General features: G+C 61.0%; 54 protein-coding genes (2 of these 54 only partly in view). 33 read left to right on the top strand and 21 right to left on the bottom strand.

The annotated features are described in order from the left end of the window. Nucleotides 1-636, bottom strand: the 5' portion of a protein-coding gene (dctP, locus tag IV113_RS16305) for a TRAP transporter substrate-binding protein DctP (RefSeq protein WP_291087010.1). Its footprint begins 411 nt before the window's first position; 636 of the gene's 1047 nt are visible here — the first part of the coding sequence; it begins with the start codon at nucleotides 634-636; its stop codon lies beyond the left edge, outside the window. A 168-nt stretch (nucleotides 637-804) separates the two neighbouring features. On the opposite strand from dctP, the gene IV113_RS16300 reads away from it, so the two are divergent. After that, nucleotides 805-2208: a PLP-dependent aminotransferase family protein gene (locus IV113_RS16300; RefSeq protein ID WP_291087008.1), complete on the top strand. Its 1404-nt coding sequence runs from the start codon at nucleotides 805-807 to the stop codon at nucleotides 2206-2208. A gap of 19 nt (nucleotides 2209-2227) precedes the next feature. On the opposite strand, the gene IV113_RS16295 is transcribed toward IV113_RS16300, so the two are convergent. Further along, nucleotides 2228-3607, bottom strand: a complete 1380-nt coding sequence (locus IV113_RS16295) for an ATP-binding protein (RefSeq protein ID WP_291087006.1) — start codon at nucleotides 3605-3607, stop codon at nucleotides 2228-2230. Further along, entirely contained in the window at nucleotides 3604-4269 is a 666-nt protein-coding gene (locus IV113_RS16290; RefSeq protein ID WP_291087004.1) for a response regulator transcription factor, read from the bottom strand. Before IV113_RS16290 ends, IV113_RS16295 begins: the two co-directional genes overlap by 4 nt. Nucleotides 4270-4802: 533 nt before the next feature. Here IV113_RS16290 and IV113_RS16285 point away from each other — a divergent pair. The 7 genes from IV113_RS16285 to IV113_RS16255 are packed head-to-tail and all read left to right on the top strand — an operon-like array spanning nucleotide 4803 to nucleotide 9334. Beyond that, nucleotides 4803-5522: a MipA/OmpV family protein gene (locus IV113_RS16285; RefSeq protein ID WP_291087002.1), complete on the top strand. Its 720-nt coding sequence runs from the start codon at nucleotides 4803-4805 to the stop codon at nucleotides 5520-5522. A 21-nt stretch (nucleotides 5523-5543) separates the two neighbouring features. Continuing rightward, entirely contained in the window at nucleotides 5544-6380 is an 837-nt protein-coding gene (locus IV113_RS16280; RefSeq protein ID WP_291087000.1) for an ABC transporter ATP-binding protein, read from the top strand. Then, on the top strand, nucleotides 6377-7159 hold the full coding sequence (mlaE, locus tag IV113_RS16275) for a lipid asymmetry maintenance ABC transporter permease subunit MlaE (protein WP_291086998.1): 783 nt from the start codon (nucleotides 6377-6379) through the stop codon (nucleotides 7157-7159). Before IV113_RS16280 ends, mlaE begins: the two co-directional genes overlap by 4 nt. A 19-nt stretch (nucleotides 7160-7178) precedes the next feature. Then, nucleotides 7179-7658, top strand: a complete 480-nt coding sequence (gene mlaD, locus IV113_RS16270) for an outer membrane lipid asymmetry maintenance protein MlaD (RefSeq protein ID WP_291086996.1) — start codon at nucleotides 7179-7181, stop codon at nucleotides 7656-7658. 28 nt (nucleotides 7659-7686) lie between these two features. Beyond that, the gene (locus tag IV113_RS16265) at nucleotides 7687-8403 is read left to right on the top strand and encodes a VacJ family lipoprotein (protein WP_291086994.1); all 717 of its coding nucleotides are present in this window, start codon (nucleotides 7687-7689) and stop codon (nucleotides 8401-8403) included. 13 nt (nucleotides 8404-8416) lie between these two features. After that, the gene (locus IV113_RS16260) at nucleotides 8417-9043 is read left to right on the top strand and encodes an ABC transporter substrate-binding protein (RefSeq protein ID WP_291086992.1); all 627 of its coding nucleotides are present in this window, start codon (nucleotides 8417-8419) and stop codon (nucleotides 9041-9043) included. 6 nt (nucleotides 9044-9049) lie between these two features. Further along, nucleotides 9050-9334, top strand: a complete 285-nt coding sequence (locus IV113_RS16255; protein WP_291086990.1) for an STAS domain-containing protein — start codon at nucleotides 9050-9052, stop codon at nucleotides 9332-9334. Between the two features lie 13 nt (nucleotides 9335-9347). On the opposite strand, the gene IV113_RS16250 is transcribed toward IV113_RS16255, so the two are convergent. The 3 genes from IV113_RS16250 to IV113_RS16240 all read right to left on the bottom strand — a co-directional run bounded on the left by IV113_RS16250 (nucleotide 9348) and on the right by IV113_RS16240 (nucleotide 13422). Beyond that, a complete protein-coding gene (locus IV113_RS16250; RefSeq protein ID WP_291086988.1) occupies nucleotides 9348-10319 on the bottom strand; it encodes a hypothetical protein in 972 nt (323 codons plus the stop codon). Nucleotides 10320-11261: 942 nt separating this feature from the next. Further along, nucleotides 11262-12356 (bottom strand): aldo/keto reductase, encoded by a 1095-nt coding sequence (locus IV113_RS16245; protein WP_291086986.1) that lies wholly within the window; start codon nucleotides 12354-12356, stop codon nucleotides 11262-11264. 37 nt (nucleotides 12357-12393) lie between these two features. Further along, complete coding sequence (locus IV113_RS16240) at nucleotides 12394-13422, bottom strand: kelch repeat-containing protein (protein WP_291086984.1); 1029 nt, start codon at nucleotides 13420-13422, stop codon at nucleotides 12394-12396. A gap of 96 nt (nucleotides 13423-13518) precedes the next feature. On the opposite strand from IV113_RS16240, the gene IV113_RS16235 reads away from it, so the two are divergent. After that, entirely contained in the window at nucleotides 13519-14433 is a 915-nt protein-coding gene (locus IV113_RS16235; RefSeq protein ID WP_291086982.1) for a LysR family transcriptional regulator, read from the top strand. 44 nt (nucleotides 14434-14477) lie between these two features. Here IV113_RS16235 and IV113_RS16230 read toward each other — a convergent pair whose 3' ends face one another. Next, a complete protein-coding gene (locus IV113_RS16230; protein ID WP_291086980.1) occupies nucleotides 14478-15473 on the bottom strand; it encodes an SDR family oxidoreductase in 996 nt (331 codons plus the stop codon). A 233-nt stretch (nucleotides 15474-15706) separates the two neighbouring features. Between IV113_RS16230 and IV113_RS16225 the strand changes: the two genes are divergently transcribed. After that, complete coding sequence (locus IV113_RS16225; protein WP_291086978.1) at nucleotides 15707-16606, top strand: AraC family transcriptional regulator; 900 nt, start codon at nucleotides 15707-15709, stop codon at nucleotides 16604-16606. Nucleotides 16607-16624: 18 nt separating this feature from the next. Here the strand turns inward: IV113_RS16225 and IV113_RS16220 are convergent, their stop codons facing one another. Further along, a complete protein-coding gene (locus tag IV113_RS16220; protein WP_363318630.1) occupies nucleotides 16625-17425 on the bottom strand; it encodes an SDR family oxidoreductase in 801 nt (266 codons plus the stop codon). A 145-nt stretch (nucleotides 17426-17570) separates the two neighbouring features. Between IV113_RS16220 and IV113_RS16215 the strand changes: the two genes are divergently transcribed. Next, nucleotides 17571-18083 (top strand): carboxymuconolactone decarboxylase family protein, encoded by a 513-nt coding sequence (locus tag IV113_RS16215; RefSeq protein ID WP_291086976.1) that lies wholly within the window; start codon nucleotides 17571-17573, stop codon nucleotides 18081-18083. A gap of 2 nt (nucleotides 18084-18085) precedes the next feature. Continuing rightward, entirely contained in the window at nucleotides 18086-18520 is a 435-nt protein-coding gene (locus IV113_RS16210; RefSeq protein ID WP_291086974.1) for an Atu4866 domain-containing protein, read from the top strand. A 10-nt stretch (nucleotides 18521-18530) separates the two neighbouring features. On the opposite strand, the gene IV113_RS16205 is transcribed toward IV113_RS16210, so the two are convergent. Continuing rightward, nucleotides 18531-19523 (bottom strand): helix-turn-helix domain-containing protein, encoded by a 993-nt coding sequence (locus IV113_RS16205; protein ID WP_291086972.1) that lies wholly within the window; start codon nucleotides 19521-19523, stop codon nucleotides 18531-18533. 176 nt (nucleotides 19524-19699) lie between these two features. Here IV113_RS16205 and IV113_RS16200 point away from each other — a divergent pair, with 176 nt between their 5' ends. From IV113_RS16200 to IV113_RS16160, 9 genes are all read left to right on the top strand, one after another. Further along, complete coding sequence (locus IV113_RS16200; RefSeq protein WP_291086970.1) at nucleotides 19700-20323, top strand: TetR/AcrR family transcriptional regulator; 624 nt, start codon at nucleotides 19700-19702, stop codon at nucleotides 20321-20323. Nucleotides 20324-20334: 11 nt separating this feature from the next. Continuing rightward, nucleotides 20335-20610, top strand: a complete 276-nt coding sequence (locus IV113_RS16195; protein WP_291086968.1) for a zinc ribbon domain-containing protein — start codon at nucleotides 20335-20337, stop codon at nucleotides 20608-20610. 222 nt (nucleotides 20611-20832) lie between these two features. Beyond that, nucleotides 20833-21426 (top strand): response regulator transcription factor, encoded by a 594-nt coding sequence (locus tag IV113_RS16190; RefSeq protein WP_291086966.1) that lies wholly within the window; start codon nucleotides 20833-20835, stop codon nucleotides 21424-21426. After that, nucleotides 21426-23159 carry a hybrid sensor histidine kinase/response regulator gene (locus tag IV113_RS16185; protein ID WP_291086965.1) on the top strand — a complete coding sequence of 578 codons (1734 nt, stop codon included), beginning with the start codon at nucleotides 21426-21428 and terminating at the stop codon, nucleotides 23157-23159. The genes IV113_RS16190 and IV113_RS16185 overlap by 1 nt, the downstream gene beginning before the upstream one ends. A gap of 140 nt (nucleotides 23160-23299) precedes the next feature. Further along, the gene (locus tag IV113_RS16180) at nucleotides 23300-24229 is read left to right on the top strand and encodes an alpha/beta hydrolase (RefSeq protein ID WP_291086963.1); all 930 of its coding nucleotides are present in this window, start codon (nucleotides 23300-23302) and stop codon (nucleotides 24227-24229) included. Between the two features lie 9 nt (nucleotides 24230-24238). Beyond that, nucleotides 24239-25144, top strand: coding sequence for a patatin-like phospholipase family protein (locus tag IV113_RS16175; RefSeq protein ID WP_291086961.1), 906 nt, complete (start codon nucleotides 24239-24241; stop codon nucleotides 25142-25144). 26 nt (nucleotides 25145-25170) lie between these two features. Next, nucleotides 25171-26100: a hypothetical protein gene (locus tag IV113_RS16170; protein ID WP_291086959.1), complete on the top strand. Its 930-nt coding sequence runs from the start codon at nucleotides 25171-25173 to the stop codon at nucleotides 26098-26100. Between the two features lie 25 nt (nucleotides 26101-26125). Next, nucleotides 26126-26494, top strand: a complete 369-nt coding sequence (locus IV113_RS16165) for a hypothetical protein (protein ID WP_291086957.1) — start codon at nucleotides 26126-26128, stop codon at nucleotides 26492-26494. Nucleotides 26495-27097: 603 nt separating this feature from the next. Beyond that, nucleotides 27098-28849, top strand: a complete 1752-nt coding sequence (locus tag IV113_RS16160; protein WP_291086955.1) for an AAA family ATPase — start codon at nucleotides 27098-27100, stop codon at nucleotides 28847-28849. A gap of 141 nt (nucleotides 28850-28990) precedes the next feature. Here IV113_RS16160 and IV113_RS16155 read toward each other — a convergent pair whose 3' ends face one another. Next, nucleotides 28991-29431, bottom strand: a complete 441-nt coding sequence (locus tag IV113_RS16155) for a helix-turn-helix domain-containing protein (protein WP_291086953.1) — start codon at nucleotides 29429-29431, stop codon at nucleotides 28991-28993. A gap of 680 nt (nucleotides 29432-30111) precedes the next feature. Between IV113_RS16155 and IV113_RS16150 the strand changes: the two genes are divergently transcribed. Genes IV113_RS16150 through IV113_RS16140 form a run of 3 tightly spaced genes read left to right on the top strand, consistent with a single transcriptional unit; the run spans nucleotide 30112 to nucleotide 34497 of the window. Further along, nucleotides 30112-30984, top strand: a complete 873-nt coding sequence (locus tag IV113_RS16150) for a TnsA endonuclease N-terminal domain-containing protein (protein WP_291086951.1) — start codon at nucleotides 30112-30114, stop codon at nucleotides 30982-30984. Beyond that, nucleotides 30975-33227 (top strand): transposase, encoded by a 2253-nt coding sequence (locus IV113_RS16145; RefSeq protein ID WP_291086949.1) that lies wholly within the window; start codon nucleotides 30975-30977, stop codon nucleotides 33225-33227. The genes IV113_RS16150 and IV113_RS16145 overlap by 10 nt, the downstream gene beginning before the upstream one ends. Beyond that, on the top strand, nucleotides 33220-34497 hold the full coding sequence (locus tag IV113_RS16140) for an AAA family ATPase (RefSeq protein ID WP_291086947.1): 1278 nt from the start codon (nucleotides 33220-33222) through the stop codon (nucleotides 34495-34497). Before IV113_RS16145 ends, IV113_RS16140 begins: the two co-directional genes overlap by 8 nt. On the opposite strand, the gene IV113_RS26265 is transcribed toward IV113_RS16140, so the two are convergent. Continuing rightward, entirely contained in the window at nucleotides 34494-35552 is a 1059-nt protein-coding gene (locus IV113_RS26265) for a TniQ family protein (RefSeq protein ID WP_363318633.1), read from the bottom strand. The two genes, IV113_RS16140 and IV113_RS26265, sit on opposite strands and share 4 nt — an antisense overlap. Before the next feature lie 426 nt (nucleotides 35553-35978). Next, nucleotides 35979-37784, bottom strand: a complete 1806-nt coding sequence (locus IV113_RS16135; protein ID WP_291086945.1) for a TnsD family Tn7-like transposition protein — start codon at nucleotides 37782-37784, stop codon at nucleotides 35979-35981. 688 nt (nucleotides 37785-38472) lie between these two features. Here IV113_RS16135 and IV113_RS16130 point away from each other — a divergent pair. The 6 genes from IV113_RS16130 (at nucleotide 38473) to IV113_RS16110 (ending at nucleotide 42804) form a co-directional block, all read left to right on the top strand. Further along, nucleotides 38473-38769 carry a type II toxin-antitoxin system HigB family toxin gene (locus IV113_RS16130; protein ID WP_291086944.1) on the top strand — a complete coding sequence of 99 codons (297 nt, stop codon included), beginning with the start codon at nucleotides 38473-38475 and terminating at the stop codon, nucleotides 38767-38769. After that, nucleotides 38766-40004: an ImmA/IrrE family metallo-endopeptidase gene (locus tag IV113_RS16125; protein WP_291086942.1), complete on the top strand. Its 1239-nt coding sequence runs from the start codon at nucleotides 38766-38768 to the stop codon at nucleotides 40002-40004. Before IV113_RS16130 ends, IV113_RS16125 begins: the two co-directional genes overlap by 4 nt. 254 nt (nucleotides 40005-40258) lie before the next feature. After that, nucleotides 40259-40510 carry a multiubiquitin domain-containing protein gene (locus IV113_RS16120; protein WP_291086940.1) on the top strand — a complete coding sequence of 84 codons (252 nt, stop codon included), beginning with the start codon at nucleotides 40259-40261 and terminating at the stop codon, nucleotides 40508-40510. Next, nucleotides 40470-41687, top strand: a complete 1218-nt coding sequence (locus IV113_RS16115) for a ThiF family adenylyltransferase (RefSeq protein ID WP_291086938.1) — start codon at nucleotides 40470-40472, stop codon at nucleotides 41685-41687. The genes IV113_RS16120 and IV113_RS16115 overlap by 41 nt, the downstream gene beginning before the upstream one ends. After that, nucleotides 41674-42069: a DUF6527 family protein gene (locus IV113_RS26260; RefSeq protein WP_363318629.1), complete on the top strand. Its 396-nt coding sequence runs from the start codon at nucleotides 41674-41676 to the stop codon at nucleotides 42067-42069. Before IV113_RS16115 ends, IV113_RS26260 begins: the two co-directional genes overlap by 14 nt. Before the next feature lie 234 nt (nucleotides 42070-42303). Continuing rightward, nucleotides 42304-42804, top strand: coding sequence for a hypothetical protein (locus IV113_RS16110; protein WP_291086936.1), 501 nt, complete (start codon nucleotides 42304-42306; stop codon nucleotides 42802-42804). A gap of 545 nt (nucleotides 42805-43349) precedes the next feature. On the opposite strand, the gene IV113_RS16105 is transcribed toward IV113_RS16110, so the two are convergent. The 9 genes from IV113_RS16105 to IV113_RS26255 all read right to left on the bottom strand — a co-directional run bounded on the left by IV113_RS16105 (nucleotide 43350) and on the right by IV113_RS26255 (nucleotide 54796). After that, nucleotides 43350-44213: an ABC transporter permease gene (locus tag IV113_RS16105; protein WP_291086934.1), complete on the bottom strand. Its 864-nt coding sequence runs from the start codon at nucleotides 44211-44213 to the stop codon at nucleotides 43350-43352. Between the two features lies 1 nt (nucleotide 44214). Further along, nucleotides 44215-45165 carry an ABC transporter permease gene (locus tag IV113_RS16100; protein ID WP_291087165.1) on the bottom strand — a complete coding sequence of 317 codons (951 nt, stop codon included), beginning with the start codon at nucleotides 45163-45165 and terminating at the stop codon, nucleotides 44215-44217. A gap of 28 nt (nucleotides 45166-45193) precedes the next feature. Then, nucleotides 45194-46765: an ABC transporter substrate-binding protein gene (locus IV113_RS16095; RefSeq protein ID WP_291086932.1), complete on the bottom strand. Its 1572-nt coding sequence runs from the start codon at nucleotides 46763-46765 to the stop codon at nucleotides 45194-45196. 60 nt (nucleotides 46766-46825) lie between these two features. Continuing rightward, a complete protein-coding gene (locus IV113_RS16090; RefSeq protein ID WP_291086930.1) occupies nucleotides 46826-47803 on the bottom strand; it encodes an oligopeptide/dipeptide ABC transporter ATP-binding protein in 978 nt (325 codons plus the stop codon). Further along, complete coding sequence (locus tag IV113_RS16085; RefSeq protein ID WP_291086928.1) at nucleotides 47796-48812, bottom strand: ABC transporter ATP-binding protein; 1017 nt, start codon at nucleotides 48810-48812, stop codon at nucleotides 47796-47798. Before IV113_RS16085 ends, IV113_RS16090 begins: the two co-directional genes overlap by 8 nt. After that, nucleotides 48805-49488 (bottom strand): TetR/AcrR family transcriptional regulator, encoded by a 684-nt coding sequence (locus tag IV113_RS16080; protein WP_291086926.1) that lies wholly within the window; start codon nucleotides 49486-49488, stop codon nucleotides 48805-48807. Before IV113_RS16080 ends, IV113_RS16085 begins: the two co-directional genes overlap by 8 nt. Continuing rightward, the gene (locus IV113_RS16075; protein WP_291086924.1) at nucleotides 49485-51233 is read right to left on the bottom strand and encodes an AMP-binding protein; all 1749 of its coding nucleotides are present in this window, start codon (nucleotides 51231-51233) and stop codon (nucleotides 49485-49487) included. The genes IV113_RS16080 and IV113_RS16075 overlap by 4 nt, the downstream gene beginning before the upstream one ends. Before the next feature lie 13 nt (nucleotides 51234-51246). After that, the gene (locus tag IV113_RS16070; RefSeq protein ID WP_291086922.1) at nucleotides 51247-54486 is read right to left on the bottom strand and encodes a carboxyl transferase domain-containing protein; all 3240 of its coding nucleotides are present in this window, start codon (nucleotides 54484-54486) and stop codon (nucleotides 51247-51249) included. Nucleotides 54487-54679: 193 nt separating this feature from the next. Next, on the bottom strand, nucleotides 54680-54796 hold the full coding sequence (locus tag IV113_RS26255) for an IS3 family transposase (protein WP_363318628.1): 117 nt from the start codon (nucleotides 54794-54796) through the stop codon (nucleotides 54680-54682). Between IV113_RS26255 and IV113_RS16065 the strand changes: the two genes are divergently transcribed. The 3 genes from IV113_RS16065 to IV113_RS16055 all read left to right on the top strand — a co-directional run. Beyond that, nucleotides 54761-54916 (top strand): hypothetical protein, encoded by a 156-nt coding sequence (locus IV113_RS16065; RefSeq protein ID WP_291086920.1) that lies wholly within the window; start codon nucleotides 54761-54763, stop codon nucleotides 54914-54916. The genes IV113_RS26255 and IV113_RS16065 overlap by 36 nt on opposite strands. Before the next feature lie 554 nt (nucleotides 54917-55470). Then, the gene (locus IV113_RS16060) at nucleotides 55471-55935 is read left to right on the top strand and encodes a hypothetical protein (RefSeq protein WP_291086919.1); all 465 of its coding nucleotides are present in this window, start codon (nucleotides 55471-55473) and stop codon (nucleotides 55933-55935) included. Between the two features lie 461 nt (nucleotides 55936-56396). After that, nucleotides 56397-56728: the 5' portion of a hypothetical protein gene (locus IV113_RS16055; RefSeq protein ID WP_291086917.1), read on the top strand. Its footprint extends 622 nt past the window's final position; the window shows 332 of its 954 coding nt (coding positions 1-332); the start codon lies at nucleotides 56397-56399; its stop codon lies beyond the right edge, outside the window.

The following is a 56728-nucleotide window of genomic DNA, read 5'->3' as shown; positions in this document are numbered from 1 at the left end:
CACGCCCTTGTCGAGCGCGGAATACACCTCACCCGTGGGCAGCGGCGTCACGGCCACGCCGAAAGCGCCCATGACCGACGAGGCCAGGCCGACGAAGCGGCCCTTCTTGCCGGCCAGGTCGGCAATCTTGCGGATCGGGACCTTGGAGTGCAGCGGCTCCTGGCCATAGACGGTGGGGGCGATGTAATGAAGACCGGCGGGCGCGTAGGCCTGGCGTGCCATTTCCAGGCCGCCCTTTTCGTAGAACCAGGCTTCGTACTCATCGGCCTCGGCAAAGCCGAAGGGAATGGTGCAGGTGAAAGCGAAGGCCGGAATCTTGCCGGCTTCGTAACCGTCGAAGGTCTTCATCATCTCGAAGGCACCGCCGCGCACCGCGTCGAAAGCCTGCGCGGCCGGCACGATCTGGCCGGCTGCGAACAGGTTGATCTTGAAGCGTCCGCCCGTGAGCTCGGCCACGCGGGCGACGAACTGCTCTTCAAACTTCTGCGGCGTGGTGCCACCGTCCCACAGCGCCTGCATGCGCCAGGTCACGGTGGCCTGGGCGCTGGCCAGACGGGGAGCGGCCAGACCGGCCACGGCGGCCCCGGCCAGGGCAGATTTGAGCATCGCGCGGCGCGCAACGGTTTTCTGGGTCATGTCTTGTCTCCTATCGATTCTGGTTGTTGCACCCGCACGTCGGGCGGGCAGTGGACGTCACCGGCGAGGGCAACGACGGGCAAAGTGTATCGACGGGTATGGCAATCAAAGGGTACAGTTTGGTGACGGATAAAAGAACCGTACCCATCACTTCATGGAGACAGCGCCTTGCAAAACCGCCCGCCCTCCTCTGACGCCAACGCCTCGCCCGACACCAAGGTGGAAGCGCTGGTGAAGCGCATCGCACAGGCGATCGACCACGGCCTGCTGCCCGCGGGCACGCGGCTGCGCTCCGTGCGCGACTGCGCCGACAAGGAGGATGTGTCGCGCAACACCGTGGTGGAGGCCTACAACCGGCTGATCGCGCGTGGCTACGCCGAGTCGAGGCCCGGCTCGGGCTACTACGCGCGCAAAGCCCCCGGCGCGCGCGTTCAGGCGCCGGCTGCGCACCTGGTTGAAGCGGTGGACGTGGTCTCGCTGTTGCGCGAGCAACTCGAGCAGCACTACGAAGTGCGCGTGGGCGACGGCCGACCGCCCGCCACGTGGATGGAAGGCTCGGAGCTGGGCCGCCATCTGCGCGGCGTGCGTTCAAACACCTGGAACCAGCTGGAACACGGCTACGGCACGCCCTGGGGTTACCTGCCACTGCGCCAGACCATCGCGCGCCTCCTCCATGAGCGGTCGATCCAGGCCGACGCGCGCCAAGTGCTCCTGACGCAGGGCGCCAACCACGCGCTGGACCTGATCGTGCGGCAACTCCTGCGGCCGGGCGACGTGGTGCTGGTGGACTCGCCCGGCTACTACCCACTCTTTGGCAAGCTCAAGCTGGCCGAGGTGACCATGGTGGGCGTGCCGCGCCTGCCCGACGGGCCGGACCTTGAGGCCCTGCACGCGCTGGCGGCGGCTCACCGGCCCAAGGTGTTCTTCACGCAATCACTCGCGCACAACCCCACCGGCGGGTCACTCTCGCTGGCCAAGGCGCACCGGTTGCTGCAACTCGCCGCACAACACGACCTCCAGATCGTCGAGGACGACCCGTTTGCCGACCTCATGCCGGCCAGCGCGCCGCGCCTCTCGGCGCTGGACCAGCTCGACCGCGTGATCTATGTGAGCAGCTTTTCCAAGACGCTCTCGGCCGGCCTGCGCGTGGGCTTCATCGCCGGGCCCAGCGCCATCATCAACGACTTGTGCGACCTCAAGATGGTGACGCTGGTCTCCACCTCGGATTTTGTCGAACGCGTGGTCAGCCAGCTCATCGATGGCGGTCAGTACCGGCGGCACCTCACACGGCTGAAGGCGCGTCTCCATGTCGCGCAACGCCTTTCGTTGCCGGCCATGGAACGTGCCGGCCTGCGGCTGTTGTCGCCTTACACAGGGGGCTACTACGTGTGGGCCGAGTTGCCGGGCGGCGAAACGGAAATCGACCTGGTGCGTCGCGCCGCCGCCGAAGGCATCTTCGTCTCGCCAGGCTCTGTCTTTTTTCCGGACCGCCATTCCGCGCGCCCGTGCATGCGTGTGAACGTCGCCTACGCCAGCGATGAGCGCTTCCTGCGCCTGTTTCAACCCGCTTGAAAAACCCCACGCAGGGGGATCAGGCCGGCGTGTCTGCAGCGGGCATGTCCACCGCAGGAAACTGCACACGGACGCTGAAGCCTTCGCCATCAATCCCCGTGCCCGTGACGATCGTTGCCATGTGCAACCGGGCGATCCCTGCCACCAACGACAGACCGATCCCACTGCCGCGCCCACCATTGCCCGGCACTCGATGAAACCGGCGAAAGATCGCCTCGCGTTCGCTGGCGGGCACGCCAGGTCCGTCGTCGGCCACCTCCACGTAGCCTGCCGGGCCGGCGTCGGTATCGACACAACCGCAGCGGATGTGAACCCTCCCGTCCGTCTGGGTATAGCGCAGTGCGTTGTCCACCAGGTTGCGCAACAGAATGCCGATTTCGTCGATGTTGCATGCGATGTGGGAGGGGGCGATGTCCAGTGCCAGCGTGCGATGGTTCGTCTCGGCAAACACCTCAAACTCTCGCGCCACATGAAGTGCCAGTTCGCTCAAGTCGGCCATTTCGCGCTGTGGCGCATGCCCACCGGCATTCAGGCGTGCGAGATCGAGCAATTGCTCGGACAGACGCGTGTTGCGTTCGGCAACCGCAATGAGTTTGACCAGTGCCGCGTCTTTCTCGGGAGCCGTGCGCGCATGCAAGGCGACGTGTGCCTGGGCCTGCAGCGCGGCCAGGGGCGTGCGCAACTCGTGGGCTGCGTCGCCTATGAACCGGCGCTCGCTTTCGACCGCTTCATCCAGTTGCAGCAGCACATGATTGAAAGACTCCACCAGCGGTTGAAGTTCGGTGGGAAGAGTCGTCGTCGACAGCGGTGTGAGATCGAACTTGGCTCGACGTCGCAGTGTGTCCTCCAAGGCCACGACCGGCCGCAGCGACCACTTCACAGCGAGAAAAGTCAACAAGCCCACAAAACACACCAGCGTCGTCATGACACCCAGCGCGACAAGCGCCTTGCGTCGCAGTTCGGCGTCAAGTTCGCTGTGCAACCTGCCCACCTGCACGAACTTTCGGTGGGCACTGTCGGATATCGAGTACACGCGCCAGCGATCTTCGCCCACCATCAGGCTGGCAAAACCGTCGACAAAATCGGGCTTCAATGCCGAGATGGGCGCGCCCGGTGTTTCGGCGATGAGCCGTGTTCGGTCACCCCACACCTGGAAGGCCAGCTTCGGATCGTCAGACAGGGACGAAGCCTTGGGCTGAAGCCCGGGCTCCGAGAAGCCGATGTCCTTGTTGGCCGGCATGGCCTGCAGGATGCGCGTGGCAAAGTTCTTGAGCCCGTTGTCGGCGATGCTGGTTTCGCTGTGCTGGAGGAAAAGCCACAGCGCACCCAATGCAACCGACCAACTCAACAGGATGGTGCCGGCCAGCACCCTCAGAACATAGCCTTGCAGCGAATTCACGGCAGGGCCTCACCGATCATGTAGCCATGTCCGTGCAGGGTGGTGATCAGGTCTTCACCCAGTTTGCGCCGCAGCTGGTAGATGAAAACCGCGATCGTGTTGCTCTCAATGGTGCTGCTGCTTCCGTACACCACATCTTCCAGGTGAGCGCGCGTGACCACATGGCCAGGGCGTTCCAACAGAGCCAGCAGCGTTCGGTACTCGTGAGCGCTCAGGGACACGCGTTTGCCAGCGCGCGTCACCAGGCGCTTGCCGCGGTCGAGCTGGATGTCGCGGTAGGTGAACACCGGGACAACGCGCCCCTGGCTGCGGCGGATGACTGCGCGGACCCGCGCCCACAGCTCATCAACCTGAAAGGGCTTGACGAGGTAGTCATCCGCGCCAGCGTCCAGACCCTGAATGCGTTCGCTCAGCTGGCCTCGTGCGGTCAGCATCAAAACAGGCGTCACGTCGTAGCGGCCACGCATGGCCTTGAGCACCGACAAACCGGACTCTCCAGGCAAACCAATGTCCAGCAGCACGACGGTGTACGCATGATCGATCAGTGCGAGGCGCGCGCCGGCTGCATCACCGACATGGTCGATTTGCCAGGCGTTCTGGCGTGCGCCTTCGCACACCGCATCAGCGAGCATGGCGTCGTCTTCCACGAGCAACAGATGCATGATCAAAAAGTCCCACGGGCAACACGCCCCACTCGTTTGATTGTGAATCTTGGCGATGAACAGCTTATGAAGGCACGCAGCGAACGCGGCGCCCGCCCGCAGGGCAAAGCGCCTGCGACTCGCGGATCCTTCATGAATCCTTCATCCCCCTAACAGGTTCTTAAAGCCGACGGGTCACGATGGCATCACACAGGACCTCTGCAGTGTGCACAGGTCAGATGCAGAAGGCCATGGGAAAAACGATCACGGGGTGCACGGCACGTTCAGCGAAGTTGGCTGGCGCTGTTGTGCTGTGCGGTTCGACAACACGCCACCGCTTGCTGGCCGGCCCGCTGACCCCCGATAACCGCAGCCACCCCATTCATGACGGCGATCGGCCGTCTGATCCGCCAGCGAAAACCGCTGATTCCCCTGAGTCTTTTTCCTAACTGGAGCAATTGCCCATGACACCTACCGCCCTTCCATCACACCCACGCTCGGAGGTCCGACTTGCAACAAGCCTGCCTGCGGGCCTGTTGACCTTGGCTGCCGCGATGACGTCCCCCGGCGCCCTCGCGCAGGAGCCCCCGTTCAAGCGCGGCGAATCTCAATGGGGCATCGGGCTGGGTGTGGATGTTCAGCGGGAGGCCTACCGCGACATGGGCAACGACACCCAGGGCATCCCGCTGATCTACTTCGAGAACTACTGGGTGCGCGTGATGGGCCCCGGCGTTGAACTGAAGTTGCCTCCCGCCGGGCCGGTCTCCTTCCGGCTCAAGGCGCGTTACGCCATGGAGGGTTTTGAGGCGTCCGACTCACCGTATCTCGCGGGCATGGCCGAACGCGAGGACGGGGTGTGGATCGGCGGTCAGGCCACCTGGCACACGCCCTTCGTCAATCTGTCGGCCGAACTCATGGGCGATGCATCGAGCAACAGCGAAGGCCGCCAGTTCAAGCTGCAGGCAGACCGCCGCTTTGTATCAGGCAAGTTCAGCTTCACGCCCCGCCTGGCGGCCGTTCACCTGGACCAGGAGTACGTGGGGTACTACTACGGCGTGAACGCGTCCGAGGCGATCCCGGGCCGGCCCCAATACGAAGGCGACTCGACCATCAACATGGAGGTGGGGCTGCGCATCGACTACACCCTGTCGCCCAAGCAGAACGTCTTTCTCGATCTGCGAAGCACGCGCCTGGGCGATGGCATCAAGGACAGTCCGCTGATCGACCGCTCCAGCCAGACCGGCTTGCGCGTGGGCTATCTCTACCGCTTCTGAACATTCATCGGATCTTGTTGAATGCCCACCGACAACACACCTCCCCTGGTCGAACTGCGCAACCTCACCTTCGGGTACGGCGAGCGCGCTATCCTCGACAACATCACGCTGACCGTGCCTCGCGGCAAGGTCACGGCACTCATGGGCGCGTCTGGTGGCGGCAAGACCACGGTGCTGCGCCTGATTGGCGGGCAACTGCGCGCACAGAAAGGCCAGACCCTGTTCGACGGCCAGGACGTGACCGTCATGCGATCTGAGGCCTTGTACGCCGCACGCCGGCGCATGGGCATGCTGTTCCAGTTTGGCGCGCTGTTCACCGACATGAGTGTGTTCGACAACGTCGCCTTTCCGCTGCGCGAACACACCGATCTGCCGCCACCGCTGGTGCGCGACATCGTGCTGATGAAGCTCAACGCGGTGGGCCTGCGCGGTGCGCGCGACCTCATGCCCAGCGAACTCTCGGGCGGCATGGCCCGGCGCGTGGCGCTGGCCCGCGCCATCGCGCTTGATCCGGAACTCGTGATGTACGACGAGCCCTTCGCCGGGCTGGACCCGATCTCGCTGGGCACCACGGCGCGGCTGATCCGCCAGCTCAACGACGCCATGGGTCTCACCAGCATCGTGGTCTCGCACGATCTGGACGAGACACTGCACATTGCTCATCACGTGGTTGTGCTGGCCAACGGGAGAATTGCCGCCCAGGGCACGCCCTACGAGGTTCGCCACAGCGAAGACCCGCTGGTCAAACAGTTCGTCAATGCCTTGCCCGATGGCCCCGTGCGCTTCCATCACCCTGGCCCCAGTCTCGAAGATGACTTCGGCGACGGGCACAACCCCCTCGGGATTGAGCTGGTATGACGTTGATGTGGATCTCTCGCCTGGGCTTCGCGGTGCGCAGCCAGATCACCGACATCGGTACCGGCACGCGCCTGATGGCGCGCCTGCTGTGGCTGCTGGGCGCGTCCCTGCGCCGCCCGGTGCTGCTGCGCGACCAGATCCACTTCCTGGGCAACCACTCGCTGGCCATCATCGGTGTCTCGGGCCTGTTCGTGGGCTTCGTGCTCGGCCTGCAGGGCTACTACACGCTGCGCATCTACGGCGCCACCGAAGCGCTGGGCCTGCTGGTCACGCTCTCGCTGGTGCGTGAACTCGGCCCCGTGATCACGGCGCTCCTGTTTGCCGGTCGCGCCGGCACCTCGCTCACGGCCGAGATCGGCCTCATGAAAGCCGGTGAACAACTCAGCGCCATGGAAATGATGGCGGTGGACCCGGTGCGCCGCGTGCTGGCCCCGCGTTTCTGGGCCGGCGTGATCGCCATGCCCCTGCTCGCCGGCATCTTCAGCGCGGTGGGCGTGATCGGTGGCTGGGTGGTGGGCGTGCTCATGCTCGGCCTGGACGGGGGCGCCTTCTGGAGCCAGACGCAGGCCGGTGTGGACGTCTGGGCCGATGTGGGCAACGGCGTCGTCAAGAGCGTGGTGTTCGGTTTCGCCGTGACCTTCATCGCCTTGCTCCAGGGCTACAGCGCACACCCCACGCCCGAAGGCGTTTCACGCGCCACCACCCGCACCGTGGTGATGGCCTCGCTCACCGTGCTGGCGCTGGACTTCATTCTCACCGCCACGATGTTCAGCATCTGAGCGTTACCCGGAGATCAACATGCAAACTTCCAAAAACGACATCTGGGTCGGCCTGTTCGTGCTGATCGGCGCAGCGGCCATCCTGTTCCTGGCCCTGCAGTCGGCCAACCTGCTCAGCCTGAACTTCGAGAAGACCTACCAGGTGGTGGGGCGCTTTGACAACGCCGGTGGCGTCAAGCCCAAGGCCGCCGTGCGCAGCGCGGGCGTGGTGGTGGGTCGGGTGGAGTCCATCACCTTCGATGACAAGACCTTCCAGGCCAACATCACGCTGGCACTCGAATCGCGCTACGCCTTTCCCAAGGACAGCTCGCTCAAGATCCTCACCAGCGGTCTGCTGGGCGAGCAGTACATCGGCATCGAGCCCGGCGGTGACGCCGAGAACATCGCCGCGGGCGCCGTGATCACGCAGACCCAATCGGCGGTGATCCTGGAGAACCTGATCAGCCAGTTTCTGTTCAACAGCGCAGCGGACAGTGGCGATGCAGCGCCCAAACCATAACGCGGTACCCACCGTTTCAGGAACCTTCATGAAATTGAAACCCCTCTTTGCCTCAGACCAGCGCTTCGGGCGCGTGTGTCTTGCCAGCTTGCTGCTGGTCTGCACGGTGGGTTGCGCCACCGGCCCCGATGCCAATCCGCGCGATCCGCTGGAGCCGTTCAACCGCGGGGTCTACCGCTTCAACGACGCCGTCGACACGGCGGTGCTCAAGCCAGTGGCCACCGTTTACAAAGACGTCACACCCAGCCCGGTGCAAACCGGCGTGAGCAACTTCTTTGGCAACCTGGGCGACCTGTGGTCGTCGGCCAATGCGGCGTTTCAGCTGCGCCCACGCGAAGCGACCGAAAACCTGATGCGTTTCAGCGTCAACTCGGTGTTCGGTCTGGCGGGCTTGCTCGACATTGCCACCGAAGCCGGCATCCCGCGCACCCGCCTGGACTTCGGCCAGACCCTGGGCCGCTGGGGTGCACCAGCGGGCGCCTACCTGGTACTGCCGATTTTCGGCCCCTCGTCGGTGCGGGATGGCACCGGCTTGGTGGTCGACATGAGCGTGGACCTGGTCTCGGGCATGAACGATGTGTCGGCGCGCAACGCGCTCACCGCGCTGCGTGTCGTCGACACCCGTGCAGGCCTCCTGCGCGCCACCACGCTGCTGGAAGAGGCCGCGCTCGACAAATACAGCTTCACCCGAGACCTGTACCTCAACCGCCGCCAAGGGCAAATCGACGACATGGTCAACCAATGAAAGGAATCCAACGATGAAAAGAGGCCACTCCTGGCTCGCCGCCCTGCTGATCACCACCGCAGGCGCTTTCTCCATTCCCGCCCTGGCGCAGGACGAGTCACCCGATGCGCTGCTCAAACGCCTGTCCACCGAGGTGATGGCCACCATCAAGGCCGACCCGGCAATCCAGGCGGGCGAGGTGAACCGCATCGTGGCGCTGGTGGACTCGCAGATCATGCCCAACGTGAACTTCACGCGCATGACCGCTTCCGTGGTCGGCCGCCACTGGCGCCAGGCCACACCCGAGCAGCAGAAGCAGTTGCAGGACGAGTTCAAGACACTGCTGGTGCGCACCTATGCCGGCGCGCTCGGCGAGGTGAAGGACCAGACCGTGACCTTCAAGCCGATGCGCTCCAAGCCCGAAGACACCGAGGTGGTGGTGCGCTCCGAAGTGCGCGGCAAGGGCGACCCGATCCAGCTTGACTACCGCATGGAAAAGACGGCTGGCGGCTGGAAAATCTACGACATCAACGTGCTCGGCGTCTGGCTGGTGGAAACCTACCGCACCCAGTTCGCGCAAGAGATCAACGCCAAGGGCATCGACGGCCTGATCGCGTCGCTGGTCCAGCGCAACAAGTCAAACATGGCAAAGACCCGCTGAGCATTCATGAGCCAATACACCCTCACGCTCACACTGCCTGAGCGCCTGACCCTTGCCGAGACCACGCTGATATTGGCGCGGTTGGACCGGGAAACGGCGCTCCACCCACGCGCAGGGGTCGTGCTCAACGCCGCGTCGTTGAATGTGTTCGACTCATCGGCATTGGCGCTGTTGCTGGCAGTGCGCCGCGGGCAGATCACCCGCGGCAAGGTGTTGCGTGTGAGCGGCTGGCCCAGTCGCCTGAACCAACTGGCCACGCTCTACGGCGTGCGCGATCTGCTGGCGATCTGAGGGCGGGCGCCCGTCACCCCGCGCCCACGACCGAAAAGCGCGCCAGGATGGTCGCGTGACGCTCGGCCCACGTGGCTATTTCACGCGCGTCACCGTCGAGCACAGCACTCACGAAAGCCACAGCAAGAGCGCCTGTGGCTTGTTTTGCTTTCGGGTTGAGAGCACCGCCACTGTTGCCGCGATCGGTGAACATGCTGTGTGAGCCACCTGCGTACACCGCGAGCCACTTGCGCTCGCTGCCGATGGCGTCGAACACGGCCACCCGGTCGTCGGCGCCACTGTAGTAGCCCGGAATGCGAATGATGTCGTCGGTGGATGTGACGTGCAGGCTGGGCACCGTCACCGTCTGCAGGATCTTGCGCGGCTCGGCTTCACCATAAAAAGGCGGTGCCGAGATGGCGATGGCGGCGCGCACCCTGTCGTCGCGAAGTTCGATCACGCGGCCATCGCGTTCGACGCTCGCGCCGCTGACGAGCAGCGTGGTGTTGGCGCCATAGCTGTGTCCTGCAGCCACGATACGGTTGGCATCGATGCGTGGTGCCAGATCACCCATCAGGAGCGTGTCGAGCGCAAAGCGGATGTCCTGCGCGCGGGCGATGGCTTCCCCTTCCTGGGCGGCGTTCTGCAGGCGGCCGACGATGTTGAAGATGTTGCCGCCCCAGAGCTGTCGGTCGCTGCCCACATGCTGCAGATGCAGGCTGGCAATGCCGTGGCGCGCGAAGCATTGGCCCAGCCATGTGTAGCCCAGGCGCGAGCCACCGATGCCGTGCGAGAACACCACCAGTGGCACCGACTGCCGCGCTTGCGGCATGTACAGCCGCACCGGCACCAGGCGTTGGCGCCGGGTGTCTTCCCAGTCGATGTCGAGCGTTCTGAAGGACGGGATGTCGTCGGAGAACGTGTCTCCGAACGCTCGCATGGGCAGGCTGCCCGCCAGTGCCAGCGCAGTACCCATGCGCAGCCAGTGTCTGCGTTGCAGGTTCATGCTGCGTCCTTGCGGGTTGCGTTGTTCATCCGTTCAAGGGCAATGTCTGGCACAGCGTGGCCTCCTTCTCTGCAACAACTCGGACGGGATGTCGTTCGTTGGCAGAGCCACATGCTGAGGCAGTGCGATGAACAACTTATTGGGCTCATTAAGAATCGATTAACCAGGAGTGTTCATCAGTCCCGCCCGCTGCCGATCCCATGGACGGAATCTTCACATCCGCGTCGAGACGGTCGAGCTTGGTTGCGTCGCGGCGAGGGACTTTTCTGCCATGGAGCCAAACGATCGCCGGGTGGGCGAAAACTCAGGGCAACCCAGCGCAGACGCGGAACGAAAAAAAGCACCCACCGCCCTCGCGAGCGGTGGGTGTGAACAAGCCTTGGAGAGGGTGGGGCTTGGAAATCAGAGGTTTTGAACCACACCTACCGAGCGCACTCCAACCGGGCAGATTGCTCCGCCAGCAGGGTCAGTCGCCGCCCTGCTTCGCTGGAGGCCGATGAAGCCTGGCCGTATCGGGCCGCCACAATGAACGGCAGAACCGCGTTCCAGGAATCACTCCTGGCCTGATCTGCTGCGGCCACCGTCGCCTTTGCTTCTTCTGTTTGCTGGATCAACTCCGCACAAGACAGCGCTCCGAACTGTGACTCGGCCACCGTGCTCGTTGGAATCTGAGCGCAGGCGGACAGGAGTGCGGGGACCAGCAAGGCCAGTAAGGCACAAGGCGCGCGATCTGCCCGTGTTTGCATTGAAGTTTTCATTTCCGACTTTCGGTGTGAGGTCCCAGAGCGACGATGTCCCTGCGCCTCGTGCTTCTGACCTGGTCAACCCGGGCATGCCTTGCTTGAGGCGATATTGACCAGTCGGCTTTAAGAAGCCGTTAACAGGATTAAGGTTTGATGAACTGCCTGGTCACAGGCCAGGGTTTCAGCGGGCGCGCTCTGTTCAGCTGCGCGCCCGCAACGATGCCTGGCCGCGGCGGATGAAGCCCTGGTATTGCTGATCCTTGCCCGGATACCAGGGCACAGACGCAATCTGTGCAAACGCCGGCAAGCGTTCGAGGTGGCGCACCATGCGTTCACGCATCGCAGCGTCAGGCAGATGGCCGCGCAAAGCGCCGACGTTCTCCAAGGCGTGCGCGGGATTCGACGTCGAACTCAGGCAGGAGGTGACGGCTGGGTGGGACATCACATACTTCAGAAAGTACTGCGCCCAGTTGTCGATGCCCATTTCACGAGCGAATCCCGGAACCTGCTGACCTTCAACCGCCTTGTGCAGACGACCCTTTTCCATGGCCATGTTCACAAGCACACCGACGCCATGCTGCTGGGCTGCGGGCAGCACTCGCTGCTCTGCACTCCGGTTGAAGATCGAATAGTTCACCTGGACGAAATCAACCGCACCCCTGCCAATCCACGTTGCCAGCAGGTCGTGCTGAGAACTCTCGTGGTGCGTGATGCCGACCAGCCGCGTACGCCCCTCCTTCTTCCAGGCATTCAGCAGCGGCACCACGACGTCGGCGTTCACGATGCTGTGGCACTGCATCAGGTCAAAACGTTGGCGCCACAGGCGCAGTTGCGATTGTTCAAAGCTGCGCAAGGCATGGCTTTCGTCCGTCAGGTATTCGCCTGTGGTCCACAGCTTGTTGGCTATGAATATCCGATCGTTGATGCCAAGACTGGTCACGAAATCGCCGACCGTGTTTTCAGCGCTGCCGTACAGCGGCGACGTGTCGAGCACCCGCACGCCTCCATCCCAGTATGTTTTGACGACGTCGCGCAGATTTGAGCGAGGTTGCCCGGGCAAAACGTCAAATGTCAGAAATGTACCGAGGCCCAGTGCCGATACCGATTCGCCGGTACGCGCAATCGTCTTCGTCAGAACACCTGGCGGAGGGGCCTGGTTTGGGGTGGCAGGCACAGCGGTTTGCGCGCCGCTGGGCGAAGCGGCGAGTGCCAGTGGAATGGCCGCGGCAACACCAAGGCCGCGCTGCAGCAACTGGCGACGGTGGCTGGAAAAGTGGGGGTTGTCGGTGGACATAAAACTCCTGATTTGGACAGTTCAAGTGGGTGTTGGGTCATGGGGTGCCATCGAGTACCAGCACCTCGTGAACGTCACTGGCCGCGTTGCCTCCCACCCGAAGGCCACCACCAAAAACATGGATGCGGTTGTTCAAGGTGGCGGCGCCGAGGCCATGACGCGCGGTGGGCATGGGCGGCAGTGCATCCCAGCGATCTTTGACGGGGTCGTACACCCAGCTGTCGGCGAACACTTTCTGCTCGGGCACCCATTGCTCGCCTCCGAATACGTACAGCTTGCCCCGGTGCGCGGCCGCCGCCAGTCCGCCGCGTGCCTGCGGCATCGGCTTGCGAGCCGTCCATGTGTTGCTGACGGGATCGAACACTTCGAGCGTCGGCACGTTGATCTGACTCAGCGTTCCGTCTGCCTGCTTGCGTGCGCTGCGTCCCCCGACGACGTAGATGCGCCCATCAATCACCGCAGAGGCGGCGCTGTTGCGAGCCGTTGGAGCATCGGGCAGCCGACTCCAGCGTCCGCTCGCAGGGTCCAGAACTTCCACCGCAACGGAATCTTGATGATCATTGAAGTGGCTGGCACCAGCGACCGCGGGCACGCGACCGCCGATCAAATAGACCTTTCCATGAACAGCTGCAGCGACGCCTTCTGCACGCGCTTGAGGCAAGTGAGGACCTTTGTGCCAGCGGTCGGCAGCGGGCTCATACCAGAACACGCTGGATTGGGCGCGCCAATTCGGGAACCCTCCGCTGAACCCACCGATGCCCCACAGACGGCCATTCGCGGCAGCGAGGGCGATGTGATGTCGGGCTTCGGGAAGGGTGGCCAGACGAGTCCAGCGCGCTTGAGTTGGGTCCCAGGCCTCGAAGTGTGCCGAATACCCTGTGTTGGGGCTGAGCAGGCCTCCAGCCACATAGATCTTGCCGTCCAGCACTTCAGGGTACAGCTCCTGGCGGGCGACGCCGGCCGGTGCTGCCTGCTCCCATCGAGGGGACTGCTGTGCTTGCGAAGCCGAGGAAAGAAGCGCGGCTGCCCAGAGTGCGAAGTGGGCGATTTTGGAGCTCGTTTTCATGGCGTCTGGTCCTTTACGAATGGCCAGATCGTAAGAGCCGACGTCGGCCAGGACTAGGTGAATAATCCTGCATGACGTGTTTAACAGGAGTAAACAATGACCCGATCTGTCCTGCCGGATCTCGACGTTTTTGCAGCGGTAGCAAGACACAGAAGCTTCCGCGCCGTGGCGACCCAACGCGATGTCTCCGTGTCGCTGATAAGTCAGACGATTCGCCGGCTGGAGGAACAGATGGGTGTCACGCTTCTGACCAGAACGACACGCAGCGTCACCCCCACCGCAGCCGGGTTGGAGTTGCTCGGCCAGTTGGAGCCAGGTTTGGCGCTGATTCACAAGGCCTTGGAGCGACTCAACCAGCACCGCGGATCACCCTTGGGCTCTCTCAGGATCAACGCCCCTGCACCTGTCGCTCAATTCTTGCTGGCGGGTCTGGCCGCTCGCTTCGTGTCGATGCATCCTGGTGTCTCCATCGAGATCACCGCTGACGCGGCAATGACGGACATCGTGCGCGATGGTTTCGACGCAGGCGTGCGCATCGACAAGGATCTGCAACAGGATATGGTGGCCGTTCGCATCGGTGCGCCACAGCGCTACGCAGTGGTCGGCGCCCCTTCCTATTTTTCACGCCGTCCCATACCCAAGTCCCCGCGTGACCTTGCTGGACATGATTGCATCCGGCGACGATTTCCAGGTGGAGGACTGCAAACCTGGGATTTCCAGCGCCGCCACATTGCTCCTGACACGGGCACACCACGGCTGGTTGTCAATGATGCGCAGGTCGCGGTCAACGCCGCGGTGGCGGGCGGGGGCCTGGCGTATGTTCACGAGAAGTATGTCGAGCGCGAACTCACTACCGGGGAACTGGTGCGCGTCCTGGAGGGTTGGTCGCCGGGCATCGGTCCTCCTTATCTTTACTATCCGCGACAACGCTTTCTATCCGCCGCCATGAAGGCCTTCGTGGATTTTGCCCGGTCCGCCGCTGCTGAACATCCCGGTTCAAAGGCGCATTGATCGAGCGCTTCTGCTTGGGGAAGTCGTACGCCATGCATGGCTGGTCAAACCCTCCCCAAGGATTCCTCGATCGGACGCAGGGATGCCGGAACCCTGCTCTTCGCCAGAGGGAACTCAACGTTGGTCAACCGTTCCGACTCGATCCACAGCCTTGCAGCGGCCCCCGGATCCATCGCCTGTGGAGGGACTTTGGCGATGGTCGGATGGCCCCGGGTTTCACCGAGTTTGTCTGGCCCGTAGTACATGCCGCCCTGAGCCTGGGGCGATGTCGCTGCGAAAAGCGTCGGCAATGCTCCCTGTGCCGCCGGCTGAAACAAAAACCACAGGGTCCGACGCATCACGCCGGGAACGCTCCAGGTGCCTGCGCCGTTGGGCAACAGATCGGTGCGTGAAATGCCGGGATGGGCTGCGATGCTCTGGATGCCCCAGCCAGCGTCATCGCTGCGGCGTTGCAGTTCAAGGGCGAACATCAGGCAAGCCAGCTTCGATTGGCTGTAGACCGGCATCGGCTTGTAGCTTCGTTCCGCTTGCAGATTGTCGAAGTCGATCGCGCCGCTGCGGGCGGCGACACTTGAAAGGCTGATGACGCGCGGTTGATTGCCTTTGCGCAACAGCGGCATGAGCTGGGCAGTCAACGCAAAGTGACCCAGGTGGTTGGTGCCGAACTGCAATTCGAATCCGTCCGCCGTCACCTGGCGCATCGGGGGTGACATCACGGCCGCGTTGTTGATCAGCACATCCACGCGGTCCAGTGAGCGTCGCAGGCTCTCGCCGAATGCCTCGATGGAATCGAGGCTGGCGAGATCCAGCGCCATGAAACCCACATGCGCCTTGGACACGCTCTGCCGAATCCGCGCAACGGCTTCTGTGCCCTTCTTCGGATTGCGCCCAGCGATGATGACGTGTGCACCAGCGCGTGCGAGCGCTGACGCGTCTTCGAATCCAAGGCCACCGGTGCCGGTCACGACGACCGTGCGACCGTCTTGGGGTGGGATGTTGGAAGTCGTCCAATGGGTCATGGTGGTTGCCTCGGTGGTCATGAACAGGGGATCGTGGAGGAAGCGTCTTCACTCGCACGTTCCCATGCTGGCAACCGCAGATGAACATCTTTTTGGGCTTTTTAAGATTCGATGAACGATGGGTGGCCGCAAAGCGATTGCCCAAACGCACGAACCCATTGCCGGATCGTCCAGCGGTGGTCGTTCCTGGTCGAGCAGCTTGTACCCTTGAAGCGGTGCCCAATTTCGACCCAGCACAACCTGGAGGCCGTGACATGACCCTGAGTGCTCAAGATTCCCTGGTGGAGCGCGTGCTGCGGCTCGCCCCGAGGCAGGGCGCCAACGCCACCTGTGTTCCGGGGCTTCAGCTGTACCGTTTTGATCGGCCCAACGAGCCCTTGTACGCCCTGTACGAGCCCTCCGTTTGTTTGATCGTTCAAGGCCGCAAGCGGGTGTTGATCGGCGATCAGGTGTTGAACTACGGACCCATGCGGCACCTCGTGGTGTCGCAAGACCTGCCGATGTCGGGCCAGGTGCTTGAGGCCGATTCGATGACCCCCTACCTCTGCATCGCCTTGTCGCTCTCGGCGCAGCAGATCGCATCGCTCTTGCTGGACATTGGCCGACCAGCCGAGCCATCCAACGCTGGAAGCGCCTCGGGCATGTACACCGAAGACAGTTCCATGGAGCTGATCGAGGCAACCCACCGACTCATCCGTTTGCTGGATGCGCCCCACGATGCCCCAGCCCTGGCGCCCTTGATCCAGCGAGAGATCCTGTACCGACTTCTCACGTCACCCAACGGCTGGAGATTGGCCCGCACGGCCACCCCGGACACCTACGACCAGCGGGTGGCCAGGGTGATCTCATGGATGCGCGACCGCTATCGCGAGCCTTTGAGGGTGGCCGATCTGGCGAAGGCGGTTCACATGAGCGAATCATCACTGCACCAGAACTTCAAGGCCGTGACCGCACTCACGCCCATTCAGTATCAGAAGCAGCTTCGCCTGCAGGAAGCCCGCCGGCTGATGCTGGCCGAGTGCGCCAGCGCCGCGGTGGTGGCGCGCCATGTGGGCTATGAGAGTCCGTCTCAGTTCAGCCGGGAGTACGCGCGCATGTTCGGCGCGCCGCCAGGACGCGACCGCGTGCGCCTGTTGGGCGAGCGCGTGCATTGACGACCCCGGCGCAAGCGTTCAGTCAGGGCTTCGGGTTGGGCGAACGACCAGTTCGCTGATCGACACCTCTGCGGGCTGCGCGATGGCGTAGGCGATGGCCTCTGCGATCGCCTCAGGTGAGATGGTGGTTGCACGAAATGCCCGCATTGCTTCAGCCGCTGCAGGGTCCGAGATGTGTTCCGCGAGTTCGGATTCCGTCGTTCCAGGCGATACCGTGGTCACGCGGATGTTCTCCTCGACCAGTTCTTGTCGAAGCGCATCGCTGATGGCCCAGACCGCGAACTTGCTCGCGCAGTAGACCCCCGCGCCTGGGTAGCTGCGGTGCGCTCCGATGGACGCCACGTTGATGATGTGCCCGCTCCCCTGGCTTTGCATGTGGGGCAGCGCCGCTGCGATTCCGTAAAGCACACCCATGACGTTCACATCCATGGTCCGCTTCCACTCTTCCACCTGGAGCATGTCCATGCGAGACAGTGGCATGACGCCGGCATTGTTGACTAGAACATCGATGCGTCCGTGCAGCGCGATGGTCTCGGCAACGAAGTTCTCGACGGATGCATGTTGCGTGACATCCAGCACCCGCGTGTCGGCCACGCCGTCACCCGCCCTGATCTGCGTGGCCAGATCTTCCAGCCGCTTCAAACGGCGAGCGCCGAGAACCACCTTCGCACCGCGTTCCGCGAGAACGCGCGCGGTGGCGGCCCCAATGCCACTGCTGGCACCGGTGATTGCCACGACCAACTGAGTCGAATTTGAATGAGACATGCCCACAGCTCCTGGTGAATGGTGAAAGAGGGCCTGACGATAGGTGGCGCGCATCGAACGGGATTGCCTGATCCAGCAACCGTGATGCACGATCCTTTTCGCCTGAAGGATCAGGCAATCACTCCACAGCCTTGGGCCATCCGGGGCCCTCCGCCATTTCTAGACTGAGCGCTCATCCCTTTCTTCACAGGAGTGCTCCATGCAAAGTCTTTCCATCACGCCGCGCGCCATGCTTCTGGCGGTCATGCTCGGCGCGGCCAGCGTCGGTGCTTTGGCGCAGGCCAGGCCGGTCGCCAACACCTCGGAACCACCGGCAAACGCCACGGCCATGACCCCACGTTACCAACGCGGACTGGAGGTGCTCTCGACGTTGAACAGCGGCAAACCCCAGCCGGTCTTTGAGGCCATGCGCCGGGAGTTCCCGTTCCTTGCCGAAGCAACAGCGAGCTATGCCTTGGGGGACGTCTGGGGTCGGCAGGTGCTGGATGCACGAACGCGCCAGTTGTCTGCCACCGCTGCGTTTGCTGCGCTGGGCTTGCGCAGCTTTTACAAGACCCATGCGGGGTACGCACTGGACGCGGGTGTTTCGCCGCAAGAGCTGAAGGAAGTGATCTACCTGGTCACCGTGCCCGCGGGCTTCCCGCGAGCGATCGAAGCTTCGCAGGCACTTCAAGAATTGTTGGTCGAACGTGGTTTGACTGTCGTGAACTGATCATGAACACCACCACCCACTTCATTCCCGCAGGCACGCTGTCTGGCACACAGCGGGGTAGCTTGCGCCGTGCACTGGGCTCCACCATCCTGATGCTGTCCGCATCCCTCTCAGCCCATGCGCAAACGAGTGCGCGCACGCCCGACCCGGTCCCTGGGCCGAACCATCACGATGATCCAAGGCATCACACCCACCTCGGGATGTGGGTGACTGCGGATGGCCACATCCGTCATGAACTTCTGCCGAATGGCCGCTACGACGAGCAGCGTGGCCAGCAAAAACACGCCTACCAGGGCCGCTACTGGGTCAAGGGAAATCGGATCGTGTACCTCGACGACACAGGCTTCACAGCCGACGGCGAGTTTCGTGGTGCCCGTTTCCATCACGGTGGCTATGTGTTCTTCCGCGAAAGCGTTCCATCCGCTGGAGGAAAGTAGACATGTTTGTTCAAAGAGCCATGGGCACCGCCGTGCTCGCACCGTCATGGCTCTTGACGTCATGCCATCGACATTCAGACGGGGTCATTCCATAGCGCTGCTTGAAGCGCCGGTAGAAGGTCGATACCTCGCCGAAGCCCGCAGCGAAACCGATGCCGGCCGTGTCCATGTGGAGCGCTTGAGGGTCGCGAAGCAGCGCATGCGCATGGCCCAGGCGAGCGCTGGTCAGGTACTCGTGAAAGCTGCCGTCCGAGAGCGTGAAGAGCTGGTGCAGCGTTCGCACCGAAACCCCGAACGTGGCGGCCACGCTCGCGGGCGTCAGTCCCATGTCGGATGAATGCTGCTCCACATGACGCTTCACGCGCTGCAACAACGCCTGCCGACGCGCCAGGCGGCTGCTGTCGCGTTGGTCTGGATGGGCGCCCGCAGCGTCCGCCACCAGAGCACACAGGGTGTTGCAAGCCAGGTCCAGACTGTTGGGTGAAAGTTTTTCGTGCTGGTGCAACAGCGTGTCCAGCCAGCTCGCGATCAGTTCGCTCGCGCCTCCGCTGCCCATCCTGCGCATGGGCATTTCGCCGGATCGCGTGGCGAGCAACGGGCGCAGGCGCGCTCGTTCGATGCGCCAGAGCCGAAAATCAAAATCGCCGGCGGTGCCGGTGCTGAACGCCCGATGGGGGTCGACGAACACGATGTCGCCTGCTTCGGCCACGCAGCGCTGGCCCTGTTGTTCAAACCAGGCACTCCCTCGCCTTTGCAGGTACACGCAATAGGTGTCGCCCGGGCTGTCGTGGATGTCCTCTTCGCGGCGCTGCACGAGGTGCCCTTCACACACGATGTCGATCACATCCGACATGCCCAGTTGGTGCCTGGCGATGCTCCCCTGGAATGGGTGGCGTGTCCGGCGCTCCGGGCTCAATGCGTAGACGTGATGGCGACACGCTTCGCGCCACTGATCAAAGCGCTGTGCCGGGGGCACGCATTCGGTGGACCACTTCAGAGCCATGGCTGCTTCCTCTCGGGTGACAAGGGCAGCGCTTGAACAGGGGGCCTGCCGTTGGGTCTTGTGCGGAAACAGTATCGATCCGCACCGATAAACGAACAAGTTCGCGCCAATGAATACATCAACGAAAAGTGGAAGGTGTGATTATAATGAGTATTAACTCAGTGAGTTACTGCTCAATGAACACACGAAAATCCGAACATCCCGCCGCCTCGACTGCTGCGCGTCCCCGGGCACGTCAACGCGAAACCACGCGCCAGCAACTGGTGCAGGCAGGCCTTCAAGTGGTGGCCGAGCACGGTTTTGCCGGCGCCACCACCGCGGCCATTGCCCAGGCCACCGGCAAGGCGCACGGCACGGTGTTTGTGCATTTCGCCAACCGCGATGTGTTGGTGGAGGCCCTGGTCGCAGAAATCGGTGAGGCCATGTCGCAGCGCCTGTCGAACCTGCCGGCACAGACCTGCGGCGTGGCCGATGTGCTCGACGCGCACCTGCTCGCTTTGGGGGAACACGAGTTGCTCTACACGCGGCTGCTGCGCGAGGCCACTGCGCTGCCACCGTCTGCGCGCGCACGCGTGTTTGCGCTTCAGTCGGCCGTGGGCAGCCGGTTGCGCCAGGCCCATGCGAGGGATGTCGAGCGGGGCACGGCGCGTGCGATGAACCCGGTGGCATTGACCAACCTGTGGATCGCGCTGACCAACCACTACCTGATCAACCGAGACCTGTTCGCCCCTGGGCACAGCGTGGTAGCTCAGCGCGGCGCCGAGCTCAAGGCCCAATTGCTTGAAGTGCTTCAACCTTGAGGAGATGTCCCATGGCCCTGTCCGAACACTGTCCTTCCTGCGGCTCCTGCGGTTTTCCCATGCGCGAACCGGCCGACTTCGCGGGTGGCCTGCCGGGTGCGACCTTCTGCAGCACCTGTGGGGACGACGCAGGCCGGTTGCGCCCCTTCGAAGAAGTCCTGCAAGCGAATGCCGAGTACCTCGTGCGCCAGCAGGGCCTGGACCTGGGCGCTGCGCGCCAGATGGCGCGCGCCCTGCTCACGGCCATGCCCGCGTGGAAAGCGGATTCGCCCGGCACCGGCCGTTGAGCCGTTACACCGACATCTGGCGCCTGGATCATGGCCGCGGGACCTGCGTATTCGCACACACCACGCAACACCAGCCGCCGGTCTGAGGCACGCGCGAATTCGCACGCATTGCCATACGGACGCACGCATTGCGAAGACCGCACGAAAGCCAAGAGCGAGGATCCGAAGGTGACTGCAGACCTGTGCCCCCTTCACGATGAACCTTGCGCCCAGGAGTTCACGGTGCTCATCGCCGACGACCATGCGCTCGTGCGCGACGGCATGCGCAGCCTGGTGTGCGAAGTGCTGGGATGCGTGCGCATTCTGGAAGCGGGGGACGGAGATGCGCTGATGCGCGCCGCGCGCGCCACCCCGCCCGCCCAGCTCGCACTGGTGGACCTGAACATGCCGGGCATGGAAAGGGGCTTCCGGCTGGCCGAACTCGCCCACAGCCATCCCGACCTGCCATTGGTTGTGATTTCGGCGCTGACCTCACCCGACGTGGTGCGGCGCACGCTGGACATCCCGAGCGTGCATGCCTTTGTGCCCAAGAGCGCACCGTCCGAACAGATCTGCAGCGCCATTGAAGTGGCGCTGCGCGGTGGGAAGCTGCCATTTGCACACCGGGCACCGGAGTCCAGGCGTCCTGATGTGGCGCTCACGCCTCGCATGGAAGAGGTGCGCCAGTTGCTCCGCCAGGGCATGAGCAACAAGCTCATTGCGCGCACGCTGGGCATCAGCGAAGGCACGGTGAAAAACCACATGAGCGAAATCTTCAAGGCCCTGCAGGTGACCAACCGCACACAGGCGGCGCAGCTGGACGCGGACAGCCTGTGATGGCGCAGCGGGACGAAGCACCCGACCCCGAGGACAGCGCACACACCGTGGCCTCGCTGTGGGCACTGCGTGCCTGCGAGCTGCTGTGCGTGTTCATGTTCGCCACAGCGCTGCCCTGGCAGCAGCCCGCACTGTGGTTCTCGATCATTGCGAGCATGGGTGTGCTTCGCTGGTGGCATGTGAATCGGCCAGCTTTCCGTGCCTTGCCCAAGACGCAGCGCCGCCGGGTTTACCGCATCTACATGTGGGTGCTGATGTCTTTCGTGGGCAGTTCCTGCTGGTTCCTCTACGTGCCCGACAACGTACCGATCCTCGCCGTGCTCATGAGCTATCTGCTGGGCAATGCGACCCTGATTGCGGTTCGGCTTACCGGCGATGTGGTGCGGACCACCATCGCGTTGTGCCTGGCGGTGCTCCCCACGTCGATCCGCCTGATCGTGGACGGGCTGCACGGCAACCCGCTGCTGGTGATGATGGGCATCGGCGGCCTCCTCATGACGGTGACCATGATCTTTCTCTCGCGCGCGCAGGAGATCGGTGTGATGCGCCAGGTGGAACAAAGGCGACGCGCTGAAGCAGCGGCCAACACCCTGGCGGCACTGGGCCTGGCCAAGTCGCGCTTTTTTGCGGCGGTGAGCCACGACCTGCGGCAACCCGTGCACGCCATCGGTCTGTACCTCTCGCCGTTGGCGCGACTGGCCGACAGCACGCAGGACCGTGCAGCTTTGCGCGCCGTTGAAGGCATCTCGCAATCGTGGCGGGCGCTGGACGACCTGTTGTCCCAGGTGCTGGATCTCACGCGCATGGATTCGGGTGTGGTACGGGCCGAACTGCGGCCAACCGAAATCGCCCCCCTGGTGGACAGCCTGGTGCGCCAGCACAGCGCCGTGGCAGAAGCGGCGGGCGTGCGCATCGTCTCGCTGGTGCGGAGGGAGGCGTACGCCATGGCCGATGGGCTGATGCTGGTGCGCGTTCTGTCGAACCTGATGGACAACGCGATCAAGTTCTCGCCGCACGGCACCACGGTTCTGGTGGCCTTGCGTGCCGGGCGCACGCACTGGCGGTTGCAGGTGCGCGACGCAGGCGTGGGCATTGCAACCGAGGGGCAGGCGCGCATCTTCGAAGAATTCGTGCAGATGGACAACGACGCGCGCGACCGCCGCCAGGGACTGGGACTGGGATTGGCGATTGCGCGGCGCCTGGCGCTTTTGATGAATGGCGACATCACGGTGCGCTCGGCACTGGGTCAAGGCACCTGCATGACGGTCGCGTTGCCGCGAGCCCATGCACCATCCGACGCCGAACTGGTGCCCCCCATCGAGCAGGACGTTTCGTCGATGCCGGGAGCATTGCTGCCCATGGACGGCTCTCCCTTGCCCGCCATGCCCTTCGCCTCACAGCGCGTGCTGCTGGTGGAAGACGATTCGCTGGTGGCCGAAGCCACGCGCGAGCAGCTCACCACCTGGGGCCTGGAGGTGCTGCATGTCGAAACCGCCACCGAAGCCCTGAAGCAGGCTTCGTTCGGCGAAGTGGCCATCTGCGATGTGCGCCTGCCCCATGCCGCGTCGGGCCTCGACCTCGCGCTGACGCTTCAAGAGCGTGGTCACAAGGTCTTGCTGATCAGCGGGGAAACACATGCGCCGCTGCGCGAAGCCGCGGCGCGCCATCGGCTGCCGCTGCTGATCAAGCCCGTGTCCGGCGCTCAGTTGCTCGGCGCTCTTCAAAGCCTGTAGACACCCCACCGCAGCCACCGTCGCGGCCCCGCGCATCGGGTGGGGCATGACCAATTTCACATGTTCGAACACGCGGGGCGTCGGTAGATTCACCGACATCCCCGCACCCCCGTGCGGGGTCCCACCGCAAGGAATGTCCCATGAGGTACCTGTTTTCCACCCACCCCGACAGCCCGGCACCGGCACCCGCCGTGGCACGACCCGCAGCAGCGCCAACCCGTGTGGGCCGCTTTGCAGAAACACCCGCCGTGCCAGCGGTTCGCCGCATCTACCGCGTGTTGTGCCAGCTGGCACCCGCCGCGGCGGCACACCTGGCCTATCGCCAACTCGCAACCCCGCCCCGCGCAGCCATGGGCCGCTGGCATGCGGCGCTGCGCCCGAAGACCCGCACGCGCCGTGTGTCCTGCGGAGCGGGCGAGCTTGAGGTCTACGAATGGGGACAGGGACCGACGGTCCTGCTGGTGCACGGCTGGGGTTCGAACGCCACCCACATGGGGCGCATGGTGCAGCCGCTGTTGCTTGCGGGCTTCCGTGTGGTCGCATTCGATGCACCTGCCCATGGAAGATCGTCGGGTCGCACGACGGACATGGTGGAGTTCGCCAGTGCTGTCGCCACCGTGGCGCGCCAGGTGGGGCCGCTGCACGCCGTGATCGGCCACTCCTTTGGTGCCGCCATGGCCTTGTTCGCCGCGCGGGACTGGGGTCTGGACACCACGCGCTTCGTGTTGATCAGCTCCTTCAGCCACTGCAGCTGGTTCGTGGACCTTTTCGCCCGCCACGTGGGACTCACCCCAGCCGTCCACGAACGCGTGCGCGACATGTTCGTGCTGCGCCATGGAGGTCGTTTCGACTGGAGCCGCATGTCGGTGGTGGAGATGGCGCGTCAGGCGCGTTTGCCCTCCCTGCTGGTGCACGACGAGACCGATGCGGAAATCCCGTTCGAGCATGGCCTGGCCCTGGCTGCCGCGCTGCCCGGCGCTCAGTTCAAGGCAACGCGTGGCCTGGGCCATCACCGCGTGCTGCGCAACACGGAAGTGATCCGTCGCGTGATGACCTTCGTCTCGAACTAGGAGCATCCCATGTGGCATGAAGAACCTTCTTCCCCACGAGCGCGCAAGCACCGCCTTGCGTTGGTGCTGGGCAGTGGTGGTGTTCGCAGCATCGCGGGTCAAGGCATTGCCGATCGGCTCGCACGCGAAGGCATATCGCCCGACGTCGTCGTGGGGTGCAGTTCGGGTGCGCTGTTCGGAGCACAGATTGCGAGAGGGATGCAGGGGCAGGCGGCTGTCAGCATGGCCACCACCCTGTGGTCGGCCGAGCTGACGCAAAAGCGCCGCTGGCTGGCCTACCTGCAGCTGATTGCGCCGAGGATGACCGGCTTTGGCACTGGCTTCGCATTGCGCGACGACCAGTTGATCGCCAAGCGCATTGGCGAGGCCTTTGGCGACACGCGGCTTGAGGAGTTGCCAACGCCGCTGAGGGTGGTCTCCACCGAAGCCGCGACCGGGCAAGCGGTGGTGTTGACACAAGGCCGGGTGGTGGATGCGCTGCGCGCCAGCATGGCCGTGCCCATCATCTTTCCCAGTGTGTGCATTGAGGGCCGCCACCTCGTCGATGGTGTGCTCTCTGACCCGCTGCCCATCGGCGTTGCGGCCGACGCTTCTGTGGTGGTCGCGCTCGGGTTTCCCGGCGGCATGCCGCGTCGGGTGGACCGGTTGTCGCGCCTGGTCGCGCAAACCAGCACCACGCTGATCAACAACCTGATGGAGGCGCGCATGGGTGCCGCGAGGGCCACCGGGCAGAAGGTGATCAGCCTCGAGCTCGACATGGATCGGCATGTGGGCCTGTGGGAGACCGCGGCCATGCCCTATCTGTACGAGGTTGGCTGGCGCGCTGCTGAAGCGCGGCTGCTGGACATCGTGGCCGCGCTGGAGCAGGCCCCCAAACCGCTTGAACCAGTGGCACACCCGGTCTTCCTCGAATGACGCCTTGAACCATGGAGCTGAGAAAAATGACATTCACCACCGTCAACACGGAACGGTATGCGCATTGCATCGCAATGTCCCGCCGCGTGAGCTGGGACATCGACCGCGATGTCATCCGCGGGCGCCGTTTCGACTTCACCCAACCCTTCCTGCCCGATGGCCTCTCGCGCATCAGCCGGATGGATTTCCTGCCACCGGCCGAACAGGTTCGATTGAGCCAGGTGCAGGGCCGGACCTACGCCAACATGTTTGCGCTGGTCGAGCGCTTCATCGGCATTCAAATGCTTGTCTGTACCCGCTACCACTGGTTCGGCGATCAGGTCGCGCTGGAAGCCCTGGTGCGGTTCACCGATGAAGAACTCAAGCATCAGGAGTTGTTTCGCCGCATCGAGCGCCTGGCTGCGGCGGGCATGCCTGCGGGCTATGAGTTCGTGCCAACGGCGAATGAGGTGGCGTCGCAGGTGCTGGATACCTCCACCTGGGCGGTGCTCGCGCTTACCTGTCACATCGAACTGTTTACCCAGGTGCACTACCGGCAAAGCATTGAACCCACGGGCGGGCTTTCGGAGCTGTTCCAGGACGTCCTGCTCCATCACTGGAAAGAGGAATCGCAGCACGCGATCCTGGATGAGCTGGAGTGGGAGCTGGAGAACGCCCGCGTCACACCCCAACAGCGCGATGCCGCGGTGGACGACCTGATCGCGCTGGTGGGCGCGATCGACGGCATCCTGCAACAACAGGCGGCCGCCGACGCTCACTACTTCATCAAGACCAGTTCACAGGCCTTCAATCCGGCGCAGATGGATCGCTTGAACGCCGGCTTGCTGGACGCCTACCGCTGGCAGTACATCGTCTCCGGCGTGCAGGTGCCGCGCTTTCGCCAATCCCTGATCGCCATGACCACAGCGGAACAGTTCCAGCGCATTCAACGCGCACTCGAACCGCTCCTTTCCTGACCCCAACCATCCCACTGGAAACTCCATGTCACACCACTTGCCTCGTCACCTGCCGCATCACAACCACGTCATTGCCGCTCTCATCCTGGCAGCAGCCAGCGGCTGCGCCAGCGCCGAACTCGCGCGAATCGAAACCGCTCACCAAACCTACCATTGGGGCCAGTATGAGCACTCGTTGGCAATCTATGAGCAACTTGCTGCACAGGGCAACGCAGAAGCCGCTGAGCGCGCGGGCTACATGCTGATGCTGGGCGCAGACACCTATGGTGCGCGGGTCCCGCGCAACGTGGCGCGTGCCACGAAGCTGCTGGAGCAGGCCGCTGACGCGGGCCGCCCGCACGCGAACTTCCTGCTCGAGATGTCCGGGCAAGCTGACTGTTCTCGCCAAACATAGTCGAAAACTGACGTTGAGCGTTGACGCGACCTGCAGAGTGGCTCTCCGAAGAAACGGTTCGACCAAAGTCGAAAACACATGACAGACCAGCTGGTCGGCAAGAGATTTACGGCGAGGATTGTCGAAAACTCTGTCTCCGCGGTTCCTGGAGACTCTTCAGTTTTCATGGTTATTCACACATGGGCCTATGCTTACATGTCCCCCGCGATGTGACGGAGCGCCCAGATGGCGGGGCATGTTCCAGAGAGCACGTCGTTGACCATACATGGGGAATCGTTGAAGTAGGGTCATTGAATTCCCGCGCCCCGACCGCTTGCCTTGTATCCCGCGCTCAGAAAAGGTACAGAAACTGGCCCTCCGACAAGCGGTCTACGCTCTCGCCTTCTCCTATGAAAACGTGCCCCTTGAGGAATAACTCGAAGCGCATTTTCTGTACGCCATATATCCCCTTTGCAGCACATTTGTGCGGAGGGGTTGCAAGCCTTGAAAGGCCGCAGTAACGTTCGTCTAAGCGGGTGGGAATCACCTCGATTCCCCGCCCTTTTGGTTGCTCTCCGAAGGCTGCTGCGCAGCTTGAACCGCAACGTTCTTGTGGAGAGCAGCATGGAAACAGCACGTCCGGAATCCGCCATTCCCTCCAGGGCCCAAGCCCTGTTCCCCGAAGCCGAGTTCAAGCTCCGGCACCCCCTCTTCCAGGCCATGCCGTACCCGCTGGGTGCGGACCCGCGCCTGCTGGAGCTGGAAAAATTTGTCTTGAAGTCTTTGGACCAGGACACCAACGAGACGCTGCGTCACGCATCGATTCGGTACGTGGGCCGATGGCTCCACGACAACTCTTTTGATGTGGGAAGGGAGACCCTCCTGACGGATTTCTTCCTGCTTCATGAACGCACACCCTGGTCAGTCGAGAGGATGCACGCTTTCGCCACCGCCTACCTCACGGCAAACGGGATTCGCATTGAAAGACGACGCGAGACAGGATCGGAGCAGCGAGCGTTCAAGCTGGTGCAGGGTCAACGAACGCTTCCCATTGGCGAGACACTGGGCGCCCCCTTCGCCTGGTGCATGAAGCGGTTCTCGGAGTTCGTCGAGATGTACCCCTGGACAGAAGGGGTGACACTGGGGACCTCGGCTTGTTTCAAGGCGGCCGATCTGCTGTTCATGTACGTGCAGCACGGACTTCACCCCAACGGGGAGTGGTCATTGATCCAGCGCCGTAGGTTCATGGAAGCGGAGGGCTACATTGTCTGGACCGCGCTCTCCTTGGTGCTGACCCGCACAGACCGGGCCGCGCAGTTGCCTTCACGCCGAGAATCGCTAGAACGCGGCATGCACGATGTGGTGCTTGGTCAAATTGAAGATGCTTTCACACCCGCCCCTGCTGCACCAAAGCGCGAGGAGCTCGTGCGGGACCCAGAAGGCTCCGACTTGTGCTTCAAGACGGCAACCGACAGCTCGGGTCCCAAGGCACCGGTCTTGACCGTGGTCCAGGGTCCGATTCCCCCAGCCGGCGATGCCAATGATCGGCAGACGCTTGAGCGCTTCAAGCCGCTGCAGTCGCCTCTGCCGGTGGCCCTCATGCCATCGGTCGCCCAACTCCAGGAGAGCCTGTCACGGCTGGTGCGCGAATTCCCCTGGGCACGAATTGCCATCCACATCATCTTCAGCGAGCTGATCACGCGGCGAAGCTTTGGCTCACTGGTGTTTCATTTGCGCCCCGTGCTCCTGCTCGGACCTCCCGGCATCGGCAAGACGCGTTTCGCCCGGCGATTTGCCGAAGAGATGGCCCTGGGCTTTCGAGCGATCGGCTTTGCGGGCATTTCCGACATTCGCGCACTCACCGGAACTTCGCGGGGCTGGGCTTCCGGTCAGCCCTCCGTGTTGCTGGAGCCGTTGCTGAACAGCAGGTCGGCATCCAGCCTGGTTTTGCTCGATGAGATTGAGAAGTTCGTCACGGGAAAGAGCGACATGCCGTCGGCCGGCAATTTCCTCTTGGGCTTGCTGGAGCCGGAGAACGCGCGCAGCTGGTTCGATTCGTTCCTGCAGACCGAGTGCGACCTGTCACGCCTGGTCTTCATCGCAACCGCCAACTCGCTGGCCGGGCTTTCCACGCCGCTGCTCTCGCGGCTCACGGTACTGGACTTCGGGCGTCCGACACCCGAGGACATCCGTGGCGTCATTCCGTTTGCATTGCAAGACATCGCCAAGGACTGGGAACTGCCGAAGGACGTGTTCGATGCAGTGGTGCCTCCTGTTGAGGTCGACGTGCCCAACATGCGCGACCTCAAAGTGTGGCTGACCTGGTACCTCGCGGAATGGGCTAAGAATCACTTGCAAACTGATCGGCAGCACTGAGGTCCACCTCGGGACATTTATTGCTATCGAGGCGCCGCGAGGTCCCTGGATAGCAAACTACATGGAGGCACGCCACACCTGTTGAAATCCGCCTGACACAAGGCCATAGCAACACCTCTGGCCCCGTCAGGTGAAGCGCCGTTACTGGGCAAGTTTCGCAAGCACCGCCCGCTTGCCCAGTTTCCGCAAGGCTCTGATCTTTTCAAGTTGCGCCGCCCTTGGATACACTCTTCCACTTTCCCACTTGTAGATGGAAAGTGCAGAGGCTTCAAGCACCTTCGCCATCTGAGCTTGAGTCAACCCTAGATGCTTGCGGTGCTCAGCGAAGGCGGTCGCATCAAACAAGCCAGCACTCGAAGAGGCAACCGACTCTCTGGGGTTCAAGGGGACTTTCAGGCTCTGCGCCGAGTGGCGCACACCCGAATTTTGCAAGGCTTCTAAGGTCTTGATTTTTTGCCGGAGTTCTGCGATCTCCGATCTGTGGGACTTGGCAACCCGCTGAAGCGACGCGAGCTCCGCGCGTATCTCCTTTCGCGCTACTCGAGACATCTCTTTCTTGATGAATGTGTCGAACGTACCCATTGCAGATGCTTTCCTTTGTGTAGTTGAAGTGTCAAGCCCACCCTGCCTCACGCAAAAGCCCGGTCTTTGCCTAGAGGGAAAAGGAGAGCGACGTTCCGATCTCACCTACTACAAGCGCGTGCTCAGTGGATGAAGGGTGAGATTGCAACGTGTGGCGACCCATTCTTCTGTCACCCGATCCTTCATGCTCCTGTGAATGAGATATCTCATACTAAAGAGAATACAAAACTCAAACTTGACCCATCTCTTCCCACGGCTTTGCCAGATGCAAAACTACTTGCAAGCACCAAAAATGGTGGCTACTCTAGCGTGCGAACGACCAGTACTTCTCTCATCTCTTCGGGCCTGAGGTTCAGAGCGCAGCCTGTCCCAGGTCGTTGAAACTGAGACACGTTGACCGCCAGACCCACACGGACGTTCACCTCGACCCGTATCAACCAACAAAAGGAGAAACGACACACAAAAGAAAACGGCGGTGTGCTACCAACGCACCGCCGTTCTCAGAACCACATTGCTGGGGGATCGACTGCCCAGACTTTCTATCGCGACTTAAGTCTACGCCCTCGCTTTGGGAGCGTCAATCCCCTGTTTTCTTTTGAAAACTAGCCTGGCAGTCAGCCAAGCCTGGGGGAATTGTGCGCACTCAAAAAAGATTCACACCTACCGTGCTCGAACGCTTCATGCGGGAGAACCGCGGTCAAGGAATTTATGAAGACTACATTGCCTGGCACAAGGTGTCCCGCGGGGACCCTGCCAGCAGTGGACGAAGTCACCTACTCCGTTTTCGAGGACGGCTTCGTGACCTCCTCTCCGACGGGGAATTCAAGGCGCAGGCATTCATCCTGATGCTTCCAGACGTGGAAGATGTTTTGGAACAGTTTCCCTTGGACCATGACGCCTCCCGACATCCCGCCTGCGCGTACTTGTTCCATGCAGACCAAGCGCTCTACCCAGGAACCGTCGCAGTTGCAGATCAGCTGAACATCTCACATCCCCTGTGTAAAGGGAAAGTGACAGACAGGCGAGCCCCTGTAAGCACGGTGCTTTGGACCATGACTACAGATTTTCTTGTAGCTATGAAGGGCGATAAACAGCCGTTGAAATTCTTGGCTGTATCCATCAAGCCCAGTGTTGATAGCCTGAAGGAACGGGACCTTGACCTGATGAGGATCGAGCGCGAGTACTGGTCGTCTCGATCTATCGATTGGCTGTTGATCACTCAGGACCAGTACGAGAAGGCGGTCGGCTTGACCTTGGCTCGGTCTGCTTGCTGGGCCCTTGCACCAGCCGCCCCAAAAATGCATCTAGATATTGCGGTGAGACTGGCACGGGAGAGTCCCTCCGGGTCTTTGTGCGATCTGCTGGAATCCATCTCAGATGAACTCGGCTCTCTGGAAAGCGCGCAGTGCGCACTGTGGCAATCCATTTGGTCCGGGGCACTGCTCGTGCGATTGAGCAGGGGGTGGCGACCACATCTTCCTTTTCAGTACACAGATGAGGTTGAGTTCTGGCAACAGAACCCAGTGGCTGCAGGGAGGTCTGCATGGATCTGATTCCGAACTCAACGTTCCGTCTTCTGCCGGAAGTAGGCTCCAAAATGCACCACAGACCGGGCATCTACCGTGTCATCTTCGATGACATTCCTTCTGACACAACTGTCGCAGTGCTGATTCAACCGGAGGATTCCTCCAAGAAGGGTTCCGGTGGACGGCCCAAAGCTCTTTCAACTAAACGACCTCGGAAGAAGCCGCCTGCCCCCCTAGTAGGGAAATTAGTCTGGATTAACCGTGCCGAACTCCGAAAGTTGGAGGAAGACAAGCTTCTCCATGCTTTGAAGATTGAGCGCCCTTCCAGCGCCTACACCCCTCCGCACTCTGACTTGGGCAAAAAACTTCTCGCCCAACGGGCAGATGGGATGCAGGACTTTCTTGATCTTCAGAAACTTCACGAGGGCATCGTCGTGCACAAGGGGCTCGGTGGACTCGTGAAGGAAACTCGTCAGCGCTCTGGCTGGACAAAGTCGACGGTATACAAGCTGTGGTCACTGCTGTGCAAGTTCGGCATAAGCGCAGTGAGTCTCAAGCCATCACATGAGCAATGTGGCGCGAAAGGCGTTGCTCGGCCTGTGGACCCTGGGGGACGCTTGAAGGCGGGCAGAAAGACGTTGGAACAACGCCTTGCAAGGGCGCACGGGGTCATCAAAGACTCCAAGCAGCCCGGTGTGTCGTCTGCTTGGATTGCAGCAGTCCTAGCAGCCGACAGTCGTATTTCGACTCCGAAGCCTTCGTGGCCTAGTCGGTGCGATCAGATTGTTAAGAGTGCATTCGTTTCGGTTGGCAAAGAAGAGAATGGAAAAATCGTTCTCGTCACCCCCGCACTTGGAGAGTATCCGAACAACAAACAGATCTTCAACATACTGACCAAGGACAAATCGAGGCTGGACCTTCTCATTGAGAAGACCACGAAACGTCACTTCGGAAGTACCCTTCGTGGCCTGAGCGCTCGGAACTGGGAGGGGGTGGCGGGACCAGGGCACACCTGGGCAATTGACAGCACGGTCGGAGACATCTATCTACGTTCGTCCATTGATCGATCTTGGGTAATTGGCAGACCCATCGTGTATGTGATCGTGGACGTTTGGTCGACCGCTGTCGTGGGCTTTTATGTTTGCCTGACTGGCCCCAGCTGGAACACCGCCAAGGTAAGTTTATTCAACGCAACCGCTGACCCCTTGCTGCTAGGTGAGCTTTGGGGCTATCAGCCCATGGTGACGCTGTCACCGGCCCCCACCATGGCCTTTTGCCTCATGTGTGACCGTGGAGAGTACTTGTCAACGCTTCACCGTCAAACAGCGCTCAAGGTCATCCCGATGACGAGTTATGCACCTCCGTATCGCGGCGATATGAAGGGGATCGTGGAGGTTCTTCACCGGATCGCAAAAGACGCCCAGTTTCTCTTCATCCCAGGAGCCATGGACTTCAGGAGAAAGGAGCTCGAACTTCGACGCGTGGACCCAAACGACAGCGTGCTGACCATGCGCGAGTACGTCAATTGGCTTCACTTTCTGTTCGCCGAATACAACCTGACAGCCGATCGCCGTCATCGTATCGACGCGCACATGGAAGTGGTTGGGGTACACCCAAGTCCTGCGGGCCTTTGGTCGTGGGGACACCAGATGGGAATTGGCTTTCGTCAACACATCAGCGAATCCGATCTCATCACGTCACTGCTGCCCAGTACGAAGGCACGAATCGGGCGGAACTCGGTTCGCTTCTTGGGATGTGATTATTCCTCCGAGGAGGTCCGTGAGCAGCAATGGACGAGCATCGCGCGAAACTTTGGTGGAAGTGATATCAACATCAATCACTACGAGGGATCCATGTCACGAATCTGGACACCCAACGTCGGAGGGTCCGGGATGATGGAACTGCGGCTGAGTGATCAAACCAAGGTAAGCGCTGAAGCAACGTTCTACGAGTACATGGACACGGTGGCAAGCGCGGCAATCCGGAAACCTGACGTGGATCACGCCAACATGATGATTCGCCTCGATATCCAAAGGCGGCAGCAAGAACTGGTTGACAGAGCTCTCGATGAGGTGCGTCGAGAATCCGCAAAACCATCGGGAAAGAAGCCCACGATGTCAGAGGCCCGCAGAATGGAAAGTCCTAGCGAACGGCCCGAGGAAGCTCCCAACGAACCCAGCGCACGCGGTATACATGAAGACTCGGCTGCCAATTATCAAGCCCTCATGGATGCGTTGTTTCAAGAGGCAGAGGGGCAGCAAGATGCATGAACCTGACCTCTTTGACCCCTACGCGGGTAATGTGCTCATCACTGGTCTGGGACCACTGCTTTCACGCGAACAGAGGGTCGCCAAGTTGATCGAGTTACCGCCCTATCCGAAGGGACTCGAGAACGCTCCGCGACATATTCGCATCCACTATCTGATGCGTCTCTTCGATTTTTACGCCCCTCTCTTGCAAGGGGAGCGTCTTGCTGAGTCGATTGACTTGATGATACGCAGAGGCTACCAACAACGTGATCCCGCTGACCCCAGCACCTTTGGAATCATCAGCGGTGAAACGCGACTCCAGAAGCGGGGGTCCCCACCCGCCGCAGCACTCACGGTAAGAGGGCCATCCGGTGCTGGAAAGACTCAAGCCATCAGTCGCTGCTTCTCGTTGTACCCCGCGCAGGTAATTGAGCATGCTGTTCTCCCTCCATTTCGCAGCCCGCATTCCCAAGTGGTCTGGATGTCAGTGAATGTTCCACCGTCGGGAAGGGCTGAAGATTTGGCTAGAACACTGATGCTGGAATGGCAACGTTTAACCAATACAAATCGGTTTGATCATTGGATTTCCAAAGAAAAGATTCAGCATCCACTCAGGGCACTAGACGAATGGCGCCAAGTAGCAGCAAGTCATTTCTTGGGAGTACTCCACCTGGACGAAGTACAGAATTTTTTCAAACTGCTCACCTTGGCGCAACGCCGCAACCGCAAGAATGAGGCGGGAGAAGTCGAGCTTAGTATTGTGGAGGATCAACTTCTAAAGTGGTTGCTGACGTCACTCAATGAATGGCGCATCCCCTTTATTTTGTCGGGCACTCCAGACGGTATGGGCGCCTTAGGCAAACGAATGAGCACGCTTCAGCGTCTTACCTCTTTCGGGAGTCACCCGTTCCATATTTTTGAGACGGTGGAGGACCCCGCCTACCGTCGCACCTTTCTTGCTCGGCTGGGCAAGTATCAGTACACGAAGCATAAGATTGCCGTTGACAATGTGCTTGAGCAACGCGTTCTCGATCTTTCTGGGGGCATTCCCCGCATCATCATTGCGCTATGGATTGCGGCCAACCGAATTTCGCTTGAAAGGGCGGAAGACACGTTGCGGTTGAAGGATTTTGACGAAGCTGCAGAGACCTATTTGCTTCCCCTAAAGCCCGCGGTGGCGGTACTCCGCAGCAAAGACCCGCGCCGCTTCAGCGAGTACGAAGATCTCATGAGCCGTGACCCCTCATTTTGGGACGAGCTGTGGGGAAACATCAGTGCCAGTTCCAGCTAGTTCGATTGCACAATAGCCTGTAGCCTCATCCGATTCTTGTCGGTATCGGTGCATACAACACTGCGATCCCAACCTCTACACTTGCCCTCAAGCGCTTCAAGCTCGCGAACTCCTAGGTAGATGTCATCCATTGCTTCGTCAGCGGATGCGTACAGTATGGCGCAAGCTATTGCATATGTGGTCACGTGGCTGTGGGAGGTACCCCAAGCAGCTCGCTCAAGTTGAGCTATTTGTCCTTCCCCTTTGGATGAGGGCACCATAGAGTTCAACCATTGTTCAGGGAACAGCTCACGGGCGCGGCCGCTCAATGTTGGCACCCAGTTCAGCCATCCTCGCGATTTCGTCGATCGGCGAACCTTACGAGCACGACATCTGGCCGCCAGGACGATTCCGACCGCCTTGGAATCGTAAGGGCGGGTTGTTTCCATCAAAGCCGCGCATAGCCCAATGTATGTCTTGTACGCGGGAGAATTCACAAAGGCTTCATCGCATTCGATCTGTTGGCTGGTACCTTTTGACAAGAACTCCGACGGCGACCGAAAGTAGGCCCCCTCTTGCTTGCAAGCAAGCAAGGGAACTCGATGCCGATGGCACCAAATGGTGCCGGGAATCTGCAGCTCGCGATGCCAATAGCTCCGTCCTAGGTTTTCTTGTTCGGCTCGAACACATCCTGGACACATCACGGCGCCTACTGAGTTCTGCCTCCGAGACGCCATGCTCAGAATTCCCCGCCTTGCTTCAGATCCATGGGGCGTCGAAACATGGTGCGGCGTAATACCTCGCCTCAAAGGAACAGTTGTGTGACGGCAAACGAACTCCTCGACGCTCATGCCTGAGATTCGCGCCAACAGTTCGACTATGGTGACTTTTCGCAAGCACGAGCTTTCTAGACCGCTTGAAGCGGCGATCGCGTTTTCAAGGTCCCCTGCAGTTCCGAAACCATTGATTCGCATCAACACGCCTGCGTAGGACTCATCAATCTCATCTGGGCTGGGGAGGACTGCAGTGGGACCGGCTCGCGTAAACGTCCCAGTCTTCGGGATACAGCGGTCCATCATGAAGATCCTCCCCGAAGAGCGGAGAGGGACCGAATCACCGTCGCCAGTGCCCGCGAATGAGACGCAGAGCCGTCCCACGTGAGCGTGAGGGCCTCGACCAATTCCACGTTGCTCCGAACTGCGTCTGCAGTCACACCGCCCCCCGATCGTTCGATGTAGAGGCAGACTTCTTCAAGGAGCCTGGACCTGCGCAGACCTCGACCCGAAAGAATTCTGCTGACCTGGGGCTGGCTGGCACTGACAGCGTGAGCAATCTCTGCCTGTGTCAGACCTTGGTGCCGCGCGATCTCCGCGGCGCGATGGATACGAGCTTGCCATCCTGTTTCGATCATGCATTAAGCATACTGAAATGCATTTATGAATGCAAGTAAGATCCGTTTGGTCATCTCCGGGTGGAATCTCAAAGTAGCTCGCAACCAGTGGCTACCTACGCAATGCCTGCTCCAGGACACGCTTGGTCAACACAAGTCGATGAAGTGCGGAGAGCCTCCGTTTCAACTCAGGAACAGCTTGGAAAATTTGCCAAAGTCGCAGCTGTTTGCCGTTATCTTGTTCATGGAGTCGCAGCACCGCCTGTTGCACGGCAGCACTGAGTGCAGTGTCTCGTTCATCCCAACGAACTCGCGAAGTTCTAGGTGGGCGCGACACTTTGATGCTCCCGGAATGCAATTTGAGCCAGTCACGATCGTTCCGATACAGCCATGAATATGCACAGGGACTCATGGCGCGGAGCAATGTGGTTCCGATGTGGGGATAGGCTGCAACTACCAATGCCCAGTCTTGCCGAGCCTGATGTCGGGCAGCTGTATCGCGTGCTGCTTTCCACTCCGCGTGGACGCTCGGGTAGGACTGGAAGACTCTCGAAATCGTGGCGAGCGACACACCATGTTGTAGGGCGGCCTCCTTGCGACCGGTACCTCTTTGAAGGTCATTTATCAGAAGAACCAGCACCTCTGACTTCAACCGTTTAGGACGTCGTGAAACACAAAAGCCCGCCTTAACAGCCCATGCCATGACTGTCCCGACATCCACGCCCGATACTTTTGCTGCCGAACGGGCTGAGGTGCCTTTTTTGATCATGGCCAGCACCTGGCTGTGCTTTTCGTGCTCAGCCCTCTTCGTCCCGGCGAAGGGAGCGGTGCCTGTCGAGTCCGTGCGTTGATTCCGACATGCGGGGAGCGGTACGAGGTACCTCTTTACGAAGTCCTCGGGTTCTTGGAATACCCATTTGAGTGCCAACAACAAGCGCAGAGGGTGAGAGCCTGTTCTGATCGGACGTAGCAGGTGGCTGACATGCGCAGTTGCCTCATCGAGATTGCTGGGAAGCATCGAGAGCTCTGGAAGGATGCGCAAAGGCTTACTAAAAGCCAGAAAGCTCTTTGCCATTGCATTGAGCATGACTGTCCCATTGGGACTTAGCCATCCACGCTCCTCAATACAATTTTTCACTTGGCCCTGCACGACGTTGCGGCTCAGCCACCCATCCTCAACTGGCAGCTCCACAAGAGCTGACACCAGCTCCGAGAATGCAACGAGTGCTCCCTCATCGGGGTATGTGTCATGTGGCCAGTCCTGCACCAGGCGACTAATGTCAGGAAGATGCCATCCAAATCGCTCGACACCCGTGGACTTGACGGTGGATCGAAGGATGGGTGTACCGTGGTGTCGGCACATCCACACTCCGGGATACTGATGTTCAAGATGCCAGTAGTACCAACCGTATTGCTCAAAGTCATCGCGCATGCATGACAGACACGCCTTCAGCGCGTGGTTGGCCCCGAATCGACCGGTAAGAAGTCCGAGACGAAACTTGAGATGGGCGACAGAGTCGCCTTGCATGGTCGACAAGGCTCCCACCGTCAGGTCTGGTGCAAGAAATGGGAGGTAATACCTGAGCAAGGTTCTTTCCCGACCAACACTCTGCACATCTCCGAGCAACCCATGAGTGATGGCACAAAAGCGGCCAAGGCCACTTGGAAAATCGTGATGTACGCCAATTCGCCGCCCCCCAAAAAGAGCATCTGCTGTGCGCCAGGGAGCATCGTGACCCCACAGACGATGGTGGCGGGAAACAAGACTGAACAGCGTTTCACCAGGCAGCCACGACAGCAGCGGTCGGTCAAGTGTTCTGATCGGCGCGGGCTCTTGCTCCACAGGTATTTCCATTGCAGAGTGGTAATCATGCAAATGCTCGTACCGCCGATCCCAAAACGCAAGTGGGTGGCTCACGGATCTACTCGATTGCGGTGGCGACTCTCGCACCCGATGAGGATTTCTATTGCACCTCGGTCTACGACCGTGGTGCAGCGGTTGCTGTCGGTCGAACTATCGCCACGAACGGCCGACATGCGCGCAATCGCGATCGATCACAAACTCTCGATGCGTGAACGACTGCTCTACATCGTCGCCGCTGCGGCTGGACCGCCGCAGGCGACAAGCCAGAACTTGTCAAAGTTCTGAAAGAGCTTTCGTGCCTCCGAGCGAGGCTAGATTGGGCGGCACGCCGAGCGTGAGCGAAGCCGCCCGAAGGGTATGGCGCAATGGTAAGCAAGCAATATGCTTTTCGGCCTCTTAGCTCTTATGGCACCGGGCCTCTTGGCTGATACCCAGGGTTAGACCGCAAACGCTTCTGCAAACTTGACCGCAACGCAGCAGGTGCTGCTTCTGCGAGGGCTTGCACTCCCCGATGAGGCTCGCCAAATATAGAGAAGCTCGCGAAGATCCGCCCGCCAATGCCGGCCTGCGCCCTTGAACGCGTATCGGTCTACGTCACTTGTTGCAAGTCGCATATTTTGCCCGCGTCGCGCATCAAATCGGCACATGCGCGCGTGATCGCCCTCAATTTCGCGCGAAAGGCCCCGGGGGTTTACTTCCTGAATTTGGACATTTATAATCACTCCTAAATCAGGAAACCTTTATGCTCCTCCTTGGCAAACTCCGACTCGACGTCTTCGTTCAAGAGAACGAAGACGCTCGCGCACCGATTGGAGCTTGGCGCATGGAGGCGGAAGAAGCGCAATGGACGGGTCCGGTAGAGGTCCGCGCCAGCTTCGTGGACGCGGTCATTGAAGGTGGGCAAATTCTCTTCACCATGAACAGGATCTACAAATTGAAGGTGAAAGCAGAGTACCGCGGCGGGGTCTTGCTCGTCGAACGCGTGTGGAAGCAAGTCGGCCAAACTAGTGCCCGTGCAAGGGCGAGGAGCAAGGCATGACCTTAAAAATCCGAGTACTGAAGAACGAACGCGACTACGACGCCGCCTTAGAGCGACTGTCGGCTCTGATGAGCATGAGACGCCCTGCAGGCAGTGATCTGGAGGCCGAATTCGAGCTTCTGTGCCTGGTGATTGGGGACTACGAAGCTAAGCGCACCACTGAGCCGCAAGTCACGGCCATCGAGGCCATCGAGTTCCGCATGGCGCAGCAAAAGCTCACGCGCAAGGACATGGAGCCGTATCTCGGTTCGCCGTCCAAGGTCTCAGAGGTGATGAGCGGCAAGCTTCCGCTGAGCATCCAGATGATCCGGCGCCTGCATAACGGCCTAGGAATTCCCGCCCGCGCATTGATTGCTGATGTCAGCGGATTGGGCAGCAGCGGGGAGCCATCCGAACCAGACCTCGATGTGCAAAAGTTTCCTTTGAAAGAGATGAGTGATCGCGGCCTTCTGCCCGCGATTGATGGTCGCGGGCAGAAGGCACAGGAGCATGCTGCTGCGGAGGTGAAGAAATTTCTCGCTCGTGTTGCCGGCCTGGCCAAGGAACCAGCGTTTCTCCGCGCGCGCCTTTTTCAGAGCGGTGGGCGCACCATGGACGACTGCGCGCTACTCGTCTGGAGGGCGGCCGTGGTTCAGAAGGCAAGCCGCTTCCCCCCGAAGAAAGCTTTTGTTCCCGGATTGATCAACAACACTTGGCTACGGAAGCTGGCGCAGAAGTCAAAACATGAAAACGGCCCGCAACTCGCGCGGGAGTATCTTTCCGCTCATGGTATCTGCTTGGTCGTGGAGGAGCGCTTCAAGAAGACGTATTTGGATGGCGCCGCAATGATGGCCGCTGGTGCGCCCATCGTGGCATTGACGCTGCGGCACGATCGCCTCGATAACTTCTGGTTCGCCCTACTGCATGAGATGGTCCATATCCAGAAGCACTTGAACAACGACCATCTGTTTATTGCGGACAACCTAGACGACAAGGCGCGCAAGGGACAGATTCAAGAGGACGAGGCCGATGCCGGGGCGCAGGAAGCGTTGATCCCCTCATCGATGTGGGAAAAGTCACGCGTGAGGCTGTCGCACTCGACCGAGGACGCCATCGATCTTGCACGGGAAGCCGGCGTGCATCCGTGCATCGTGGCTGGCCGGGTCCGTCACAACACGGGAAATTGGCGCCTACTCTCGAGCCTCATCACGGCTGCCGGCTCGGTGAAGCCCTATTTCGAAGATCAACTTCAATGACGACAAATGAAACATGAGGAGGGCGACTATGAAGACACCAAAATAAAAAGCGGCCGAATACTGAAGCATTCGGCCGCGGGGTGACGAGCTGTTTGGACTCGCCGGATTGGCGTCTGCGATTGTCCACAGCTAGTTATCTCCAGTCAAGAGTGCTTACAGCGCCGGCACAGGCCTGCCGGCTGCGTAAACCCTCGATTCGCATGCGCTTTGCGCATTGCGATGCTGTTCAACACCCATCCAGACTGGAGTTTCAAATGGGTAACGACAAAACTGTGACGATCGTCGTGGAGGGAAAACCCTACGACTGGCCAAAGAACACGGACATTTCTTACGACCAAGTGGTCAAGCTGGAAGTCCCCGACTACACCCCGCAGTCAAACATCACGTATTCCGTGAAGTGGACCAAGGGACATGGCGAGAAGCCCGAGGGGATCCTCGTGCCTGGCGCATCCGTGAAAGTGAAAGATGGCATCCGCTTCACTGTTTCGGAAACTGGTCAGTCGTAACGCTGACCTCGCCCGGCTGGTCGAGAAGGGGTACGCCATCGCGTTTGACAGCAACTGCCTGATCATTCGCGACGTCCCCTACCTTGACCAGCACGGAGCGCTACGCCGGGGCGCCATAGCCACCAAGATGGTCCCGGTCGACGCCACGCTGATGACGCAGGAGGATCACACCATCCTATTCGCGGGGGAGCACCCCTGCGGCCTGGACGGCTTGCCTATCCCTGCGATCGACGCGGGCACACACACGCTCAGCCTGAGCGACGCATGCAAAGACATCGTGGTCGAGCGCAGGTTCTCCAACAAGCCACACACGGCGGGGGCTTGGAGTACCTTCAAAGACTTCTTCGACAAGATAGAAAGTTACGTGGCGATCATCTGCGGGCCGGCTGCCCACAAGCATGACGCCTCGCCGCTGACGTTCAAGTCTGTGGAAGACGAGCCGCCGCCTTCAGTCTTCAAGTTCCGAGACGCCCTCACGTCCAAGGCGGAGATCGCGGACCTTTCGAACAAGTTCGAAGATGAGGTAATCGCCATCGTAGGTCTTGGTGGCTCAGGTGCCTATGCGCTGGACTACCTAGTCAAGACGCCGGCGCGCGAGATACGGGGTTTCGATGGCGATGCATTCCACGTCCACAACGCCTTCCGATCGCCCGGCAGGTTGACCGAGTCCGAGCTAGGCCAACTAAAGGCTGTGGTCTACCAAGCTCGCTACGAGAGCTTCCGCTCTGGCTTGAAGCTGGAGTCGCGCTATATCGACGGGGAGTCTGGCGACGCGTTCGAGGGCGTGACGTTCGCCTTCGTCTGCGTCGACAAGGGCTCCGCACGATCAGCGATCTTCGATCTGCTGATCGCCAAGGAGATCCCTTTCATCGATATCGGCATGGGCTTGAAGCGCTCAGGCGGTCCATTGAATGGAATGTTGAGGGTGACCTACTACTCGCCTGAAGAGGCGCGGAAAGTGCGAGACATGGGCTTGGCGGAGATGGGGGATGGTCCGGAAAACTTGTACCGCACCAACGTTCAAATCGCTGAGCTCAACGCGTTGAACGCAGCACTGGCCGTGTTGCTCTTCAAGCAGCTGCGGGGGTTCTATGTGCGGACCGATCCGCTCTACCACCTGCTATTTGATCTTGGCGACCTAAAAATCGTCGGAAAGGGGTCCGATGAAGAGGATTGACGTCCTGCACGTGCACTACATGCCTGATCAACTTCAAACCGGGTTGCTCTACGTCTCGCATGAGTTCGGCACAGCGCAGCACTTGTGTGCCTGCGGGTGCGGCTCGAAGATCCGTACTCCGCTCGGCCCGGCAGAATGGAACCTCAAGGAATCCCGCGCGGGGCCAACTCTTTGGCCCTCGATCGGCAACTGGCAACGCCCTTGTCGGTCTCACTACATCATCTGGGAAGGTGTAGTCCATTGGGCGGGTGATTGGACCGACCAGCAGGTCGCGGCCGCGCGCTCTCGAGATCGTAGGCAACTCGAGGCGTATTTTGCGCAAAACGGAGCGCGGCAAAAGGGTCTGTGGCCACGCGTAAAGCGATGGATCGGTTTGGACTAGCCATTGGTGGAATCCAAGGGGCGCCTTCTACTTGGAAGTCGTCCCTTTCTTGTCGCAGCGCGCCCAAGAATTGACAGAATTGTGCGCTCAAGATTGAGGCGTGGTCGGGCGCTCCGCGAAGTAGGACATCTGGACAGGTATTCGTCTTTCTGCTTATGGGGCGACATCAGACGGCCGCGCGACGACGATGAGAAGCGGGGCCACTTCTGTACCGTTCGTTGGTACGATTTGATGATGAACGAACCCAAACGCCCACACCTCCCTCCGATGTTTGACGGCGTCAAAGATGGTTCAGTGGCTTGGAAGCGAATTGCTGAAATTGATCACGAGCTACTCGGCTATTTTCTGACGTGCCATCTATTGATCGAGCACTACCTGGATGAGTATCTGAAGGCGACCATCCCACAACTCGATTGGGAGAAGCCAAGACTGACGTTTGGCCAGCGGATCAATCTTGTGACGTGGGAGGTGTTGGTGAGTGACCAAAAGTACGACCCCATACCTGCAATCAAACACCTGAATGCGCTGCGGAACAAGATCAGTCACCGGTTGGAAATCAAGCTTGACATGGAGGCACTGCAACCACTGGCAGATTACTTGCAGAAGCTGAGCTCATCTCGTCCATACGTGGCCCCCTCTGATCCAAAGGAACTGTTGGAAGCGTTCGTCGGGACTTGTTGCGCCACGTTCGCGAGTCACTTGTCCTTCCAATATCGACAGTACCCAAACAGCTAGTACCAGCAACGGCTCTCGGCTTCGCTCCGCTCAGAATCCTGCGCGAGAAAGTTGAACAGGTGAGGAGCCTGCCTGCTTCGCTGGCGAAGTCTGTTTCGGGAGCTGTCGGTCTTATGACGACAACGAGCGTCTCAGTCCAGTCTTGAGCTGCCATCAGGATCCCAAAACCCGCTTGGCAGCGTGTGCTGTCTCTCGAGTCTGTTTTCCAAGAGCCTGCTATCGGCCACAACCAGTCGGTGGAGAACGACGGCTTTGAAAGAACGCTTGCATCTTTAACGCATGTATTGCCGCTGATAGAAGACGGTCCCGGCCTCGTAGTCCTGGATACTTCCCGCAGCAATCCCAACCTGGGCTTCCCCCAGTTTCCCGGACACATCCAATGACTTGATGTGTTCAATTTGACGTCTCCCCCATATCCGGTCACTTCTAAACCGGAGTTAGGCGTGCGTACACTTATGACGGCCTGGTAGCAGCAGAGTGGCGGGACTGATGATCTACCTTAGCGGAGCTAGTGTTTTCTGTCTTGCGCACGTCTAACGCGGGACTCACAGTCGTTTGGTCGTGGGATCGAGCTCCTTGCGAAGCGCCTCTCCCAAGCTGTTGAATGCCAGCGCAGTGAGCAAGATCGCGATACCTGGCGCGTACATCTGTTCGGGCGCGAGCTCCATGCTTTGATAGGCACGTGCCAGCATGGCGCCCCAACTGGGAGAGGGTGGTTGGATGCCCAAGCCAAGGAAGCTCAGACTGGCCTCGGCCAACAGCGCGCCAGCCAACAGGATGGTGACCTGGACCAGCACCGGCTGGATTGCATTGGGCAGGACATGGCGCCAGAGGATGTGAAGGGTGGACGCACCGAAGCAGCGCGCGGCATCCACATACAGCTCCTGCCTGACCACCATCGTCCGGGCGCGGGCGAGCCGCGCCAGTTGAGGTGAGAAGACAATGCCCACGGCGATCATCCCGTTGGTCAACCCTATGCCCAGCGCCCCCGTCACAGCGATGGCCAACACGATGGCCGGGAACGACAACAGGGTGTCGACCACTCGCCCCACAGCTTCGTCGAACCACCCGCCCAGAAAGCCGGCCAGCACGCCGACCGGCACGCCAATCAGTACCGCAATCCCAACGGCCAGGAAGCTCGCGTAGATCGCAGCGCGCGCACCATAAAGCAGTCGACTGAAAACATCACGACCCAGATCATCGGTCCCGAGCCAGTGCACACTGGACGGCGGTGCAAGTGTGTTGACCAGATCCTGTTCCGACGGACTGTGGGGGCTGATCCAGGGCGACAGCAACGCGGCAAGCACCAACAACAGCACAAATGTCAGGCTAATGGCGGCACGACGGTCACGCCGTAGCCAGTCGATCACAGAATGCCAATTGCGATGTACGGGATTGGTATCACTCATTTCAACGCACCCTCGGGTCGATCAGGCCATACAACATGTCCGTCGCAAGGTTGATCAGCAGCACAATGCCCACCATCACGAGAATCACACCTTGGACGATCGGAAAGTCACGCTGCAACGCCGCGTTGACGATCAGCCCTCCCATTCCGGGGATGGCAAACACGGCCTCAATCACCACCGTGGCCGCCAGCATGCGGTTGGCCAACAGGGCGACCACCGTAAGAAGATTGATACCCACGTTGCGCAGGCCGTGCTTCCACAAGATAACGCTGGGGGCAAGGCCCTTGGCGTGCAGGGTTCGCACCTGCTGCGAGGACAGCAGCTCAATGAGTGTCCCTCGCAGCTGACGTGAAATCTCGGCCACACCGCCAGCGGCCAACGCCACCGCAGGCAGAAATGCGTGATGAAGCGCGCTCCATGGGTTCTCCAGGAATGGGACGGCTCCCGACACTGGGAACCAACTTCGCTCCATGGCAAACCCTGAGATCAGGAGCATGGCAAGCCAAAAACTGGGCACGGCCACCCCCAGGGAACTGATGGCCATCACGGCGCTATCGATCCAACCGCCCTGGCGACTTGCCGCAAGAACGCCAAGAGGCGCGCCGATGAGCAAAGCAATCACCATTGCCATGGCCACGACGAGCAAGGTGGCCGGCAGACAGCGTTCGATGGCCACCAGCACGGCCTCGCCCGTCAGCAGCGAACGCGACAGGTCACCATGCACAACCTTCCACAGCCAGTCCAGGTACTGGACCAGGAACGGTTTGTCCAACCCGTACAGCTGACGAATCTCCAGGATGCGCTGGTCCGAAGCGTTGTCGCCGGCTAGCGTCACAGCGATGTCGCCTGGCACGAGTTTGAGCAGGCCGAAGGCCAGCAAGGTCGCCAGCAGTAGCGCCGGCAAGACTTGCACGAGCCTTCGGCAGATGAGCCGCCACGCGTCTTGCCTCATGTTCGCCATCAGTGATTCTCCCGCCCGCTCAAGACAAGGATGCGTCGAGGAGTTTCGGCTTTCCCAGCAAGTTGGGCTTGAAGCCCTTGACCTTGGGGCCAACGCCTATGACGTCGTACTGAAAGGCCAGGGGGGCAGAGTAGGCGCCCTCCATGATCAGCCGCTGGAGCTTGCTGAACACCGCCTTGCGCTCGTTTTGACCGAATTTCTCGCGGCTCTCCAACAGCAAGGCGCTGATGCCAGACGAAGCCTCTGTCCGCCCGGCGTTGTAGTAGGAGTCCTTGGAAAACAGCGCCAAGTACGTCATCGTCGGGTCGGGCCGACCCGTCCAGGCGGAAAGCATGGCATCGAACTTTTTCTCGTTTCCGAAGAATTGACCCGAAACTTCCGGAACCGTGGCGACCGAGAACTTGCAGCGGATGCCTACCTTGCCCAGTTGCTCCATCACGATTTCGTTGCGGCGAAGAGCATCCTGGTCATTCCAGCCGCCGATGGTTATCTCGACGTTGCTCCCCAGGCCGGATTCCGCCAGCAGCTTGCGGGCCCGCTCCGGATCGTGCGGGTAGAGGTCAGACACACTCTTGTCAAAGGCCCAGTGCACCGACGGCAAATACATGCCGGCGACCTCACCCACTCCGCCCATTCCGGCGGAGATGAACGAATTGCGATCGATCGCGAAGTTGATCGCCTGACGCACCTTGGGATTCGACAACGGTCCGCGAGACCAGTTGAAGTAGATCTGATGGACGTAGAGTGTTGGCGAGGTGATCAAGCTCAGGTCCTTCGCACGCTCGATCAGCGGCTTGTAGCGAGCCGACAATCCATAGACCAGGTCGTTCTGCCCGGCCGTCACCGTGCGCAACGCCGTAGCGTGGTCCGAAATGATTGAGAACTCGATACCGTCGATATTTGGCAGACCCGAACGCCAGTACTTCTCGTTCCGTGCCACAACCACCTTCTGATTGTCCGCCCAGCTGACAAACTTCCAGGGGCCTGCGCCCACCGGCATGCGGTCGTGGTCTTTGCCGAGTGCCTGCACGGCCTTGGGGGAAACCATCATGCCCGCTCGATCTGAAAGCACGGCGGGCAAGGTCACATCGGCGGCATTCAACTTCACAGTGACTTGCAGCGGACCCGTGACATTCACCGATTCGATCGTGCTCAGGTCGCTCTTGACGTTTGAGCGGACGTCCTGTCGATTCCGGTCGAGGTTGAACTTGACTGCTGCTGCATCGCAAGGCGTGCCGTCATGGAACGTGATGCCCGGCTTGATATTGAGGACCAGCGTTTTCTGATCCGAGAACTGAAACTCTGCCATCCCGGGGCGGGTTCTCAAGGACTCATAGTCCCATTCGACCAGGGTATCGTAGATCGTCCAGAGATAGGTATGGTCATAGCCCGATCCCCCGGTTGCGGGATCGAGACTGGAAGGGTTTGCCAGCGATGCAATCCGCAGGACGCCACCTCTCTTGGCCGCCGGCTGCGCCCAAGCCGGCATGGCTGCCGCGGTGCAGGCCAAGCCACCAAGCCACGCCAGCATCTGACGACGCGGCATCTCGGGCATGAGTGTGTCTACAGCAGAGTTTTCGAACCGATTCATGCTTGTCTCCTTTTGAGTTGAGGTGAATTTGTCTGGGGGCAATGAATGGATAACGGAGCCCTAATGCCCTGCAAGGTGGCAAGCCACCCAGTGCCCGGGCACATGCTCAGTCAGGACAGGGCGCGATTGGGCGCAGGCTTCGATCGCTTTGGGACACCGCGTTCGAAAGGGGCAACCTGACGGCGGATTCATCGGACTAGGAACCTCGCCTTGCAGATGAATCCGCTGCGAATCGCGCATGGATCGTGGGATCGGTATGGGTTCGGCAGACAGGAGCGCTTGGGTATAGGGGTGGAGCGGCGCTTCTGAGAGAGCTTGGGAGGGACCCAGCTCCATGAGACTGCCCAGGTACATCACCGCGATGCGATCGCTGATATGCGAGACGACCGACAGGTCGTGCGTGATGAACACATAAGTCAGCCCGAACTCGCGCTGAAGATCCGCAAAAAGGTTCAATACCTCGCCCCGGATGGACACGTCCAGCGCGGCGACGACTTCATCGCAGACGATCAGGCGTGGCTTGAGGGTGAGTGCTCGGGCAATGATGACGCGCTGTTTTTGCCCGCCGGAGAGTTGATGCGGGTAGCGCTCGGCGAACTCTGTCGGCAGTCCCACGCGCGCCATCGCCTGAAGTGCAGCAGCGCGGTTTGCCTGTTGATCACGATGGCCCGCCACCTCAAGCGGCTCCATGACGGAGTCGACGATGCGCATTCGCGGGTTGAGCGCCGCGTTGGGGTCCTGGAACAGGATCTGGAAGTCACGGCGATGCTCGCGCAACGCTTTCTTGCTGAGCGATGACGGCTGGACACCGCCTTGCAGCAACTCACCACGGGTGGGAGGAATCAGCGAGACAAGAGCCCGACCCAAGGTTGTCTTTCCGGACCCCGATTCGCCAATGACGCCGAAGGTTTCGCCCGCATAGACGTCGAAACTCACACCATTGACCGCTTTGACGGTGACATGCCGCTGTTGCGTCGGGAACTCGATACTCAGGTCACGGACTTGCAGAACCGGGCTGGAGGCGTCGATCCTAGACATGGGCGCTGACTCCCGGAAGATTCAGATCCTGAGCGCGAACACAGCGCACACTGCGGCGGTGTTCGTCGATCGGTCGCAAGATTTGCTCAATGCGGCAAGGACTGGCTGCGTGAGCACAACGCGCCATGAAACGGCAGCTCTCAGGCATTGCATCGGGCAAAGGCACCCTCCCAGGGATGAAGGCAAGAGGCGCATTTCGCGGGCTAAAGTGCGGCAGCGAGCGCAGCAGGCCCGAGGTGTAGGGATGGCGTGGAGACAGCAACGCGTCCTCCACGGGCGCATCCTCAACCACCTCGCCGGCATACATGGTGACCATGCGCGTGCAGATTTCGGCCACCACGCCCAGGTCATGGGTGATGAGAATCAACGCTGTCCCGGTGCGCTCGCTCAGATCGCGCAACAGATCCAGAATCTGCGCCTGCACCGTGACGTCGAGCGCCGTGGTGGGCTCATCGGCGATCAGCAGTTTGGGCTCGCAGATCAGCGCCATGGCGATCATCACGCGCTGCCGCATCCCACCCGAAAGCTGATGTGGGTACTCGTAATAGCGCTGGCGAGGCAGCGCGATGCCCACTTGCTCCAGCACGTGCATCGCCCGTTCGATTGCTTCCTCGGCACGAGAGGGAAAGTGAGCCCGGAACGCCTCGGCGATCTGCTCGCCGATCGTGAAGACCGGATCAAGAGCCGACATGGGCTCCTGAAAGATCATGGCCATTTCGCTTCCCCGCACTGCACGCATCTGATGCTCGGACAGCTGACTCAGATCTTTGCCCTGCAACAGCACCTGACCGCTGACCCGGGCCACATCGGTGGGCAACAGGCGCATCAGAGCCAGACCCGTCACCGATTTGCCGCACCCACTCTCACCGACAAGTCCAATGCGCTCGCCTTGCATGACGGAGAAGCAAACGTCGTGTGTGACGGCGAGCAGTCCCTGGCGCGTCTGAAACGCGACCTGCAGGTTCCGCACGTCCAGCAGCGGTGCAACAGGTGGCGTGTGTTCAGTCATGGGTACCCCCGTCCCCTCTGGGCGCGTTGGATTGGCCCGACACTTGTGGTCCCGGGATGCCCAGCAAGCGCAGGAAGATCGCCGTCAGTTGCTTGACCAGGTCATCGAAGTCCTGCGGATCTTCAGGAGCATGGGCTCCGAACTGAGTGAATATCCCGACGACAGCCCTGGCGACGACGTCTGGAGATGCCGGGGGATGCGCCACACCTTCCGCGCTCAGCCGCCTGACATAGCGGGCAACGCGACGCATCGGGCGCAGCTGAATCTCCGCCCACATTTCTGCAATCTGCACGTCGTAGATGGCCTGATGCTCGATGACACTGAGCAGGCCGTGATTGGCCGCCCTGACCACGAGAAAGGCCCGACTGGCTGCACTGGCCAGCGCGACGGGATCCGATTCGTCAACGTCCGGGTTCTCGTGCACGGCGATGAACTCGTCCCGCACGAGGGCGACGACTTCTGCGAATACCTCTTGCTTGGATGCGAAGTAGAGATAGAACGCTGGACGAGAGACCTTCGCTTCCTTGGTGATGTGGTTGACCGTGGTGTCGGCAAAACCGAGCTGGGCGAAAACACGTGCAGCGGCCGAGAGCAATTGCTTGCGCGTCTCATGGCCCTTGTCAGTACGCGTCAACCGCGAAGCCTCTGAGGCGGGAATCGGAGTGATCTCTTTCATGACAGCATCACCTTCGCCTTGAATTCCTCCAGCAGCCGAGCACGCAACTTGTATTTCTCGACCTTGTTGGTCGGGGTGCGCGGGATTTCCGACACGATGCGGATGTGCCTGGGGCGCATGTACTTCGGCATCGTGATACTTGAGAACGTCCGCACGTCTTCCTCCGTGAGGGTTGCGCCCTCCACGGGCACGACGAAGGCTGCAATATCGTCTTCATCACCCTCGGCGCTGGGGATTGAAAGAACGGCAGCCATCTGCACCTTTGCATGCTGGTTCAGCAAGTCCTCGACCTGGAATGACGACAGGTTCTCCCCGCGAACCCGGATCCGGTCGCCCAGCCGGTCTACGAAGTCAAACATGCCATCGGGCTGGAGAACCGCGGCGTCTCCGGTGTGAAACCACAGGTTGCGCCACGCCAAGACCGTAGCCTGGGGTTTGCCGACGTACTCTGTGAGGATCAAGCCGGGCAGCTTCGGCCGAATCGCGAGCTCTCCAGGCTGACCCACTTTGCATGGACGATCCTGCTCGTCGAGCACGATGACTTCCATGAAAGGGATCGGCGTCCCCATGACGCCTTTGCGAACGACATCCTTTCCGGGCACCAGGGTGAGACCCGATGCACTCACACGATCCGCAATCTGTTTGCGCGAGAGCCCGCGGTAGAGTTCCGCTGGCGTTCCCTCCCCCTCAGGCATCTCTTCGATAAAGATCCCCAGGGGCACTCCAGATTCGGTCTGCCCGAATCCCGCTGTGACGATATCAATGCCGAAGCGCTTCGCCACGTCGTGGTGGTGAAACGGCAGCGGCTGCATGTGCACCTTGTTGAGCGTGTTGTTACGGTCGTCCGTGCTCTCGGGGACCTTCATCAGCCAAGGAATCATCACGTCCAGCAAGATGGCGGTGGTGACCTTGCGCGAAGCGATACGCGACCAGAAGTCTTTCGCGGAGAACTTGTCCCACACCGCCACCTCGCACCCGACCCAAGCGGCGCGCACCACATTGGCAATGGCACCCCCCACGTGATACAGCGGGAGGTCGTTGTAGATCACGTCCGCCGGCGACATCGGGAGACGCAGGGTGTAGGTGTAGCCGGCCATCCAGCGATGGGGTTGCAGAACACCCTTGGCGGGCCCCGTGGTTCCCGAGGTGTAGACGATGTTGGCCGGATCGTCGAAGGCGATTGATACATCGGGACGTTCGGCATCCACGGTCAGGTCATCCCACGCAAGCGTCGGGAACCGGGAGTCGATCGGTTCCGGCTTGTCGACATGGTCATGCCGACCTTGCGGCGGCACATACAGGACAACCTTGGGCAGTTGCTGGAGATCCTTGGCAACCGCATTGACGGCGGGCAACAGTCCGGGGTCGGTGATCAAAACGCGCGGCGCGGTATCGTTGATCTGGTAGGTCAGCAGCCTGCCCGTGAAGCTGAAGTTGACTGGTGCGTATACGGCCCCGGCTTTCCAGACCGCGAACATAACCAATGCGGAAACCAACGCATTGGTGGAGAACACGCTCACTCTGTCACCCTTCGCTACGCCCTGCGTGACGAGGTTGCCGGCGATCGCGTCGGTGATTCGGCCGAACTCGCGGTAGGTGTAGGTGATGTCGTCCTCGCCATAGTGGAAGAAGGTCTTGTCCGGCGAGGTGGTGACCCAATGGTCAAGGCGTTCGGTGATCAGCTCACCGTCGGCGACGAGCGCGCGTGCAATCGATTCAAGTTCTTGTAGAAATTGCGTGGTCATGGTGTCTTCTCCATCAAGGTCTGGTGCCAAACGAGGGCCTGCCAATCTGCTCAGGCAGCAATCGATACGCATCAAGGACCCAGTCGCACAGCAAGGGGCGGCTTTCGCGCGGATCGATGATGTCCTGCACGCCGAAGTGCTCGGCGGTCCTGAACGGCGAAGAGACGGCTTCCATCAGCGTGACCAGCCTGGTCAGCTCGGCCTCGGGGTCCTTGGACGCCGCGATCTGGGCCCGGAAGGCGGCCTCGATTCCGCCCTTGGATGGCAGTGAGCCCCAGTCGCCCGACGGCCAGGCCCAGCAGCGGCTCGCGCGGTGGCGATTAACGATCCCTGCGCCCCCTACGCCGTAGACCCGCCGGATGATCACTTCGGCTTGCGGAACCCTCGCTTGATAGATTGCCGTGATTGCGCGAGCTCCATGCCGGATCGTCGCGGCGCGTTCCGCGGCAGATCCGATGCTCATGCCACCTTGATCGGTCAAACTGACGATGGGCAGGTGGAAGGTCTCGCACAGGTCCACGAGCCGCGTGACCGCCAAGGCGCCCTCGGTGGACATCGTGACACCCTGCGACGGGTCGGTCGCGATCACGCCCACCGGATGACCAGCCAAGCGCGCCAGTGCGGTGATGGTGCTTCCACCGTAACCGGCGTAAGGAAACACCGAGCCGGCGTCAAAGATCGCCGCGAATATCTGCTGGAGATCGTAGGGGCGGCGCGAGCTGCGCGGCACGGCCGCAATCAGTGCGTTCTCGCGGCGGTCACTCGGGTCGTCAGTGCCGATCACAGGGGGAAGTTCGAAGACGCTGCTCGGCAAGTACGAGAGGAAGCTTCGAATCGTGTCGAAGGCGGCCTGCTCGCTTGGCACTATGCGCTCGATGGCACCAGTGGCGCCATGCACCGCTGCGCCGCCAAGCTCCTCTTTGGTCAGGCGCTCACCCGTTCCACCCAGCACCACAGGGGGCCCGGCGGTGAACATCTGCCCGAGTTTCTCCACCATGATCGACAGGTGCGACATCACAAGTCGCGCCGCCCCCAGGCCGACGGCCGGGCCGAGCGCCGCGGAGACTACTGGGACAAGGGAAAGGTTGTCGACTACCGCATCCCATCCCGGGTTCACCGGGATGTAGGTGAAACCAGCCTCACTGACCATCTTGACCGAACCGCCTCCACTGGCCCCATCAAGCAGGCGCACGACAGGAAGGCGCATCTCCTGCGCATACCGTTCAGCAAAGATTTGTTTCGCATGGATAGCCGCGTCGCCAGAGCCGGCGCGCAGGGTGAAGTCGTCAACACCAAGGACGACCTTGCGGCCGTCGATGCGCGCTGTTCCTGCCACGAAGTTTGCGGCGGTAAAGCCTGCCTTGGCGCCAGGATCGTCGTACTTCCCGAACCCTGCCAAGGCCCCGATTTCAGAAAACGATCCGACATCGGCGATCTGCTCGACCCGAGCACGCGCGTCCAATTTTCCCTCCGCGTGCTGCCTCGCGACCTTCTCCGGGCCTCCCATCGCCAATGCACTCTTGTGCCGCCGCTCAATCTCAGCAACTTCTAGCGACCAGTCCTCATCCGGCGAGTGCGCTTCAACGCATGCGGCGACATGCTCGATGGCGTCCACAGCGCGGCCGTATGCCAGCACGGCGCCGGCCTCGATAACATCACCGACGGACACCAGGCACGCTTCGACCTTGAATGCGGCCGAAGCATTCACCACATGCTCCATCTTCATCGCTTCGATGATGGCAACCGGCGCGCCAGAAGTCATCACGCTGCCAGGCGCCATCAACAACTTCAGCACCACACCGGGGCTGGGAGCGACGACAGCGATAGCGTCGGCAGGTATTTCGTGCCTCTGGCCACACGACTGCTCTTCGGCGACTGCCTCCGCGCCTCGCGCGGGTCTTCGATGGTCGTGCAGCGTGGCGAAGTGCTCGGTAATGAAGCCGGTGTCCCAGGGGCAGGAGACAAATGCAGGAGACGCCACGATGCCGTGCAGCAGATCGAGATTGGTGGCCACGCCTTCAATCACGATCTCTTCAAGCGCTGCACACATGCGTGCGGCCGTCTGACGCAGGTCGGAGCCATGGCAGATGACTTTTGCCAGCAGGGAGTCATAGCGGGGGCTGGTGGCGTAACCGGGATAGCCGTACGTGTCCACCCGAACTCCCGGCCCGGTGGGCAGTTCGAAGCGCCGCAGGGTGCCAGCACTAGCAATTGGCGCGCCGGTTACGTCCAGTGTTTCCGTGTTGACTCGCACCTGGATTGCCACGCCACGAAGGCTCGGCGCACTGAGCAGTCCCAGATCATCAAGTCGGGCGCCATCGGCCACGCGCAATTGCGAGGTGACCAAGTCCACGCCGGTCACCGCCTCGGTCACGGTGTGCTCGACCTGAAGCCGGGGGTTGGCCTCCATGAACCAGAACTCGTCGCCACTGACAAGAAACTCGAAGGTGCCCAGGCTCTTGTAGTTCACCCCCCGAGCCAGCTGCAAGGCCGCCTCGGTAATGCGCGCCCGCAGATCATCGGACAGCCAAGGGCTCGGGGCCACTTCGACCAACTTCTGATGCCTGCGCTGAATGCCGCAGTCACGCTCCCCCAATGCGACGACAGCCCCAGATCCGTCACCAATGACTTGCACCTCGATATGGCGCGGACGGATGACCAGCTTCTCAACGTAGACGGCGCCTTCACCGAACGCCTTCGCCGCCTCGGACGACGCCTGCTCATATGCCGCCTCAAGCGCGTCGAGATCCGTGACTTGGCGCATGCCTCGGCCGCCGCCTCCGGCAACGGCCTTGACCATCACCGCGCCGTGCGCACGCGCAAAGGCCTGGGCTTCCTCCAGCGTCGTGGCGCCTGTCGTGCCTGGAACGACAGGGACATTGCGACCTATTGCGTACTCTCGCGCTCGGGACTTGTCGCCGAAGAGCTCCAGCACCTCTGGCACGGGGCCCACAAACAATACGCCAGCGGCGGCGCAACGGCGCGCGAACTCGGCGTTTTCACTCAGAAACCCATAGCCGGGATGGATGGCGGTACAGCCCGCCCGCACCGCAGCGCCGATGAGCGCATCCATGTCCAGATAGGCAGCGGTGCCAACCCCCGGTATCTCTACCGTCTCGTCAGCCAGCCTCGTGTGCAATGCCTTCGCATCGTCCGAAGGACAGATGGCGATGGATCGCCATCCGAGCTCGCGAACGGCCCGAATGAGTCTGACGGCGATTTCACCCCGATTGGCAATTAGAACTGTGTGCATAACTCTGCCTGGATATCTGAAGCCTGCATTATTGACGCTGACGTCAGCGTCAGGAATGCGGGGAAACCCTTTCACCGCAAGGAGGGAGGCGCCTTCTCTGTAGCTATATGGAATTAAATATCTGGGATATGGGTCACTGCCGGCTGGCGCTGCTGCGACCATCGGTCTGGCATTAGAAAAGTGAGGCACGCGATCAGAGCGCTCTGCGCCTGACGGGCTCTGCTATTGACCTGCACAGCGCTGCCGTGATGCGTCTGTAGCCGCAGCGACCCTCGTGCTCGTCATAGACGGCGCGGATTTTGAGTTCCATGTCACTCTGCTGTTCGGTACGCAGGATCGCCTGGCATTGGTAGTAGAACGTGCTGCGGGCAAGGCCTGCTACTTACAACAGGTCCGCCAGTTTGTGGTGACGCCTCTCCTCGGCCAGTGACCACCGCAGCGCGAGCAGCTTCGCTCTGCCTTCGCCGGCCAAAAAACTCTTGGCAACTTCCAGCTTGAACGCTGTTTGATACTTTTTTATGGAACCCCTTGAAGTTCGTCCAACTTCTGGGGGTCAGTTCAAACCCGGGGCGGTTCATCCCGCCGCCAGCTGGGTGGCTGCTTGGGGTAAGGTAGCTGCCGTTCGGGCGCCACCCTCAAGCGACCGAGATCAGTCTTGAACTGCCCTTGCAACTTGGTCTTCAGTTTCGCTGCGGGTGCTGCCTTCAGTTTCCGGAACTGGCGTTCGAGGTGTCCGCTTGATTGATGCCGTTCGATGAAGCCTGGACATGTCATCAGAATGGCCGGTCATGGGGTTGCGGACTGGCGGTGACGAAAGTCGGTCACGCCCAACAGAGGGACTTCTTTTCGGTCGCTCGAACAAGCAATCAAATACTCAAATCTCTTGTGTATCGACTACGATTCGGTCGCGCGCGCGGTGGCTATCCATTGAGCTGATCGCGGCATGAGGTTACCCCTTGCCCACAATAGAAAAGGAATCTGGAGATGAGAGTTGGAATCGCTTTGTGCCTGACGGTCCTGATGTTTCTCACTGGCTGTGCCGCTCCCAAGTGGCAAACCGATACTTCTCCAGATTCCGAGGTGGCGGTCATCCATCGCACGCTAGATCCGTTCGCTGATCTCACCATTGTTAACGATGAAGGGAAGGGCTTTGGTTTCGTGACACAGGTCCGACTTCCGCCCGGCCAACATGTGATCGGGTTCGTTCCGAATCAGGGCATGTGGGTCTTGGAACCAACCGATCCCACCGAGCCTGGAGGAGCTTTTGCGCACGCGCTATATCACTACGTCAAGTTCGTGGGGGAGAGGGGCGTGGTATACGACGTTCGGACAACGCGAATTGCCCGAGGGGGCGGCGGCTTCTCATTCCGGATCGATATCGTGGAAAGATCGACTGGCCGGATCGCCAGCACGCCGCTCGGCAATTTTCGCAAGCGGCCTGTGCTTTGAGATGAGGGCTTCTCGACAGGGTTTGCCTCCTGTCGAGGCGGCGGCCGGTTTGTGGCGCTGCCGCCGGTCGAGTGCCGCTTGCTCCAACGACCGGTGATCACCGTCGCGACCGATCAGGACTCCGACGACAGATGTCCGAGTTCAGTCTGAAGCGGTAAGCCGGCAAGTTGCGTCCATCGGTACTTCCAGACCTATGTTGAAGGTTTTCCGCTGACTTGCTGCCGTTAATTGCGGACGCTCGAGAACAGACTTTCGACTACGGAAGCCCCGCGTCCACTAGGTTGGCTGAATGCCGGTTACAGTCCTGCTCGGTCGGTCACGCTCGATATTCTTGCTGTCGGTCAGATTGACCTGCGCGCACGACGATGGCCTAAAGCGCTGACTTCCGGACTTACGGGCTGCCGCCCTTGCACCATACCGTCGCAAGCGCCTAGCCCGTCACGACTTATTCAGAGGATTTGATGCTTGAGCGCAGTTACGAAAAGCAGTTCATCATGCTGCTCTCAGGGCTTCTGTTTGTATGTACGGCCATCGCGGCCGCGTTCATTGCCCTTTCGGTCAAGGACTTCAATGACCCCCTTAAGGATGTCGCCCTTGATGGGCCGACACTGTCCAGCTACTTGGCGCTCGTGCTTGGAACGGCAGTCGCGTTCGCCGGGTCCTGGGTAGCGATACGTATTGCCCAAGCAGCAAATGCTGCTCAGGGTGCTGCCAACCAGCTCCAAGAGGACTCGCTTCGTCTGCAGGATCCAGACCACACACAGACGCGAGAGTTCATGAGGGAACGGAGTGT

The organism is Hydrogenophaga sp. (assembly GCF_018780385.1).
In the GTDB taxonomy this organism is placed as follows: domain Bacteria; phylum Pseudomonadota; class Gammaproteobacteria; order Burkholderiales; family Burkholderiaceae_C; genus Hydrogenophaga.
The sequence above is the reverse complement of the archived record's forward strand: the minus strand, read 5'-3'. Positions and strand labels throughout refer to the sequence as shown.

Excerpts from the sequence above, each read along its gene's own strand:
- IV113_RS16060 (WP_291086919.1), top strand. The coding sequence starts at position 55,471 with ATGAGAGTTGGAATCGCTTTGTGCCTGACGGTCCTGATGTTTCTCACT.
- IV113_RS16215 (WP_291086976.1), top strand. The coding sequence starts at position 17,571 with ATGCAAAGTCTTTCCATCACGCCGCGCGCCATGCTTCTGGCGGTCATG.
- IV113_RS16290 (WP_291087004.1), bottom strand. The coding sequence starts at position 4,269 with ATGCATCTGTTGCTCGTGGAAGACGACGCCATGCTCGCTGATGCGGTG.
- IV113_RS16285 (WP_291087002.1), top strand. The coding sequence starts at position 4,803 with ATGACGTCCCCCGGCGCCCTCGCGCAGGAGCCCCCGTTCAAGCGCGGC.
- IV113_RS16100 (WP_291087165.1), bottom strand. The coding sequence starts at position 45,165 with ATGAGGCAAGACGCGTGGCGGCTCATCTGCCGAAGGCTCGTGCAAGTC.
- IV113_RS16280 (WP_291087000.1), top strand. The coding sequence starts at position 5,544 with ATGCCCACCGACAACACACCTCCCCTGGTCGAACTGCGCAACCTCACC.
- IV113_RS16235 (WP_291086982.1), top strand. The coding sequence starts at position 13,519 with ATGACCCGATCTGTCCTGCCGGATCTCGACGTTTTTGCAGCGGTAGCA.
- IV113_RS16085 (WP_291086928.1), bottom strand. The coding sequence starts at position 48,812 with ATGACTGAACACACGCCACCTGTTGCACCGCTGCTGGACGTGCGGAAC.
- IV113_RS26260 (WP_363318629.1), top strand. The coding sequence starts at position 41,674 with ATGAAGAGGATTGACGTCCTGCACGTGCACTACATGCCTGATCAACTT.
- IV113_RS16070 (WP_291086922.1), bottom strand. The coding sequence starts at position 54,486 with ATGCACACAGTTCTAATTGCCAATCGGGGTGAAATCGCCGTCAGACTC.
- IV113_RS16260 (WP_291086992.1), top strand. The coding sequence starts at position 8,417 with ATGAAAAGAGGCCACTCCTGGCTCGCCGCCCTGCTGATCACCACCGCA.
- IV113_RS16195 (WP_291086968.1), top strand. The coding sequence starts at position 20,335 with ATGGCCCTGTCCGAACACTGTCCTTCCTGCGGCTCCTGCGGTTTTCCC.
- IV113_RS16145 (WP_291086949.1), top strand. The coding sequence starts at position 30,975 with ATGGATCTGATTCCGAACTCAACGTTCCGTCTTCTGCCGGAAGTAGGC.
- IV113_RS16205 (WP_291086972.1), bottom strand. The coding sequence starts at position 19,523 with ATGGCTCTGAAGTGGTCCACCGAATGCGTGCCCCCGGCACAGCGCTTT.
- IV113_RS16095 (WP_291086932.1), bottom strand. The coding sequence starts at position 46,765 with ATGAATCGGTTCGAAAACTCTGCTGTAGACACACTCATGCCCGAGATG.
- mlaD (WP_291086996.1), top strand. The coding sequence starts at position 7,179 with ATGCAAACTTCCAAAAACGACATCTGGGTCGGCCTGTTCGTGCTGATC.
- mlaE (WP_291086998.1), top strand. The coding sequence starts at position 6,377 with ATGACGTTGATGTGGATCTCTCGCCTGGGCTTCGCGGTGCGCAGCCAG.
- IV113_RS16250 (WP_291086988.1), bottom strand. The coding sequence starts at position 10,319 with ATGAACCTGCAACGCAGACACTGGCTGCGCATGGGTACTGCGCTGGCA.
- IV113_RS16255 (WP_291086990.1), top strand. The coding sequence starts at position 9,050 with ATGAGCCAATACACCCTCACGCTCACACTGCCTGAGCGCCTGACCCTT.
- IV113_RS16230 (WP_291086980.1), bottom strand. The coding sequence starts at position 15,473 with ATGACCACCGAGGCAACCACCATGACCCATTGGACGACTTCCAACATC.
- IV113_RS16245 (WP_291086986.1), bottom strand. The coding sequence starts at position 12,356 with ATGTCCACCGACAACCCCCACTTTTCCAGCCACCGTCGCCAGTTGCTG.
- IV113_RS16150 (WP_291086951.1), top strand. The coding sequence starts at position 30,112 with ATGCGGGAGAACCGCGGTCAAGGAATTTATGAAGACTACATTGCCTGG.
- IV113_RS16160 (WP_291086955.1), top strand. The coding sequence starts at position 27,098 with ATGGAAACAGCACGTCCGGAATCCGCCATTCCCTCCAGGGCCCAAGCC.
- IV113_RS16225 (WP_291086978.1), top strand. The coding sequence starts at position 15,707 with ATGACCCTGAGTGCTCAAGATTCCCTGGTGGAGCGCGTGCTGCGGCTC.
- IV113_RS16170 (WP_291086959.1), top strand. The coding sequence starts at position 25,171 with ATGACATTCACCACCGTCAACACGGAACGGTATGCGCATTGCATCGCA.
- IV113_RS16120 (WP_291086940.1), top strand. The coding sequence starts at position 40,259 with ATGGGTAACGACAAAACTGTGACGATCGTCGTGGAGGGAAAACCCTAC.
- IV113_RS16155 (WP_291086953.1), bottom strand. The coding sequence starts at position 29,431 with ATGGGTACGTTCGACACATTCATCAAGAAAGAGATGTCTCGAGTAGCG.
- IV113_RS16175 (WP_291086961.1), top strand. The coding sequence starts at position 24,239 with ATGTGGCATGAAGAACCTTCTTCCCCACGAGCGCGCAAGCACCGCCTT.
- IV113_RS16080 (WP_291086926.1), bottom strand. The coding sequence starts at position 49,488 with ATGAAAGAGATCACTCCGATTCCCGCCTCAGAGGCTTCGCGGTTGACG.
- IV113_RS16165 (WP_291086957.1), top strand. The coding sequence starts at position 26,126 with ATGTCACACCACTTGCCTCGTCACCTGCCGCATCACAACCACGTCATT.
- IV113_RS16075 (WP_291086924.1), bottom strand. The coding sequence starts at position 51,233 with ATGACCACGCAATTTCTACAAGAACTTGAATCGATTGCACGCGCGCTC.
- IV113_RS26265 (WP_363318633.1), bottom strand. The coding sequence starts at position 35,552 with ATGGACCGCTGTATCCCGAAGACTGGGACGTTTACGCGAGCCGGTCCC.
- IV113_RS16110 (WP_291086936.1), top strand. The coding sequence starts at position 42,304 with ATGAACGAACCCAAACGCCCACACCTCCCTCCGATGTTTGACGGCGTC.
- IV113_RS16200 (WP_291086970.1), top strand. The coding sequence starts at position 19,700 with ATGAACACACGAAAATCCGAACATCCCGCCGCCTCGACTGCTGCGCGT.
- IV113_RS16125 (WP_291086942.1), top strand. The coding sequence starts at position 38,766 with ATGACCTTAAAAATCCGAGTACTGAAGAACGAACGCGACTACGACGCC.
- IV113_RS16220 (WP_363318630.1), bottom strand. The coding sequence starts at position 17,425 with ATGCGCGCCACCTATCGTCAGGCCCTCTTTCACCATTCACCAGGAGCT.
- IV113_RS16265 (WP_291086994.1), top strand. The coding sequence starts at position 7,687 with ATGAAATTGAAACCCCTCTTTGCCTCAGACCAGCGCTTCGGGCGCGTG.
- IV113_RS16105 (WP_291086934.1), bottom strand. The coding sequence starts at position 44,213 with ATGAGTGATACCAATCCCGTACATCGCAATTGGCATTCTGTGATCGAC.
- IV113_RS16140 (WP_291086947.1), top strand. The coding sequence starts at position 33,220 with ATGCATGAACCTGACCTCTTTGACCCCTACGCGGGTAATGTGCTCATC.
- IV113_RS16180 (WP_291086963.1), top strand. The coding sequence starts at position 23,300 with ATGAGGTACCTGTTTTCCACCCACCCCGACAGCCCGGCACCGGCACCC.
- IV113_RS26255 (WP_363318628.1), bottom strand. The coding sequence starts at position 54,796 with ATGGAACTCAAAATCCGCGCCGTCTATGACGAGCACGAGGGTCGCTGC.
- IV113_RS16185 (WP_291086965.1), top strand. The coding sequence starts at position 21,426 with ATGGCGCAGCGGGACGAAGCACCCGACCCCGAGGACAGCGCACACACC.
- IV113_RS16115 (WP_291086938.1), top strand. The coding sequence starts at position 40,470 with ATGGCATCCGCTTCACTGTTTCGGAAACTGGTCAGTCGTAACGCTGAC.
- IV113_RS16240 (WP_291086984.1), bottom strand. The coding sequence starts at position 13,422 with ATGAAAACGAGCTCCAAAATCGCCCACTTCGCACTCTGGGCAGCCGCG.
- IV113_RS16210 (WP_291086974.1), top strand. The coding sequence starts at position 18,086 with ATGAACACCACCACCCACTTCATTCCCGCAGGCACGCTGTCTGGCACA.
- IV113_RS16090 (WP_291086930.1), bottom strand. The coding sequence starts at position 47,803 with ATGTCTAGGATCGACGCCTCCAGCCCGGTTCTGCAAGTCCGTGACCTG.
- IV113_RS16130 (WP_291086944.1), top strand. The coding sequence starts at position 38,473 with ATGCTCCTCCTTGGCAAACTCCGACTCGACGTCTTCGTTCAAGAGAAC.